Here is a 56,256-nt window from a genome sequence, read left to right as displayed (position 1 = left end):
TGCCATGCGCTGCGCATACGTGTGCCGGTGTAGACGATGCAGTTGTGCCGGACGAGATCGTCCGGATGCCGCGGCGATTCCACTCCCCTCGGCAAGGAACGCAGGTAGCTGCGGTGGGCAAGCACCTCCCGGGTAGACACGCCGACGCGACGTGCGATGAGGCTGCTGTCGGCAAGATCACCGATGCGGGCCGCCACGTCGATGCCGCCTTCCACCAGGTCGACGAAACCGTCGCTGAGCTTGAGGTCGATCTTCACCTCGCGATGTTTCGCCAGGAAGCTCTGCACCAGAGGCATGAGCTTGAGCCGCCCGAAGCCCACCGACGCCGCGACGCGCAGCCAGCCCTTTAGCTGCTGATGACCGGAGTCGAGTGCCGCCTCCGCTTCCGCGATCTCGGCCAGGAGCCGGCGCGCCTGCTCGAAGTAGCGCTCGCCTTCCTCGGTCAGCGCCAGCGAACGGGTGGTGCGCGCCAGCAGCTTCGCGCCGAGTTCCCGCTCGAGGGCCGCCACCTGCTTGCTCACTCCGCTCTGCGTGCTACCGGATTCCTTGGCGACGGCGGAGAAACTGCCGGCCTCCACGACCCGTACGAAGGTCTGCATGGCCTGCAGCTTGTCCATGGCGGCACCTTTCAATCCTGCGGGGACTGAATGATATGCCAATTTTCGGTCTAGTTGGTGCAGGCGGAATCAATCAAGGTTGGTTCCACGATCTTCACCGAGGAAATCCACATGAAGAACCAAGTCGTCCTGATCACCGGCGCTTTGACCGGCATCGGTCGCGCCACCGCCTTCGCCTTTGCCGCGGAGGGCGCGCGCCTCGTCGTCAGCGGCCGTCGCGAGGAAGCGGGGCACGCGTTGGCCGCCGAGCTGCGCGCCATGGGCAACGAAGCCGAATTCATCCGCGCCGACGTCCGCCACGAAGCCGACGTGCGCAACGTGGTCGAGCAGACCGTAGACCGATTCGGGCGCCTCGATGTCGCCGTGAACAACGCGGGCACCGAGGGCCAGCTCGGACCGGTCGCCGAGCAGACGGTGGACAACTACGAGGGCACCTTCAGCACGAACGTGCTGGGCACGTTGCTCTCCATGAAGCACGAAATGCGCGTGATGCAGGAACAGCGCGCCGGCGCGATCGTCAGCGTCTCCTCCATTGCCGGGCACGTCGGCATCGCCGGTGCGTCGGTCTACGTCGGTAGCAAGCACGCGGTGGAAGGCATGACCAAGGCCGTGGCCCTCGAAGGTGCCGGCATCGGCATCCGTGTCAACGCCGTCGCGCCGGGCCCTGTCGCCACCGACATGCTCGACCGCTTCGTCGGCAACGACGACACGGCGAAGGATGGATTTCTCGCGACGATCCCTGCCAAGCGCGCCGCATCCGTGGACGAGATCGCCCAGACCATCGTGTTCCTCGCCAGCGACAAGGCCCGCTACCTCACCGGCCAGGTCCTCGCCGTCGACGGCGGCTACTCGGCCCAATAACGTTCCGCTCTTCCCATCGAAGGAGAGTCACCATGACCAGCATCAATGTTCCGACCCGCGAAGAAGTCTCCCCGGCTAACCAGGCGCTTTTCGACAACCTGAAGAAGGGCCTCGGCAAGGTTCCCAACCTGTATGCGGCCCTCGCCCACTCCGAGCATGCGCTCGGCAGTTATCTCGCCCTGCAGAACGCGAAGAGCAGCATTACTGGGAAGGCACGCGAGGTGGTGAACCTCGTCGTAAGCCAGGTCAACGGTTGCGAATACTGCCTCGCGGCGCATACCGTCATCGGCAAGATGAGCGGCTTTACCGATGCGCAGGTGCTGGAGATCCGTAGTGGTCACGCCAGCTTCGACAACAAGCTCGATGCGCTCGCAAGGCTGGCGAAGGCCGTCGTCGAGCACCGGGGCAAGATCGATGACGTAACACTGGAAGCCTTCTTCGCCGCCGGCTGGACGAAGGAGAACCTGGTCGATGTCATCGTGACCGTGGGCGACAAGACGATCACCAACTACCTGCACTCGGTGACGAAGGTTCCGGTCGATTTCCCGGCGGCACCGGAGTTGGCCGCCTGAGATGTCGCCCAGGCCATCAGGCTGCGTCATACCTCTCGAGCCAGTGGGCGTAGGGAGCCGGTAACGTCCACGCAGCATCTGGCTTCCCCAGCGCCAGCGCTGCTCGATAGGGCCAATGAGGATCGGCGAGGAAGGATCGTCCCACCATGACGATATCCAGCTGGCCGGACTTCACCGCATGCTGGGCGACATCGGGCGTGCCCATGTTCCATGCCGCGGAGACGGGAATCCCGGCTTCGCGGCGGATGCGCTCCGCAATGGGTGCGAGGAGTCCGGGAGCCCAGGGAATGTTCGCCTCCGGCGTGGAAAATCCGATGCTCACGTTGAGCATGTCCATGCCTTGCCGTTTCATGGCCTTCGCCAATGCAACAGAGCCTGCCAACGTTTCCTCGTCCCTGCCGTCGTATTCGATGACGCCGAAGCGCACCGTCAGTGGCAGGTGCCCGGGCCACACCTCGCGCACGGCAGCCAGGGTTTCGATCAGGAAGCGGCTGCGGTTTTCCAGGCTGCCGCCGTAGCGATCGTCGCGCTGGTTAGAGTGTTCGGAGAAGAAACTCTGGGCGAGGTAACCATGCGCGAAATGCAGTTCCAGCCACTCGAAGCCGGCGGCAAGCGCGCGGCGGGCGGCGGAAACGAAATCGGCCTGCACTCGCGCGATGTCGTCCAGGGTCATCTCGCGAGGCACCTTCGGAAGGTGTCGACCGTACGGAATGGCGGACGGTGCCAGGGTCTCCCATGACCGCGGATCGTCGTCCGGGAGGTGGTCGTCGCCCTCCCATGGCCGGTTGGCGCTGGCCTTGCGCCCGGCATGCGCAAGCTGGATGCCAGGTACCGCGCCGGCGGTCCTGATGGCGGCGGCCAGGGGTGCGAGTGCCTGGGCCTGCTCATCGGTCCATAGACCCGCGCAGCGGGGGGTGATGCGACCCTCTGGCGACACCGCCGTAGCCTCCACGACGACGAGGCCCGCTCCGCCCCTGGCCAGGCTTTCCAGGTGGACCCGGTGCCATGAGTTCACGAGGCCCTCGTTGGCCATGTACTGGCACATGGGTGCGACGGCGATGCGGTTCCGCAGAGTGACGTCTTTCAGGGAAAACGGGTCGAAAAGAGAGGGCATGGGGATGCTCCTGAAGTGCCTGCGGAAAAGGTAGGCGCTGTAGAATTTGCCGACAATCTCTCGCATTGGCATTTGACTCATGCAAGAACCGCAGGAATCGGGCGATCCGAACCTCGAGGAGTTGAAGGCGTTCGTCGCCGTGGCGACGATGGGGAGCTTCGCCGGGGCCGCCAGGAAACTTGGCCGCGACAGTTCCGTGCTTTCGCGACGCATCCACGCCCTGGAAAAGCGCCTGGGTGTCAGGCTGTTTGCACGCACCACCCGCGCCGTCGCCGTGACCGAAGCGGGTGCACAGTATCTGCGCCGTGTGCAGAACGTCCTGGACGAGCTGGATGCGGCGAATCTCGAAGCCAGCGACATAGCGGGAACACCGCGCGGCGTGTTGCGCCTGTCGCTGCCGCACGCATTCGGCCACCGCTGGATCGCGCCGCTGTTGCCGGAGTTCATAGGGCGCTATCCGCAAGTCCGGGTGGACGCGAGGTTCACCGATCGCTACGTGGATATGGTGACCGAGGGATTCGATCTTGCCGTCCGTATCGGGCAACTGGCGGACAGCTCCTACGTCATCCGCCGTATCGGTACCCACCGCACGATGCTGGCGGCGTCGCCGGCGTACCTGGAACGACGCGGTGTTCCGACGCAGCCCGACCATCTACCCGCGCACGACTGCCTCGGATTCAGCGGCTACATCACGTGGCCGCGCTGGCCCCTCGCGAAAGGCGGTGAGCGATTGAGCTTCGAGCCTAAGGGTCCATTGGTCGCCGACAGTTCGGAAGTATTGCTCCAGGCCGCGCTGGCAGGCCTCGGGATCGTGTTCGCTCCCGACTGGCACATCGTGCCGTATCTTCGCCGCGGCGAACTGGTCGAGCTGCTACCTGGTTGGGGCGCGTCGAATGACGGACCGGTGAACATCGTGCATCCGCCGGGACGCATCGTGCCTGCCAAGTCGCGGGTGTTCATCGAGATGGTTGCGGAGCGGCTGAGCGGAGGGTGGCAGTGGGACGGCGCTCAGGTGGAATGAACCCATCGTTGTTCGTCTGGCCTTCCACAGCGCGCAAGCGTCCGACCGGTCCAGCGCGCATGGCCGGCCCCTGAGCCAGGCCCGCAACAACTTGCCGCTTGACGCCCCAGTCCGTCTGCTGACACTTTTCCCGCCACGCGGCGTCCGTGCAACGCGGACCGCTAAAGGGGGCAGTAAGGGACAACGTCTTATCACGCTTGGGGAAGTGCTTGAAGACACCGGAAGAATTCGCGGAAGCGATGAAGGACAGGGGAGCGAACGCACCGCAGCGTCCTGAGGGCGAGTTCGTGGTTTCGGCTCGCAAGAAGCCGAAACCGGTGAACGTCTGGTGGCCCGACGTCGGCAGCCTTGACCAGGCCATCAGCGCATCGGACCTGGGGTTCTGGGTCGCCCTGGCTGTCGCGGCCGTCAACGCGATCGTCGCTACGATCAGCCTGGTGCAGCACACGGCCATCGGCGGCGTCGATGCCAATGGGTACATAGACGCTGGCCTGTTCGCCCTCGCCGGCTGGGGCATACGCCGACGGTCCAGAGTGGCAGCCGTCGCCGGATTGCTGCTCTTCCTACTTGAGAAGGTGTACCAGTTCGCCACTCAGCCTAATGCCTACATGGGTTCGTGGCTGGCGATCATCATTCTTGCCGGTTTCATCAGTGGCGTGAGGGGGACCTTTGCCTACCATCGCCTTGTTCCGGAAGGCTTCGTGGCAAGCGCAAGGCCGATCACGCTGATGGGCGTGGACCTGCGGCGCCCGCCGGCCATCTGGGTGACCGCGCTGCTGTGTCTGGTCATCCTGTACAAGCTGGCCATGGGCTGGGTGGGAGGCACGCTCGTCCTGTATGCGTTGAAGGCCGCGGTACTGGTCCTGGCGGCGGTGACTTTCCTGGCGATTTTCAAACGGCCCGCATGGGGTCGCTTCGTAGCTGCTCTCTTTTCGCTGCTCGTTGCTGCCCTGTTGGTATTCATCGCAGTGAAGAGTCGCCCGCCAAGCGCGGCGTCCGCCGTGCTGGTCTGGGCGATACTTTGCGGCTCGGCGGCGCTCTATGCCTACGCCATGTGCCTTGGTAAACCGGTCAGGACTTACTTCGCCGAAGGCAAGGTCGCTACGAGATCGTGAGCGAGTCGATCGCCGCATGATTTCCTTCGCCATTTAGGTACGTTAGCCGGTTCCCGCCAGTCATTTCGTCGATCCGGCCTATGGTCTTGTGGTCTTCGGGACGAGTTCGAGCTTGCGGATAGCGTCAGCGATTCGACAGCCGCTCGGTGATGAGATCGACCAGGACACGGAGTCGTTTCAGGTGTCGGAGGTCGCGATGATATCCGAGCCACGTCGTGCGGGTTGGCGGCTCATCGTCCAGGTCCACCCGCTCCAGGTCCGGGAAGTGTTCCGCGAGGGGAATGGGTATGACGGCCACACCTGCGCCGTTTGCGCATAAGCGCGCCTGTGCATCGCGGCTATTGCTGCGATAGGCCACGCGCGCATTGGGAAGCCGTTCTTGAATCCAACTGACGTCCGGCATCGAGGCAAAGGCGGTATTCATTGTAATGATGGTGGCGCCGGTACCATCGCCGACCTTGGGGTGGGGGGAGCCCCGTCGGATGTAAGCGCCATAGTGCATTGTGAGCAAGGGACGCGCGACCACGTCCACTTCCTCGAAGGGCCGGATCCTGAAAGCCAGATCGGCCTCGCGGCGCGCCAGGGAGTAAAAGCGGGACGATGTCATCAACTCGACAACAACGTGCGGATTCGCCGCGCCGAACTCAGCGATGAGCGGAGCCAGCAGATACGTCCCGAACCAGTCCGAGGCCGTGACGCGGATCAAGCCCTCAACGAGTTCGCCCTTCCCGGCGAGCTGCCGTTGAAAAGCCAGTGCCTCCTGTTCCAGGCGTTCGGCATAGACGACGACCGAGTTGCCCTCCTCAGTCAGGACAAAGCCATCGCTGGTTCGTTGGAAAAGCTTCTGTCCAACGGCTTGCTCAAGGGACGCCAGACGTCGGCCCATGGTTGGCTGGGATTGGCCCAACGACCTGGCGGCTGCGCCGAGTGTGCCGTTACGCGCGATGGCAAGAAATACGCGAATGTCGCTCCATTCCATATGACCACCATTGTGTCGTCAGCCACCATGCGGTGGAGGATCCCGGTCCAAACAATCTTGCATGACGACCATTCAGTTTCTTGTATGTCCGTCGTCGTCAAGCGGGTGATACGCTGCCAGCCGCGTGTCGTCTCAGCGCGACCTCTCTTATACAGATGTCGCGCCTTCGATTTCCCGGGCTGACCGCGGTCCTTCAGGCGCGCGGTCAAGAGCAGCTGGCATGTTTATTGTGTCCGAGATTGGCAACCTTAGCTCAGCTGTCGCGCTTCTGCCCCAGAGGCTACGGGATGTCAGCTTCATCGACCCATATCAGCCGTTCAACCGCCATGCGACACGAAGAACTCGTCGGGCGGCGCGGTTAGCGACGTGCCCGGGCATCGGCAGGTACCAATCTGGCACTCGCGTATGCACGAAGGTTACCCCATGAAAGCCATCGGCTATTTCCATCCTCGGCCCATTACCTCGGTAGATGCACTGGTCGCTGTCGATCTTCCGGATCCCTCCCCTGGTCCGCGCGATCTGTGCGTCAGCGTGCATGCCGTTTCGGTCAATCCAGTCGACACCAAGAGCCGCGCTACCCGCTCACCCCCCGAGGGACAAGTGATGGTTCTCGGCTACGACGCCGCCGGCGTGGTGGAGGCGGTTGGAGCGGAAGTCACTCTGTTCAAGAAAGGCGATCATGTCTTTTATGCCGGCGCCGTGGACCGGCCCGGGACCAATAGCCAGCTGCACCTGGTCGACGAGCGCCTGGTCGGTAGAAAGCCCAAACGGCTCACCTTTGCCGAAGCAGCGGCGTTGCCGCTTACCTCGATTACCGCCTGGGAGCTCCTGTTCACACGCCTGGCTGTGCCCTATGGCGTAAAGAAGTAACTTTTCCCCCGGAGCGAGTCTGACTCGAGGAGTTCTTCAATGCATGTCTCTGGTTGCGCCCTCGCTACCTGCATCGCTGTTTGTCTAGCGGCAGGTCTTGCCGCTCACGCTCAAACGCCGGTTCGCGGAGGATCTATGACTCATTCGACGTCCAGCGGCTCGACGCCTTCGGTGACTCACGTCGCCACCGATCGCCCCATCGGCCAGATTGAGTCGGTTTTCGAGTTTCACGACGACATGCCGACCGGCGTCAGCGTTGCCTCCGACGGCCGCATTTTTGTCAACTTTCCGCGCTGGGGAGATGATGTGCCATTTACTGTCGGCGAGATACGCAACGGCAAGGTGGTCCCCTACCCCGACGCGGCGATTAACACTTTCGATCCGAAACGTCCAGGCCAGACCCTTGGGAGTGTGCAAAGCGTCGTGGTCGATGCGGTGAACCGCCTCTGGATCCTGGATACGGCGGCACCCAAGTTCTCGACGCCGGTTCCCGGTGGAGCGAAATTGGTAGCTGTCGACCTCAGCACCAACAAGGTCGTGAAGACGATCGTGCTTGCCTCCAACACCGTGCTACCGACTACCTATATCAACGACGTGCGTTTTGACCTGCGCAAGGGAAAGTCGGGCGTGGCGTTTATTACGGACTCGTCCGTGTCCGGCCCCGGCGCGATCATCGTCGTAGACCTGGCTACCGGCGAAAGCTGGCGCAAGCTCAGCGGCGACGTTTCCACTTCTCCGGATCCTGCGTTCGTCCCTGTCGTGGAAGGCGAGAGGCTCGCGGTCCGCGAGAAGGGCAAGCCCCCGGCGCCGTTCAATGTCGCTTCTGACGGCATCGCGCTTTCTGCAGACGGCGCTACGTTGTATTACTGCCCCCTATCCAGTCGGCATCTCTATGCCGTGCCCACGGCGCTTCTCCTGGACCGTCATGCGTCGGATCAGGCTGTCGCCAGGGCAGTCGTCGACCTGGGCGAGAAAGGCGCCTCCGACGGGCTGGAAGCGGACGACAAGGGGCGTGTGTATGCAGGTGACTATGAGAGAAACAGCGTTCGCCGGCGCCAGGTTGATGGGGAATGGATAACGATCGCGCATGATCCGCGCATTCTCTGGCCTGATACGCTCTCAGTAGCGGCCGATGACTATCTCTACTTCACGGCAAACCAGCTCCACCGGCAGGCGCAGTTTCATGAGGGCAGGGATCTCCGCCAGAAGCCGTACTCGTTGTTCCGCGTGAAGATCGATGCTGGCCCGGTGCTCCTCAAGTAACTTTCGCAGGGCCGTATAGCCGAAGGAACTCAAGTGCAAACGACGCTCAAGTGGGCATTCGTTCTGGGGCTGGCTGTGGCCACGATCCCCGACAGCGGGTCGATGGCGAATGGGCTTCCGAACTATTCGCCCCAAAGCATTATCGCCAAGTTGGGAGCACCGTCGGAGGAAGCAAAGCAGAAGTTCGCCGACGCGGGTATGCGGAGTGTGCATGCACACACACTGACCCTGACTGAGCGGGTCGATGTCGAGCGGGCTATCGCTTCCCTGCCGGTGCTGCACCGTCAGGTGCTTTCCGAACACCTTAACTCACTTAGCTTCGTGGATGGGATCCCCGGTGAGGGCACCGGCCTGACGTCTCGCAACGGTACAAGCGACTCCTATGACATCACGCTCCGGGCCAGCTTGATCCATGAGTCGCTTTCCGATTTCTTGACGACGAAAGAGCAGAGGGTCTTTCGTAACCCTGCGCGAGGTATCGTCACCGTTCGAGGTAAAGGTGTCAGTGCACTGACCTATGTGCTGCTTCACGAGTCGACCCACGTGGTAGATGCGACCTTGGGCCTGACTCGCGATCTCGAGCCACCATTGGTGAGTGGCGCATGGACAGCGCGCGTGGACCCGGTCGCGCGCTTCGCCAGCGAGCCCGCGCTGAAGACACCGTTCCGCGGAGCGGAACCCCTTCCGGAGTCAGACGCGATGAGCGTGTATCGCTCGCTATCCCGCACGCCCTTTGTCAGCCTTTACTCGACGGCCTCGTCGTCGGAGGATTTGGCTGAACTGATAAGTTGGTATGTCATTGCAACACAGCATCGAGGATCGTTGACCATCGATGTCCGGACTGAAGACGGCCGACTTGTGGAAACTTTCGAGCCGTTGAGGTTCCCGGGCGTACGTGCGAGGTTTCCGGGTATCGAGGCGCTATTGGCGAGGAGACTCATGCCTGACGCCAGCGCAGGACGCACCTAGAACAGCTCCCCCTGCGGCGAATGGACCCTCGGCGCCACAAACTTCGACGTATCCAACACCGTATCCCAAGCCCGATCCAACCCCGCCTTCCGCGTCGCCACCTGCACCCGCTTCCGGATGATGTCCGCGAACACCCCCTGCCCTCGCATGCGCGTGGCGAAGTTCGAGTCGTAATCCTTCCCGCCATTCATCTGCTGGATGAGGCTGATGATGTGCGCCGCGCGATCAGGGTAATGCAGTTCCAGCCACTCCCGGAACAGCTGCTTCAACTCGTAAGGCAGCCGCACACAGGTATAGCCGATGGCATTCGCGCCGGCGGCGCCGGCTTGTTCGATGATGGCTTCCACGTCGCGCTCGTTGAGTGCGGGAATGATCGGCGCGACCAGGACGCCGACGGGTACCCCGGCCTTCGCCAAAGCCTCCACCGCCTTCATCCGCCGATGGGGTGCCGATGCGCGCGGCTCGAGCTTCGATGCCAGCTTGTTGTCCAGCGAGTTGATCGAGATGAACACCTGTACCAGCTTGCGCTGCGCCATTGGCACGAGGATGTCGAGGTCGCGCTCCACCAGCGCGTTCTTGGTGACGATCGTGCACGGATGGTTGCATTCGTTGAGAAGCGCGAGCGCGGCACGCGTGAGCCGCCACTTCTTCTCGATCGGCTGGTAAGGATCGGTATTGCTGCCGATGTTGATCGGCTTGCACACATAGTTTCGCTTCGACAGTTCGCCGCGAAGGATCTCCTCGAGGTTGGTCTTGGCGAACAGCTTCGTTTCGAAGTCGAGACCGGGCGAGAGGTTGAGGTAGGAGTGCGACGGGCGGGCGAAGCAGTAGATGCAGCCGTGCTCGCATCCACGGTACGGGTTCGTCGACTGTTCGAAGCTCACGTCCGGCGAGTCATTGCGGCTGATGATGCTGCGGGCCAACTCCTCGCGCACCTCCGTCGCCGGGCGGTGTTCCTCGTCTTCGCGGTACCAGCCGTCGTCCTCGGCCTGGAAGCGCGTGGATTCGAAGCGGCCCTCCGGGTTGGAGGCGGCGCCGCGGCCCTTGTGGCGGCGGATCATGGGAATTGGCTCGGACATTGTACAAATGTACGACTCGTCCGTCTCAAGGCGTGCGATACGGCAAACCGGGCTGCGCCGCCGGTTTTATCCCAAGCAGCGCTTATGCAGACAAGGCGGCAGCCAAGCCAACTGGTCCAATTCGCGGGTTGACCCCAAGCCGTTCGCTATTCCACCTCAAGGAGATCCGCCCATGCGCCATCCGCTGCTCCGTACCCTGCTGTTTGCCGCCATTGCCGTCAGCCCGGGAGCCTTCGCTGCCGACAAACCCACCGTGGTCCTCGTGCACGGCGCGTTCGCGGATGCCTCCAGCTGGAACGGCGTGGTCGACCTGCTGCAGAAGGACGGCTATACGGTCGTGGCGGCCGCGAATCCGCTGCGCAGCGTGAAGACCGATGCCGCCTATATCGGCGATGTCCTGGCAAGCATCAAGACGTCCGTCGTGCTCGTCGGCCACTCTTACGGCGGCTCTGTTATCACCGAAGCCGCGGAAGGGCACGAGAACGTGAAGTCCCTGGTTTACGTGGCGGCGTTCTCGCCGGAGGTTGGCGAGTCGGCCGCCGCGCTGTCCGGGAAATTCCCGGGCAGCACGCTCGGTCCCGCGCTCGCCACCCCGGTGCCGCTGTCGAACGGCGACAAGGACCTCTACGTCCAGCAGGACAAGTTCCCGGCGCAGTTCGCCGGCGACCTTCCGGCGAAGGACGCCAAGGTGATGGCCGCCGAGCAACGGCCGATCACCGCCGGCGCCCTCAACGAAGCGGAAACCGCAGCGGCCTGGAAACACATTCCTTCGTGGCACATCTACGGCACGAAGGACAAGAACATCCCGCCGGAATCGATGAAGTTCATGGCCGAACGTGCGAACTCGAAGAAGACCGTCGTCATAAAGGGCGCTTCGCACGTCGTGATGACGTCGCATCCGAAGGAAGTCGCGGAGCTGATCGAGGCGGCGGCGAAGGCCGATTGAGAGAACGGCCCTCCTGCAGGAGCACGTTGCTCCCGTCAGACGCCAAGGCCTGTGCAGGACATGCACAGGCCTTGTGGCCGTCGCGGTGTTGTATGCGTCATGCGCGGCACCGACACTCGTTCCACCCGCACGAGGCTGCCTGTCGCACCTCATCGACCACGGAGTGGACCATGTCGCTTTCGAATTTCCTCAAACTCGCCGCCTTCGGCACGTCGCTCACTGCTGCCGGCGCAGCCACCGCGGCCGCGCCGGCCAACCCGCATCCGACCATCCGGGCCATGTCCGGGGCGACGCCGCTCGACAGCCTCGATCCGAAAACGACCGCGCTGGTCGTCATCGATTTCCAGAACGAATACTTCACCGGCAAGATGCCCATTCCCGACGGGAAGAAGGCATTGGCGAACGCACGACGCCTCGTCCGCTTCGCCGACGCCATGAAGATGCCGGTGTTCGCGATCCAGCACGTCGCCCCGGCGGGATCGCCGTTGTTCGCTCTCGACGGCGAGACCGTGAAGTTTCATCCCGACATGAGGCCGCGGGCGCAGGACAGGGTAGTGCAGAAGAGGACCGTCAGCGCGTTCGCCAGTACCGACCTGGAGCGCCGATTGAAGGATGCCAAGATCGAAACGATCATCGTCGCCGGATTGATGACCCACGCCTGTGTCGCCGGGGCAGCCCGTGACGCCGTGCCGCGCGGATTCCACGTCGTGGTAGCATCGGACGCGTCGGCGACACGACCCATCACGCGTGTGGACGGCACATCCGTCGACGATAAAACCCTGCATCGCTCGGCACTCGCCGAGATCGAGGATACCTTCGGCGACGTGCTGACCACATCGGAAATCCTCGATCTGCCGTTGCGCTGATGCGGCCGATGCCAACCTGAGTTTCCGTCCATGGACCAGTTCCTCGCGATGCGGGTCTTTCGCTGTATCGTCGAGACCGGCGGGTTCTCCGCCGCCGCCGAGCGGCTGGAGACCACGCATTCCACGGTATCCCGCCAATTGAAGCAGCTGGAAGCCGCGCTCGGCGTCCAGTTGCTCAATCGCACCACACGGCACTTTGCGTTGACCGCCGCCGGCGAACGCTATTACGCGGCATGTATCGACATACTCGAGCGGGTGCAGGCCGCCACCGAGACGATGACCGATGAGCAGGCGCGTGTAGCGGGCCGCCTGCGGGTAAGCGTCCCTCACGTCATCGGTACGCTCGAACTGCCCGACTGGCTTCCCGCGTTCCAGCATCGCTATCCCGAGATCCGGCTCGACCTGTCCTGCAGCGACCGCTTCGTCGACCTCGTCGCCGAAGGCTTCGACGCAGCGCTCCGCATCAGCGGCGCCCTGGCCGACACGAGCCTCGTCGGCCGGGCGCTCGCCGTTTCCGATATCGTGCTGGTCGCCGCGCCCGCTTACCGCGATCGGCGTGGCTCGCCGCGCACACCGGAAGAACTGGCACAGCACGAGACGCTGGCGTTTTCGGGAAGCGGGGCGGCCGAACCATGGGTGCTTACCCCGGCAAGCGGTGCCACGGTCCGCGTGGCGCCGCGAGGATCGCTGGCCCTGGATGCGGTCACGGCGCTTTACGCGGCCACGCTTGCCGGTGCCGGCATCGCGGCGTTCACGCGGCGCACCGCGCAGACGGACCTGCTGCGTGGACGGCTGGTTCCGGTACTCCCGGGGTATACGCTGGGCAGGCAGCACTACCACATCCTTTATCCGCAGACGCGGTATGTGACCCCCAAGGTGCGGGCCTTCGTCGACTACATGGTCGAACGGTACCGGGACGAATAGCGGTCAGCGTGGCCCATCCGGCCTAGAACTTCGTGTCCTGCGTGAACATGACCTGCCACCGCCGGCCATCATATTCGTAGATGTCGCTGATGCGGGTGCTGTGGTCGCCATCCTTCCGGACCATCGTGACGACGGCTGCATGTGGAAACAGCTGCACCGTTTTCCCAAACTTTTGCCCATCGGGCGACCAGGACTTGCCGATGTTCTTGCGCGCGCCGGCGATGTCCTCGGCCCTGCCACGCAATACGCCATTGACGTTCGCGCTGGCGAACCCCGTGGCATAAAGGCATTCGAGAAAGGCCTGGTCACCCGTGGAGTACGCACGCGACCACTCTTCATCGAGTTTGAGAACGGCCGCTTCGGAGTGGTCCTGTGCGGGGAGCGACGAGCAGTCCGTGGCCTGGGCGGTGAAGCAGGCCATGCAGAGGAAGCTTGCGGGGACGAGCGACGCGATGGTCTTCATGAGTGTCCTGGCCACGGGGCCGAAACGGAAGGGCCATCGGAAGATAAGGGCCTGGCCGCGCTTCCACACCTGATCCGTGACGAGCGGCGCCATCGCCTGGGCGAGCGGTGCCTGGGTCATGAGCAACGGCCTGGGCGCGCCGTCCCTATCGCGTAGCGAACGAGCTCAACGCCGTCCCATGCGAGCGTCACCCATGTGGGTGACGCTCCTGCCTACCGGCCAGCCGCTCAGTGCTCCAGCGGGATGTCCTTCGTTTCGCGGACGAAGAACAGGCCGATGATGAAGGTCATCATGGAAACGATCACCGGGTACCAGAGGCCATAGTAGATGTCGCCTTTCCAGGCCACCAGCATGAAGCCGATGGTTGGCACAAACCCGCCGAACCAGCCATTGCCGATGTGATAGGGCAGGCTCATCGAGGTATAGCGGATGCGCGTCGGGAACATCTCCACCAGCCATGCGGCGATGGGGCCGTAGACGATCGTCACGTAAAGCACGAGGATCGACAGCAGCACCACCAGCATCGGGTAGTTGGTCTGCGCGGGATCGGCCTTCTCGGGATAACCGGCAGCCTTCACCTGGGCGCCCACCTTCGCGGTGAACTCCTTGTTCCGCGCGGCGAAGGTGGCCTTGTCGAGCTGGGTGCCTTCGAAGGATTCGATCACCTCGTCACCGATCTTCACCGTGGCGAGCGTGCCTGCCGGGGCTGCGGCGTTCGAGTACGGGATGCCCTTCTTCGCCAGCACGCTCTTGGCCACGTCGCAGGAGCTGGTGAAGGTCTTCTTACCCACCGGGTCGAACTGGAAGGTGCAGGCGTTCGGATCGGCGGTCACCACCACCGGTGCCGAGGCGGCGGCGGCTTCCACCGCCGGATTGCCGAAGTGGGTCAGGCCCTTGAAGATCGGGAACATCGTCAGGGCGGCGAGCAGGCAGCCCGAGAGCACCACGGTCTTGCGCCCGATCTTGTCCGACAGCCAGCCGAAGAACACGAAGAACGGTGTGCCGATGAGCAGCGCGGCGGCGATCAGCAGGTTTGCCGTGGTGCCGTCGATCTTCAGGCTCTGGGTGAGGAAGTACAGGGCGTAGAACTGGCCGGTGTACCAGATCACGGCCTGGCCCGCGGTAGCGCCGAGCAGCGCGAGGATCACCAGCTTGAGGTTCGGCCAGCGGCCGAAGGCCTCGGTGAGCGGTGCCTTGGACTGCTTGCCCTCGGCCTTCATCTGGCGGAACACCGGCGACTCCTGCAACTGCAGCCGGATGTACACCGAGATGCCGACCAGGACCGAGGAGATCAGGAAGGGTATGCGCCAGCCCCAGGCTTCGAACGTCTCGTTGCCCATGCCCATGCGCGTGCCGAGGATCACCAGCAGCGAGAGGAACAGGCCGAATGTGGCGGTGATCTGAATGAAGCTGGTGTACAGGCCGCGCTTACCCTGGGGCGCGTGTTCCGCGACATAAGTGGCGGCGCCACCGTATTCGCCGCCCAGCGCGAGGCCTTGCAATAGGCGTAACAGGATCAGCAGCACGGGCGCCGCCACGCCGATCGTGGAATACCCGGGCAGCACACCGACCAGGAAGGTCGAGGTACCCATGATGACGATGGTGATGAGGAAGGTGTACTTGCGCCCGATGAGATCGCCCACGCGCCCGAACACGATCGCGCCGAACGGCCGCACGAAAAAGCCGGCGGCGAAGGCGAGCAGCGCGAAGATGAACTGGCTGGTTTCGTTGAGGCCGGTGAAGAACTGCTTGCCGATGATCGCGGCCAGCGAACCGTAAAGATAGAAGTCGTACCACTCGAAGACGGTGCCCAGGCTGGACGCGAAGATCACCCGCTTATGGCTGGTGCCTATGGTGCCGTCGGCGCGAAGGCCGCTTGCGGTAGTCGCCATGTCGATCTCCGATCAGAACCGATAGTTGCCGTTGAGGGTGAATTCGTTCGCCGAGGTCTTCTGCCGGCCGAGGCCATTGTTCGTCGTCGAATTGAGGTTCGAGTGCAGCCATTCGATGCTGAAGTCGTAAGCACCGGCCGTGTATTGCAGGCTGAGCGCCTGCTGGCGGTTCTTGAGGAGGCCGGGTGTGTTCGCCGCGCGCCAGCGCAGCACGTCGTTCTCGTTCGGCTTGCTGGCGGCGAGGGTGCCGTAGAGGCTCCAGTTCGGCGTGAACTTGTAGCCCACCTGGAGGTAGCCGCCCTTGTCCTTGATGTCGCCGAACTGGGAAAGGTCGCCGAAGATCTGCGCAATGGCGGTGCCGGTGTACACGGCGCCCTTCACCATGAAGTTGCCGGGCATCCACATGCCGCCCACTTCATACGCGGTGCTCTTGATGCCGCTTTCGATCGGCGTCACCGTCTCGCCGTCCACGCCGTGCAGGTCCAGCTTGCTGTAATGCGCGGCGCCGAACACCTGCCAGTTGGAGCCCTTCGCGGTAAGCCGCGCTTCCACCTGCGGCTTGAAGCCGGCGTTGCCCGCGGTGAGATAATTCGTGGTCAGGCCCGGGCCGTTCCAGCTGCCCTCGAACACGCCGAGGTCGAAGCGCCACTTCACGCCTTCCGAACCGTGGTTGAGGTCCTGCATCAGGATGATGCCCGGATAGCGCCAGCCGATCATGCCGGTGCCGTAGCCCAGCGGGAACGCGATGTGCGAGAGCGACTGCGGCACGTATTCCAGCGGGAACATGAGGTCCCACATCTGGCCGATGCGGAACGTGGTGCCGGTGGCGGCATTGGTGATGTCCATGTACGCCTGGCGCAGGCGCGGTGTCGGCTGCTGCTGGCTATACGGACCGGTACCGTTGAAGCCGCCGAAGAAGTCCATCTCGATGCGGCCGCTGCCGGCCCAGTTCTCGGTGAATTTCGCACCGGTGAAGTCGAGCCAGAAGCGGGTGTTGCGCACGTCCACGCCGCTCAGCGAATCGTTCACCCGACCGCCCTGGCCCGGGATCGGGTATTCGGCGTTGGCGCCATTGCCATACGTGAAGGCCTTGCTCTGGCTGAAGGCATTGGCGTTGATGAAGCCATGCAGGGCCACCGACACGCCGGGCGCCGACGTGAAGGTCGGCTTCGCCGGCACCGTCGCCACGACCTTTTCGACCTTGGTTACTTTTTCATCGGTCTGCTGGGCCTGCGTCTGCGCGGCCTGGGCCGTGGCGGCAGCCTGGCTCGTCTCGGCCCTCTGCTGCTGGATCATGGCCTTCAGTTCGGCCAGCTGTTGCTCGAGCTGGCTGACCCTGGATTCGAGTTCCGCCTCGCGGGTGGATTTTTTCGCCCTGGACTGGGCATGGGCCTGGTCCGGCAATGCGGCCATCGGCAGCATCAGGGCACAGGCTACGCTGAGGGCGATGGCCTTGCGGCCACCGGAGCGAATGCTGTTCATCATGGTCTCCCCAACCATTGGCAGGCCGAGCATGTGACACGCCCGTTGGGGCTGCCATTCGCCAAAGGTCGAACCTCGACCAAAGTCGTAGCGGGTTCGCAGCTTAATGCTGCGCCGCGAGGCTAAACTTCATGCCATAGAAAATCCCTGGAGCCAGCATGTCCGATCTCTACCCGGTCGATCCCGCCTTCGCCGCCACGGCGCGCGTCCGCAAGGATGACTACCAGCGTATGTACGCCCGTTCCGTCCAGGAGCCCGAGGCCTTCTGGAAGGAGATGAGCGAACGGCTGGACTGGATCGTGCCGCCCACGAAGATCAAGAACGTTTCGTTCGACCCGAACAATCTCTACATCCGCTGGTTCGAGGACGGCCAGCTCAATGTGTCCGCCAACTGCCTGGACCGGCACCTGGCGCAGCGCGGCGACAAGACCGCCATCATCTTCGAGGGCGACGATCCGGGCGAATCGCGCAGCCTCACCTATAAGGAACTGCACACCGAGGTGTGCAAGTTCGCCAACACGCTGAAGAACCTGGGCATCGTCAAGGGCGACCGCGTGGTGATCTACCTGCCGATGATCCCGGAGGCTGCCGTGGCCATGCTCGCCTGCGCGCGCATCGGTGCCGTGCATTCGGTGGTTTTCGGCGGCTTCTCGCCGGACTCGCTGGCGAGCCGCATCGCCGATTCGGGCGCCAAGCTCATCGTCACCGCCGACGAGGGTTGCCGTGGCGGCAAAAAGATCCCGCTCAAGGCGAACGTGGACGAGTCGCTCACCCGCCCCCGCACCAACAGCGTGGAAACGGTGATCGTGGTGCGCCGCACCGGCGGCGCCGTGCAGTTCCAGTCGCCGCGCGACCGCTGGTACCACACGCTGATGGAGGGCCAGTCGGAGGTCTGCGAGTACGAGGCGATGAATGCGGAAGATCCGCTGTTCACGCTTTATACCTCAGGTTCCACCGGCCAGCCGAAGGGTGTGCTGCATACCAGTGGCGGCTACCTCGTCTATACCAGCCTCACCCACGAGCTGACCTTCGACCTGCGCGAAGACGACATCTACTGGTGCACCGCCGACGTGGGCTGGGTCACCGGCCATAGCTACGTCGTCTACGGCCCGCTGGCCAACGGCGCCACGGTGGTGATGTTCGACGGTGTGCCCAACTATCCGGACTTCAGCCGCTTCTGGCAGGTAGTCGACAAGCACAAGGTGACCCTGTTCTACACCGCGCCTACCGCCATCCGCGCGCTGATGCGCGAAGGGGACGGCCCGGTGAAGAAGACCTCGCGCAAGAGCCTTCGCGTGTTGGGCACGGTAGGCGAGCCGATCAACCCGGAAGCCTGGAACTGGTATTATCGCGTGGTGGGCGACGCGCGCTGCCCGGTGGTGGATACCTGGTGGCAGACCGAGACCGGCGGCTTCATGATCACGCCGCTGCCGGGCGCCATCGACCTCAAGCCGGGCTCGGCTACCTTGCCGTTCTTCGGCGTGAAGCCCGCCATCGTGGATACCGACGGCAAGGCGCAGGACGGGGAGTGCAGCGGCAATCTCGTCATCACCGATTCCTGGCCGGGGCAGATGCGCACGGTCTACGGCGACCACCAGCGCTTCATCGACACCTACTTCAAGACCTATCCGGGCAACTACTTCACCGGCGACGGCGCGCGCCGCGATGCCGACGGCTATTACTGGATCACGGGGCGCGTCGACGACGTGATCAACGTATCCGGCCATCGCATCGGCACGGCGGAAGTGGAGAGCGCGCTGGTGGCGCATCCCAAGGTCGCCGAGGCGGCCGTCGTAGGCTGCCCGCACGACATCAAGGGCCAGGGCATCTATGCCTTCGTCACGCTCGTGGCAGGGGAGACCGGCAGCGAGACGCTGGCCAAGGAACTGATTGCAGGCGTGCGCAAGGAAATCGGTCCGATCGCCGCGCCGGATTACCTGCAATGGGCCCCGAGCCTGCCGAAGACACGTTCCGGCAAGATCATGCGGCGCATCCTGCGCAAGATTGCCGAAAACCAGCCCGATCAGCTGGGCGACGTCTCCACTCTCGCCGATCCGGGCGTGGTAAAGAGCCTCGTGGAAGAACGGTTGATCAAGTAGCCCATGTCCGACGTCCTCATCGCCGACGACCATCCCCTGTTCCGTGACGCCCTGCAGCGCGCGGTGCTGGCGGCGGTGCCGGACGCGACGGTGCACACGGCGGACAGCGTGCCCGCACTGTTCACCCTCATCGAGTCCCTTCCCGATGCGGATCTCCTGCTGATGGATCTGCACATGCCGGGCGCCCGTGGGTACTCAGCGCTTGCGCACATCCGCGGGCAGTATCCCGGCTTGCCCACCATCGTCGTCTCGGGGCACGAGGAAGGACACATCGCGCGGCGCGCGCTCGCGCATGGGGCGTCGGCTTATATCCCTAAGTCGGCGGCGGTCGAACAGATCGTCGAAGCGGTGCGCGCGGTGCTCGACGGCGACGTCTGGTTACCCCATCAGTTGATGGGCGGAAGAACTGTGGAGCTGAAGGCGGATGAGGCTGATATAGCCGCACGCGTCGCTTCGCTCACGCCGCAGCAGTTCCGGGTGCTGAACATGATCGCCGAGGGGCTGCTCAACAAGCAGATCGCCTTCGATCTCGGCGTGTCGGAAGCGACGGTGAAAGCGCATATGACGGCGATCATGCGCAAACTCGGCGTGTCGAACCGCACGCAGGTGGCGCTGGCTGCGAGCCATCTGGATGTGGAAAAGGAAGCGTTCCCCGGCGTTTCTCAGGAAGGCTGAACCAACATGTCGTCATCCCTGCGAAGGCAGGGATCCAGCGTCTCCTGCGTTGCCACGGGCGTTCGTACGCTCAAGTCACTGGGTTCCTGCCTTCGCAGGGACGACTTCGGCGACTCAGGCCGCGTGGGTGCCGGTCCGCTTCACGAGCGCCACCAGCAACGCACGCAACGCGGCAGGCCGCACCGGCTTGTGCAGCAGTGGATAACCCAGGGCGCGCGCGCGTTGCTTCAGCTCCGTGCTCCCATCCGCCGTGACCATCGCCGCCGGCGGCATCCGCGTTAGCTTCTCGCCGAGGAACTGCAAGGCTTCGAGACCATCCACGCCCTCGCCAAGATGGTAGTCCGCAAGGATCAGGTCGACATGCGTCGAGGAAAGCGTCTCCAGCGCCGCATCGACATCCATCGCCACCCGGCAATCCACGCCCCAGCGCCCGAGCAGGGCACACATGCCTTCGAGTATCGTCTCGTCGTTATCCAGGCAGAGCACGGTCAAAGGCAACTGTTCGCCACCTGGGCGAACGACGGCGGGGGCGCGTTTGCGCGGCACGGCCTCCGCACGTGCCACGGTGATGCTGAAACAGCTTCCCTTGCCGACGCGCGATCTCAGTCCCAGCGGCAAGCCCAGGATGCCGGCGAGGCGATCGCAGATGGAAAGACCGAGCCCGAGGCCCTTTTCGCCCCAGGGTGACGGCCTCTCCAGGCGCTGGAATTCGCCGAAGATGCGCGCCTGCTGCTCGTCGGCGATACCCGGGCCGCTGTCCCATACTTCGATGCGCACGTTTCCGCCGGCACGGCGCACACCCAGCAACACGCCGCCGGAGCGGGTATAGCGCAGCGCATTGGAGAGGAAGTTGGCAACGATGCGGCGCAGCAGCTGCGCATCCGATCGCACGGCCAGGGACGACGGCACGACGCGAAGGGTAAGACCGCGCTGCTCGGCGACGACGGCGAATTGCTGCCGCAGGGAATCGAACAGATCGGCCAGCGCGAAGGGTGCGATCTCCGGACGATAGCTGCCGGCGTCCAGGCGGGACACGTCCAGCAGCGCATCCAGCAGGTCTTCCGCCGCGCGGAAGGATGCGTCGATGCGCTCCGCCAGCTGCGCCACTTCGCCGTCCAGGCCCGGATGCTGGCGCAGCGCGGACGTGAACAGGCGCGCCGCGTTGAGCGGCTGGAGGAGATCGTGACTCGCCGCGGCGAGGAAGCGTGTCTTCGAAGCATTCGCCGCTTCCGCCTCGCGTCGCGCGATAGCCGTGGCGTTCAGTGCCTCGGACAGTTCAGCGGTGCGATCTTCCACACGCTGTTCCAGCGTCTCGTTCGCATCGATAAGCGCCTGCTCGACCGACTTGTACGCGGTGACATCGGTAAAGGTGGTGACGAATCCGCCGCCGGGCAGCGCGCGACCGCGCATTTCGATGACGGTGCCGTCCGGACGCACACGCTGGAACACATGCGGCGAACCGGCGCGCATGTAACGGATGCGCTTGGCCACGTGCTCGTCGACTTCACCCGGGCCGCATTCCCCATGCTCCGCGTTCCAGCGGATGAGGTCGGCCACCGGGAGACCCACGTAAACCATGCCGTCCGGATAACCGAACAGCTCCAGGTAACGGCGGTTCCACGCCACCAGGCGCATCTCGCCGTCGACCACGCTGATGCCTTGCGACACGTTTTCCAGCGTAGTGGACAGGAGTTCGCGGTTGAAGCGCAGTTCCTGCGACGCCTCGTCCATCAGGGCCATGGCTTCGGCGATGTCGAGACCCGTACCCGACAACGCACCCATCAGGATCCGACGCGCACTCGCCGCGCCTACCGCGCTGGCGAGGAGACGTTCGGTGAACTGGATCAGCGGACGGTCGGCGGCATCGGTGGGGGAGAGCGTCACGCCGTGCCGTTGGCCGTATTCGTTGAAGGCGCGGACGGTGACGCGATCGCCCACGATGCGTCCGGCAATCGTGCCGAGATCGCGCACCGTGACACGGCCCCGCCAGTCGCCGGCGCCGGTGGCGCTGCGCACGAAGGGATCGACGAAGAGGGCGGCATGCAGGCGCTCCGCCACGCTGGGCCGGAAGCGCAGCGAGATGAAGACGAGGCAGCCCACGTTGAACAGCAGCGACCAGAAGGTACCGTGCGTGACCGATTCCCAGCCCGTCAGGTGGAACAGCTCGGTCGGCTTGAGCCAGCCCAGTCCGAACGGACCGTCGTCCATCCATGCGGGATGCAGCCAGCCGGCACGGGTCATGGCGGGCAGCAACAGGGTATAGGCCCAGACGACGAAACCGGCGAGCAGGCCCACGTACACACCGACGCGGCTCGCGCCTCGCCAGTACAGCGCCGATACGATGGCCGGGGCGAACTGGGCCACGGCGGCGAACGACAGCAGGCCGGTGGCGGCGAGGTTCTCCGCGTCGGCGATGATCCGGTAATAGATGTAGGCGAGGCCGGCGAGGACGACGATCGCCACGCGCCGCACGAGCAGCACGATGTTGGAGAGATCGCCGCGGCGCTCGAGGTCGAGCCGATTCATGCGCAGCAGCGCCGGCATCACCAGGTCGTTGCTGATCATCGTGGCAAGCGCCACGGCCGCGACGATCACCATGCCCGTGGCGGCGGAGAAACCGCCGACGAAGGCGAGCAACGCCATGCCGCTGTCGCCCAGCGCGATGGGCAGGTTCAGGACCCATGCGTCCACATGGCCCTGTCTCACTGCCGGCAGGTCCAGGCCCGCGCTGACGATGGGCAGTACCGCCAGCGAGATCAGCACCATGTAGATGGGGAAGAACCAGCGCGCGCGATGCAGGTCGCGCGGGTCTTCGCATTCCACGACGCCGATCTGGAATTGCCGCGGCAGGCAGAACATGGCGCAGAAGGCGAGCAGGGTCTGCGCGAAGAAGCCCGGAGGCAGACTGCCTTTCTCGAGCTGGGAGATCGGCGCGCGCAGGGTTTCGACGGCACCGGGCCCGTGCAGGTAGGCGTAGACGCCGATAGCCACGAAGGCAAGCAGCTTCACCAGCGACTCCACCGCCACGGCCAGCATCATGCCGTGGTGATGCTCGGTGGCGTCGATGGTGCGGGTGCCGAACAGGATCGCGAAGACGGCGAGGAGGCCGGCGCACCATAGCGCGGTGTCACCGAACCACCAGGCGGAGCCGCCGCTGCCGAGCACGGTGAACGACATCGCCACCGCCTTGAACTGCAGGGCGATATACGGGATGACGGCCGTGACCGCGATGAGCGCGACCAGCGCGGCAAGCCCGTGCGACTTGCCGAAGCGCGCGGCGATGAAGTCCGCGATGGACGTGATGTTGCGTTCGCGCGCCACGAGCACCAGGCGTTCGAGCAGGCCGAAGCCGAGCACGAAGAGGAGCAGCGGTCCGAGGTAGATCGGCAGGTAGGACAGGCCGGATACGGCCGCCGTACCCACCGCCCCGTAGAACGTCCACGAAGAGCAGTAGACCGCCAGGGCCAGGCTATAAACCAGCGGCCGCAACCTGGGCTGGCGGGGGTAGAGCGGCCGGCGGTCGCCCAGGTAGGCAATGCCGAACAGCAGGCCCACGTAGAGCAGCGATACCAGCAGCAACAGCCAGCCTGCGATCACGAATGGCCCTCCCCCCGTGCGTCGCGGTCATTGTAGGGCGGCGGGCGTTCCCTGTGCACGGCGCGTAGGAGCGCGCCTTGCGCGCGACGCCTTTGAGGCCGTGAGCAACAGGCCCTGGGGCTTTCCGCGAAAAGATGTCGCGCGCAAAGCGCGCTCCTACAGGATAGGATCGATCCGATGAGCCATCCGATGCCCGACCTTCCCATCCTCGCGGACGACGAGATCCACATCTGGCGCAGCCGCTGGGCTGGCGGTGCCGGTGAGCGGGCGTTCGCAGGCATCTTGCGCCGCTACGCCGCCGACGAGGCGGTCGCAGTCGAACGCGGCCCGCACGGCAAGCCGTACTTCGCGGCGCCGCACGACACGCTGGGTTTCAACTGGTCGCACAGCGGCGACGTGGCGCTGCTGGCGGTCGGACGCGGTGCGGCGGGGTTCGAAGTCGGGGTCGATGTGGAAACAGTACGGCCGCGGGCACGCGCGCTCGAGCTGTCGCAGCGGTTCTTCGCGCCCACTGAGACGGCGCAGCTTCAGAAGCTTCCGCAATCCCGGCAACTGCAGGGCTTCCTCAAACTGTGGACGGCAAAAGAAGCCGTGCTGAAAGCCCACGGCGGCGGACTCTCGTACGGACTGCACCGCGTCTCGTTCAGCCTGAACGAGGAAGGCGCCGCGCCCGAAGCCTTTGAAGGCGACGTCGGCAATGCGCAAGACTGGCAGCTGCGGCCGTTACCGCTCGGCGATGGGCAGATAGCCGCAGTCGCGTGGCGCGGTGAGAAACGTACGCTGCGCTTCTTCACATTTCCGCTTTGAACCTTTTCGCGGCGAGCCGTGTCTGATTCCTTGTGTGTGAGTGTGTGACCGTGGAGTGCGCCACAGGGACGTGGCGAGTTATGCTGGGATGACAGTCATTACGCACGCTGCGTTTGGTGGCGTGCGTTTTTTTCATGGACCGTCGATGACCCTCCTCAGCGTCAACCTCAACAAGATCGCCGTGCTGCGCAACTCCCGCGGTGGCGACGAACCCGATATCGCCACGGCCGCCAACTGCTGCATCGATGCGGGATGTGGCGGGCTTACCGTGCACCCCCGGCCCGACATGCGCCATGTGACGCCGGACGACGTGCGCACGCTCGCCGGCCTGCTGCGTGGCCGCGTGGAATACAACATCGAGGGCAATCCCTTTGCCGGCGCGCGCGGGGCTTATCCGGGATTGCTCGAACTCGCCCGTGAAGTGCGCCCGACCCAGGTCACGCTGGTCCCCGATGGCGACGGACAGATCACCTCGGATCACGGCTTCGACCTCACCACCGACATCGGAAAACTGGCACCGGTGGTAGCCGCGTTCCGCGAGCTGGGCTGCCGCGTGAGCGTGTTCGTCGACGCCGGCAGCGAGGGCTTCGAGGCGGCAAAAGCCATCGGCATCCAGCGCGTCGAGCTGTACACAGGCCCCTATGCCCACGCCTTCCGCGAGGGCGACGCGCGAGCCGAACTGGCCGCCTTCGCAGATACCGCTCAGCGCGCACAGCAGGCCGGTCTCGCGGTGAACGCGGGCCACGACCTGAGCCACGCCAATCTCGGTACGTTCAAGGCGGCGATTCCCGGCCTTGCCGAAGTGTCGATCGGCCACGCATTGATCGGCGAGGCGCTCTACCAGGGCCTGTCGAACACGGTCCGCGCGTACCTCGATATCCTGAAGTAGGAGCGCGCCCTGCGCGCGACGGCTTTTGAGGCCGAAAGCAGCAGGGCCTGATGCTTTTCGCGAAAAGCTGTCGCGCGCAGGGCGCGCTCCTACAACCACGGCGGGAAAAAAAACCCCGCCTCACGGCGGGGTTTCTGGTCTTACCGGACAACCGATCGGTTATTGCGCGTTGACGAAACCGATCTTGGTCAGGCCCTGGCCCTTAGCGTCGGAAAGCACGCGTGCCACGACCTCGTACTGAACCGCATCATCCGCGTCGATCTGCAGTTCCGGCTGGTTCGACTGCTGGGCGATCACCGCGATCTGGGCGCGAAGGCCCAGCTCGTCGACCGGTGTGTCGTTCCAATACAGCGAGCCATCCTGGCGGATCTGCAGCCGGACGGGATCCGGCGGATTCTCTGGGTTGACGATGTTCGGGTTCGGCTGCGGAAGATCGATCTTGATCTTATGCGACAGCATCGGAGCCGTGATCATGAAGATGATCAGGAGCACCAGCATCACGTCGACGAGCGGCGTGACGTTGATGTCCGACATCGGGCCACCGGAGTTGCCTGAGCTGAATGCCATGTTCGTTACTCCCCCGCCTTGCCAGTCGACATGAAGCCGACGTGGACCATACCGGCTTCCTTGGCATCGCCAAGGATCTTCTTCACCACGCGATACTCGGTGGTGCGGTCGGCACGGATCTGGAGTTCCGGCTGCGGCGACTTCGCCGCCGCAACCGCGAACTGGGCCTTCAGTTCAGCCTCAGTGACTTCGCCGTCATTGAGGAAGTACGTACCGTCCGGCTTGACCGCGAGATCCATCGGTTCGACCGGGGTGTCATCCTTAACGTTCGGATTAGCCTTCGGCAGATCGATCTGGACCTTGTGGGACATCAGCGGCGCCGTGATCATGAAGATGATCAGCAGAACCAGCATCACGTCGACGAGCGGCGTGACGTTGATTTCCGACATCGGACCACCGGAGTTGCCCCCGCTGCTCATAGCCATGGGTCAGTTCCTCTTACTTCTTGACGACGGCAGCCGGAGCGGTGCCTTCGACGCGGGCGCCCGTGGCGAAGAAGTCGTGCAGGTCGTGCGCGAATTCGTCGAACTGGGCGTAGGTCAGGCGGTTCGAGCGCATGAAGAAGTTGTACGCAAGCACGGCCGGGATAGCGGTGAACAGACCGAACGCGGTCATGATCAGAGCTTCACCGACGGGGCCGGCCACCTTATCCATCGACGCGGAACCCGAAGCGGCGATACCGATCAGCGCGTGGTAGATACCCCACACCGTACCGAGAAGACCGATGAACGGGGCCGACGAACCGACCGTGGCGAGCAGGGTCAGGCCGCCTTCCAGACGCAGGCTCTCGCGAGCCACGGCCTGGCGCAGGGCGCGGTCGATGAATTCCGAACGCGACAGCGTCTCGGCGAGGCGACCACCGGCAGCAGCCTGGTGGTGAGCGACGGCCGAAGCGGCGTCGAGAGCGATCTTCGAGAACGGCTCGCCCTTCGGCTGCTCTTCGAGCATGCGAATGGCTTCCTGCGTCGACGAGGTGTTCCAGAAGCCCTGGATGACCTTGTCGGCGCGCGAACGCACCATGCTGTTACGGATGAAGTTGGCGACGATGAAGTACCACGAGAGTACGGACATCGCGACCAGCACCACGAACACAATCCAACCGAGGAAGTCGAAGTTGTGGATCAGGTGGTCGAAGCCCATCTGCTTGAGGGCGTCGGCATTGGAGTTTTGACCTGGATTAGCAGGCTGAGCGGAGGTGTCTTGCAACATAACGCTACCCTTGGGAAGTCAAGCGTGAACAGAGATGTAAGTAAGTGTGAGGACTAACTTACAGCTGGTTTAGGTTGAACGTAACGGGGACACGTGCATAGCCTTCGACGGCCTGACCGCCTCGCTTGCCCGGGTTGAATCGCCAGTTCCTTGCGGCATCCTCCGCAGCTTTGTCCAATTCGCGGAAACCGCTCGACTGGTCGACCTTGATGTCCTTCGGCGAACCGTCGACACCCACGAGGACCAGAAGTACCACCGTACCTTCATGCCGCTGACGGATCGCCTGCGGCGGATACCTTGGCGGATTACGCTGACGGTACGACAGATTCTCGCTGGGTGCGATGTCGGCCGGCGGTGCAGGCGGCGCGGGAGGCGCCGGCGGCGGAGCCGGAACGGCATTCGTGCTCGCCTCTTCCACGGCAGGCGGCGGCGGTTCGATGAAATCGACCTGCACGACCTTCTCTTTCTGCTTTTCCTGCGTCTTGGGCGGCGCCATGGGCGCGACCAGCAGCAGGAAGGCGAACGAGTGCAGCGCGATGGCTACTGCCAACGCACTGGTGCGCCCCCAACTGAACGGCGCTTGGCCGGTTGATTCGTTACTTGAGGCCATCAGTCACTATCAAGAGCTAATCAAGCGGAAGTGAGCCCGCACTGCTCTTCCGGCGTTCGTCGGCTTGACATTGCCGAAAACGCAGGTTTCTGCAAGCGGAAAGGTAAGCAAGTTACACCAGCATATGGCGTTTGTATAGCACCTGAAGGGAGGATTTATGGCGGTGCATGATCCCCCCCTTCCGGGTCTTTACAAGCGCTTACTTGCCGGTACCTGCGGTTTTCAACCAGGCATTGGCCTTGGCAGACGTTTCAGGATCCTGGGCCGCGAGCTTCATGTCCGCGATGGCACCCTGCTTGTTCTTCTGACCACGCTTGGCTTCCGCACGCAGCATGTAGGCCTGGCCCTTATGCTGCACACCCTTGCTGATGGCATCCGTCGCCGACTTTTCAGCGGCGGCGTACTGGTTCTTGCTGAGCTGGAGACGCGCGATGCTCAGCGTGATTTCTCCGTCCTTCGCGAGCGGCGCGGCCTTCTGGTACGCGGCCAGCGCGGCGCTCTCGTTGCCGCCGGTGATGGCGGCATCGCCCTGCAGCTTGTAGACCTCGGCGCTGGGCTTCACGATGCCCTTGGCGAGACCGTCCTCGAGCACCGCGGCCGCCTTGGAGGCGTTGCCTTCCTGGCGATCGCCGTGTTCCTGGCCGTCGATGAGGTAGACCTTGGCGAGATTGACGTATTGCTTCTCGTCCTTGAACGCGCCCGCGGCGCGGCCCTTTTCCATCAGCGCAATGGCTTCAGGGTACTTCTGCGCCTGGATCAGTGCCGAAGCGGCATTGTTCAGCGCGGTGGGGTCGTTCGGGTTCTTCTGCAGCTCGGCCTGGGCGAGTTCGGCAGCCTTGTCGCCCTGGCCGGTCTCGGCATAGCTGGCGGCGAGGATCTGGTCCCACGAGCCCTGCGGCTTCGCGTCCGGCATGGACTTCGCCTTCGTGATCGCGGCGATCGCTTCCGGGTACTTCTCGAGGCGGTAATCGATGTTGCCTTCGAGGCCGTAGGAGTCGGCCGTTTCCTTCTTGCCTTCGTTGCGCCATTCCTGCAGCGACTGCAGCGCGGCGGCGTACTGCTCGTCGGCGACGAGGAACTGGGTGTACATGTACTTCAGCTGGAAGTAGGTGTCGTTCGGCATCACGCCGATATCGAGCGCCTGCTTCAGCGTGCTGATGGCGCCCTTGATGTCGCCGTCGTTGTATTTCATGTTGGCGATGCCCTGCAGGGCCAGCGCCTGGGCGTACTTGCTGCTCGTGCCCGAGCCGTCGGCGAGCGGCTGCAGGATCTGCATCGCCTTTTCCTTGTCGCCGTTGTTCGCGGCGTCGAGGCCTTCGTTGATGGCCTTCTGGTCTTTCTCGCTCTTGAGGTCGAGCTTGGGTTCCGCACGCGTGGCGTTCGGGTACAGCGCTTCTTTCTTTTCCTGGGGCTTGGTGTCGCGCGCGACCACCGCACCGCTTACAAGGGAAAGTGCGATCGCGGTAGCGAGCGCCAACTTGCTGAGGGAACCCTGTTTCATTGAATGACCTCGGTTGTAGGAGTCTTCGCGCAAGGCGGCACTCCGGGGGACTACAGAGGTTACCCTGATTCGATTCCTAAGAACAAGTCGCAGTGCAAGAAAAAAGGAGAGTCAAAACAATGACTTGTTAGAAGAATGTTGGCGCTTACCGATTTATAGGCAAAAGGTTGCCTTGAAAACGCCATTTTCGTCCACGTTCGCGGAAAGTGTGACGCCGCTCGAGAAACGTCCAAATAGAGGTCGGACGGCTTTTTATGGGTGAACGACCGTTCCATTGTCGGGGCTCGCAGAGCCCGTAAAACGAAAGATGGGAAGCTCAGTCTTGACTGAGCTTCCTGACGAACCCGAAGCCGGGCTCAGACGTCCAGGTTCGTGACCTTCAGTGCATTGGATTCGATGAAGTCGCGGCGCGGTTCCACCGCCTCGCCCATCAGCATCGAGAACATCTGGTCCGCCGCGACGGCGTCCTCGATGCCCACCTGCAGCATGCGCCGGGTTTCCGGATTCACCGTGGTTTCCCACAGCTGCTCCGGGTTCATTTCGCCCAGGCCCTTGAAGCGCTGGATGGTGCGGCCCTTCTTCGCTTCCTCGAGCAGCCAGTTGCGCACGTCGGCGAAGGAAAGCACGCCGCGCGAACCGTTGCCGCGGCGAACCACCGCGCCCGGCTGCAGGCCCAGCTGCGAGAGCTGCTGGGAGATCGACTGGATGGCGCGGAACTCGGTCCCGCCAAAGAAGGCCTGCGGCATGATCCAGGTATGGCTCAGGCCGTGCTGCATGCGCTGCACTTCGATCGCCGCGCCCTGCTCGTTCAGTGCCGGGCGGAAGCGCAGCGAATACGTGGGCTTGCCCAGGCCGCTGGAGCTCAGGCGCGCCGCGATGCCGTCGAGCCAGGCCTGCATCCGCGCCGGATCCGTCCAGTGGCCGTCTTCCAGCGGCGCGTGTTCGATCATGGCGGTCAGCGACACCACGTCGAAGCGATGGCTCAGGCGCTGGATCTGGTCCAGTGCCACTTGGTAGTCGCGCAGCAGCTTTTCGAGCGCAACGCCGTCGATCGCGGGCGCGCCCTCTTCCGGCGTCAGCGATGCATTGTCCACGGCACTGGCGATCAGGTACTCGTTCAGGACGGTGTCGTCCTTGATGTACATCTCCTGCTTGCCCTGCTTCACCTTGTACAGCGGCGGCAAGCCGATGTAGACGTGGCCGCGCTCGATGAGCTCGGGCATCTGCCGGTAGAAGAAGGTGAGCAGGAGCGTGCGGATGTGCGAGCCGTCCACGTCCGCGTCGGTCATGATGATGATGCGGTGGTAGCGCAGCTTGTCCGGGTTGTATTCCTCCTTACCGATGCCCGTGCCCAGCGCGGTGATCAGCGTGCCGACCTCGGCGGAGGAAATCATCTTGTCGAAACGGGCCTTCTCGACGTTGAGGATCTTGCCCTTCAGTGGCAGCACCGCCTGAGTACGGCGGTTGCGGCCCTGCTTCGCGGAACCGCCGGCGGAGTCACCCTCCACCAGGAACAGTTCGGACAGCGCCGGGTCCTTTTCCTGGCAGTCAGCCAGCTTGCCGGGCAGGCCGGCGATATCCAGCGCGCCCTTGCGGCGGGTCATCTCGCGGGCCTTGCGGGCTGCTTCGCGGGCGCGCGCGGCATCCACGGCCTTGGAGGCGATGGCCTTGCTCTCCGCCGGGTGTTCGAGGAGGAATTCGGCGAGCTTGTCGTTGACGACCTGCTCCACCGCCGTCTTCACTTCGCTGGAAACCAGCTTGTCCTTGGTCTGTGAGGAGAACTTCGGGTCCGGCACCTTCACCGAGAGGACGGCGATCAGGCCTTCGCGCATGTCGTCGCCCGACAGTCCTACCTTGGCGTTCCTGGCCAGGCCTTCCTTCTCGATGTAATTCTGCAGCGTACGGGTGAGCGCCGCACGGAAGCCCGTAAGGTGGGTGCCGCCGTCGCGCTGCGGGATGTTGTTGGTGAAGCAGAACATCGTTTCCTGGTATGCGTCCGTCCACTGCATCGCCACTTCAACGGTGATGCCTTCGGAGAACGAACTGAAGCTGATCACGTTGGGGTGCAACGCGGTCTTCAACTGGGCCAGGTGCTGCACGAAGGACTTGATGCCGCCCTCGTACGCGAAGATGTCCTTGCGATCGTTCCGCTCGTCCACCAGTTCGATGGTGACGCCCGAATTGAGGAAGGCCAACTCACGCAGGCGCTTCGCCAGGATGTCGTAGTGGAACTCGATGTTGCTCGTGAAGGTGGCCGGGCTGGGCAGGAAACGGACCAGGGTGCCGCGGCGGTTCGCATCGCTGACGGCAGCGATGGGAGCCAGAGGTTCGCCATGGGCGTATTCCTGGCGGTATTCCTTGCCATCGCGCCAGATCGTCAGCCACAGCTTCTCGCTGAGCGCATTCACGACGGACACGCCTACGCCATGGAGGCCGCCGGAGACTTTGTAGGAGTTGGCGTCGAACTTACCGCCGGCGTGGAGGACGGTCATGACCACTTCGGCCGTGGACTTGCCCTCTTCCGGGTGCATGTCCACCGGAATGCCGCGGCCGTTATCGTCCACGCCGACCGAGCCGTCCTGGTGGATCGTGACTTTGACATAGTCGCAGTAGCCGGCCAGGGCCTCGTCGATGGCGTTGTCCACCACCTCGAACACCATGTGGTGCAAGCCCGTACCGTCGTCGGTGTCGCCGATATACATGCCGGGGCGCTTGCGGACGGCGTCCAGGCCTTTCAGGACCTTGATGCTGCCAGAGTCGTAAGCGTTCGAGTTCGTCGTCGGATCGAGAGGTTCGTTCATGCGATGCCCGGTAATGGCGCCAGAAAGCGGCCCCGAGGCGGCGCGGGAGGCCTCGGGACAGTCGGTCGATTATAGCAAAGCGGTGACGACACCCTGTTCCACGTGGAACATCGTCACCGGCTGTTCGGTAAGAGCGGACGGGATCTCGGTACCCGTCACGAGGACCTGGACGTCGCGGCCCAAAAGCTGCGCGACAACCCACTCTTGATGGGTACGATCAAGCTCCGATGCAAGGTCGTCAAGGCAGACGACAGGCCATTCTCCGAGGATTTCGGCGTGGAGCGAGGCTTGGCCGAGGAGGCACGCCAGCGCGCACAGCTTCTCCTGTCCGCGGGACAGGTGCTCGCGCAATGGCGCCTGTTCGAATGCCATGGCGAAATCAGCCCGGTGGGGGCCCACTGTCGTGTGGCCACGGCCCAGGTCCCGCACTCGCCGTTCCCTCAAAGTCGTGGCCAGGTCGGCCGTCTCATCCCACCCTGGACGGTATCTCACGCTGAACCGGCCTAACTCGGGCAGGACGTTGCTCATGAATCCCTGGATGTGAGGGAGCAGCCGCTCGAGATACCGGCGGCGGAAGACCGTGATCCCCTCGCCCGCCGTAGCAAGTTCCGCCTCCCACGGCTCCAGCTGGGCGGCGTCCGGTTGGCCACCGGTCCGCAGGAGGGCGTTCCGCTGTTTCAGGGCCCGTTGGTAGCGGCGCCAGTGCGGCACGAATTCGTGTTCCACGTGGAACAAGCCCCAATCCAGATAACGCCGGCGTTCGTCGGACGGCCCGGCAACCAGATCGTGAGAGCCGGGCTCGAAGCAAACCACCGCGCACTCCTGCACCAGGGCGCCGAGCGAAGCGGCCGTATCGCCATCCACCCGGGCCTGCCAACGCCCACCCTCACGGCCCAGGCCCAGCCGGCGGACGTTGCCGTCCGCCCGTTTGACCTCAGCGAACACCGATAGCGAGTTCGCACCACGCTTCAACAGTACATCCCGGGATCCCGCCCGGAACGAGCGTCCATGGGAAAGCAGATATGCCGCCTCGAGCACGCTGGTCTTGCCCGCGCCGTTCGGACCCACGAACACGTTGATGCCGGCCGAAAGCGTCAGGGACACCCCGTCCAGGCAACGCAGTCCAGAGATCCGGAGCGAGTCGAACTTCATACAAGCTTTCATCCCATCCAGAACGGACGACGCCGGGGTGTCAGGGACATCCCGGCGTCTGGGGCCGATCGGCGCAAGGGGTTAAGACTGGCGCGAAAGGCTGTCGCGGACAAGGTCCGCTCCTACAGTGGCTACCTCGTCAGAGGCGGAGAGGCATCACGACGTGACGGGCTTCGTCGTTGCCCTCTTCCTGGAGCAGGCAGCTGGATTGGGCGTCGCGCAGATTGATGCGGACCTTCTCGCCACGCAACGCACCCAGGGCGTCCAGGAGGTACCCGACGTTGAACCCCACGGCCAGGTCGTCCACGACCGTTTCGGCTTCCACCTCTTCCTGCGCTTCTTCCTGTTCCGGATTGTGCGCCACGATCTTGATACGGCCCGGGCTAAGTTCGAGCTTCACGCCGCGGTACTTCTCGTTCGAGAGGATCGCCGCTCGCTGCAGGGCGCTGCGCAACACGTCGCGCTCGATCGTGGCGGTCTTGTCGGCTCCGAGCGGAATCACGGCCTCGTAGTCCGGGAAACGGCCGTCGATGAGCTTGGAGGTGAATACCACGCCCCCACGGCGAACGCGCAGGTGATTCCGGCCGAACTCCAGCTCCACCGAGCCCTCACCGGACTCGAGCAGGCCGACGAGTTCATTCACGCCCTTGCGCGGAATGATGATCTGGCGCCGCTGGGATACGGAGCTTTCCAGCTTCGTTTCCTTCAGCGCCAGGCGGTGGCCGTCGGTGGCCACGCAGCGCAGCGTGTGCTCCTGGAGATCGAGGAGCATGCCGTTCAGGTAATAACGCACGTCCTGGTTCGCCATGGCGAAGGCCGTGCGGTCCATCAGGTCGCGGAGCACTTCCTCGGGCAGGGTCACCCGCTCGACCAGTTCGATCTCGTCGATGATCGGGAACTCGCTGGATGGCAGCGTGGCCAGGGTGAAGCGGCTGCGTCCGGCGTTGAGTGCGATGCGCTCGCCGTTCAATTTGATGTCGATCTTCGCGCCGTCGGGCAGCGCACGGACGATGTCGAACAGTTTGCGGGCGGGAATCGTGATTTCGCCTTCCTGCACACCGCCGGCCTCGGTGGTGGCGATCATCTCAACTTCGAGATCGGTGCCGGTGAAGGACACCTCGCTACCGGAGGCGCGAACCAGGAGGTTGGCGAGCACGGGCAGCGTCTGGCGGCGTTCCACGACGCCCACCACCTGCTGCAGGGGTTTGAGCAGTATTTCCCTCTGGATGCTGAATTGCATGCGTCCCCTACTCCTGCTTTTAAGTTTTTAAGATTTTATTAGTGGTAGTTGTTAGGCCGGTGGATATCTTGACAAGCCTTAAAAGATTAGTATTTTCAATAGCTTGATTTCTGATATCGACTGGCCTGAACACGCGGTTTCGTGTGGGTGCCTTGTGGATAACTTAAGGCGTCGAAACCGTCCTCCGTCCATCCACCTATTATCCACAGCTTCTCAGCCCGTCAAGATACGGATGAGCTGCTCCCAGTCCTGGCGCATGCGCACGTCCTTCTCGCAGAAACCGCGGATCGTGCGGCAGGCGTGCAGCACGGTCGTATGGTCGCGGCCCCCGAATGCCTCTCCGATCTCCGGCAGGCTGTGCTCGGTGAGTTCCTTGGACAGGGCCATGGCCACCTGCCGGGGACGCGCCAGCGAGCGCACACGGCGCTTGGAGAGCAGGTCGGACAGGCGTACCTGGTAGTAGTCGGCCACCGTCTTCTGGATGTTCGGCACGGTGACCGCCTGCGCGTGCGTGTTGAGCAGGTCGCGCAGGGTCTCTTCGGCGAAATCCGTGGTGATCGGCTTGCGGTAGAAGTTGGCGCGTGCGGCGAGCGTGTTGAGCGCGCCCTCGAGGTCGCGCACGTTGGAGCGGATGCGCTTGGCCAGCAGCATCGCCACGTCCTCGGACACTTCCATGTCCTTCTCCGCCGCCTTCGACAACAGGATGGCGGCGCGCGTCTCGAAATCCGGCGGTTCGATCGCCACCGACAGACCCCAGCCCAGCCGCGACTTCAGGCGCGGCTCGAGCTTGTCGAGTTCCTTCGGGTAGCGGTCGCAAGTGAGGATGATCTGCTGCTTCGCCTCGAACAACGCATTGAAGGTATGGAAGAACTCTTCCTGCGTGGTGTCCTTGCCGGCGAAGAACTGGATGTCGTCGATCAGCAGCGCGTCGACCGAACGGAAGCGGCGTTTGAAGTCGTCCATGTTCTTCTGCTGCAGCGCTTTCACCATACCGCTGACGAACTGCTCGGAGCGCAGGTAAAGCACCTTCGCGCCCGGGTTGTTCTGCATCAGCAGGTTGCCGGCGGCGTGCATCAGATGGGTCTTGCCCAGGCCGGTGCCGCCGTACAACAGCAGCGGGTTGTAGGCCCGGCCGGGATTCATCGCCACCTGCATGGCCGCGGCCTTGCCCAGCTGGTTCGACTTGCCCTCGACGAAGGTTTCGAAGGTGTAGTGCGGATCCAGGTTGTGCACGTGCGGCGGCTCGTGCGCGGGCTCGGCCGCGCGCGGCGCCGCGGCGGGCGCCTGTGCCATCGACGACGCGGGCCGCGCGGGAGCCGCGCGGCCGCCCGACGAGCCGACTTCGAGCCGGACGGGCAGGGTACGGCCGCTCAGGTGTTCCACGATCGACTGGATCTTGCCCAGGTACTGCTCGCGTACCGTGTCCAGCGAATAGGGGTTTGGCGCGTAGAGGAACAGACCGTGGCCGTCCTCCCTGGCCTGCAACGGCATCAGCCAGGTATGGACGTCCTCGGACGTCAACTCGCCTTCAAGACGCTCGAGACAGCGCCTCCAGAGATCACTCATCAGGTATTCTTGCCACAGCAGGGGCGCATGCGCGCGGGGTGGACGACGAAGTCTACCAGTGTTCCGCCCCGCCCTCGGGCCCCGCATTCACGCGCGATCCCGTCAATTCGTTCGCCCAAGCGGTTGACAGTCCTATGGAATGTCTCGCATACTTTCGGGCCTTTTTCCCTCTTCATCCGGATGTAGCGCCATGAAGCGTACTTTCCAGCCCAGCAAGCTCAAGCGTGCACGTACGCACGGCTTCCGCGCCCGCATGGCCACCGCCGACGGTCGCAAGATTCTGAACGCCCGTCGCGCGAAGGGTCGCAAGCGCCTGATCCCGTAAGCGGCGCGTCCGTCGTGCGTGCCGCAGCCTTGCCGCGCGAAGCGCGGCTGCGCCGCGCCGCCGACTTCGCAGCCTTGCGAACTGTCAGCGGTCGCCTTGGCGGCCGCTGTTTTCTTTTGCGCTTCGGAAACAACGACGCCGGGACCGCCCGGCTCGGTCTGGCCATCTCCAAGCGCTGCTCGAAACGCGCCGTCGATCGCAACCGGATCAAGCGCCTGGCGCGTGAGGCATTCCGCCGCGCCCGCCCCGCCCTGCCTCCGGTCGACATCCTCGTGATGGCTCGCGATACCGCCGTCGGCGAGTCCGGAGCCGTGCTCCTGGCCGAGCTCGACGGCCTGTTCCGCCGCATACGGCCGTTGAAGCCCGAGGGTGCCGACGGCACAATCGCGCGTTGACCTAACCGTCCTTTCCGCCATTCGGATCTGGCCCAAGCAATGAATCAAACGCGCACGCTTCTCTTCTTCGCGCTCATGTTCGTGGCGTACCTGCTGTGGACGGAATGGGAAAAGGACTACGGTCCCCAGCCAGTCGCCCCGACGCCCGCCGCCCAGACCGACACCGCTGCCGGCGCCGGCAAGGCGAACACGGATGCAAGCATTCCTGGCGCGACGGCCCCGGCCGCCGTTCCCAACGAGACGGCAACGCCCGCGGATGCCAAGGGTGAACTGGTCACGCTTTCGAACGACGTGCTGCGCCTGACCATCGATACCCGCGGCGGCAGCATCGTGCGCTCCGAGTTGCTGGCGTACCCGAACGAGCCGGTCACGAAGAAAACCCCGAACCCGCCGCCGGCGCGCCTGCTCGACGATACCCCGGAGCATTTCTTCGCCGCGCAGGACGGTCTGGTCAGCAGCAACGGCGCCGCGCCCGACCATCGCGCCCTCTTCCACGCCGAGAAGACCGAGGCCACGCTGGCCGACGGCCAGAAATCGGCGAGCCTCGACCTGACCTGGACCGATCCGTCCGGGGTGAAGGTGGTGAAGCGCTACACGCTCAAGCGCACCGACTATGTGGTCGACCTCGACCAGCGCATCGAGAACGGTTCGGGCGCGACCTGGACCGGCAACGCTTACCACCAGTTGCAGCGCGTGCCCGCACCGAAGGCGAACTGGTTCAAGGCTTACACCGATCCGGCACAGCACAGCTTCTTCGGTGCCGCCTGGTACAGCCCCGAGAACAAGTTCGAATCGCTGTCCTTCCTCGACTTCGCCAAGAAGCCGCTGAACCACCAGATCACCGGTGGCTGGATCAGCATGCTGCAGCACTACTTCTTCGTCGCCTGGATTCCGCCGGCCGACCAGAACGTGACCTACAGCACCAGCATCGTCGACCCGAACTCGACCATGCCGCGTTACCTGGTACGCGCTTTCGGCCCGGTCATGCAGGTCGCACCGGGCCAGGCCGCCGACAGCGTCGCGCGTCTTTATGTCGGTCCGAAGCTGCAGGGTACGCTCGACGTCATCGCGCCGGGCCTCGAACTCACCAGCAACTACGGCTGGCTGACGATCATCGCCCAGCCGCTGCACTGGCTGCTGTCGCAGTTGCACGCCATCAGCGGCAACTGGGGCGTGGCCATCATCCTGCTCGTGCTGCTCATCAAGGCCGCGCTGTTCAAGCTCACCGACGCGCAGTTCCGTTCCGGTGCGCGCATGCGCAAGCTGCAGCCGCGCGTCGCCGCGCTCAAGGAGCGTTACGGCGACGACCGCATGAAGATGCAGCAGGCCATGATGGAGCTGTACAAGAAAGAGAAGGTGAACCCGATGGCGGGCTGCCTGCCCATCCTCATCACCTTCCCCATCTTCATCGGTCTCCTCCGCGTGCTTTCCGAGTCGATCGAACTGCGCCAGGCGCCGTTCTTCGGCTGGATCCACGATCTTTCGGCGCCGGATCCGCTCTACGTGCTGCCGGTGCTCTACTTCCTGGTCACCCTGCTCACCCAGCGCATGATGCCCACGGCGGGCATGGATCCGACCCAGGCCAAGATGATGAAGGTGATGCCGCTGATCTTCGGCGTCTTCTTCGCCTTCTTCCCGGCGGGCCTCGTGCTCTACTGGACGGTGAACGGCGCGACCAGCCTCCTCCAGCAGTGGTGGATCAACCGCAGCGTGGACAAGGCCGACCTCAAGGCCAAGACGGCTTAAACCCCGGGCGGCGCGTCGAAGGACGCGCCGCTTCGCCATAGCAGGTTCACCATGAGCGACGGCGACGACACCATTGCGGCCATTGCCACCGGCGCAGGCGCCGCCGGCGTCGGCGCAGTTCGCATATCGGGGCCACGGGCGCCGCAGATCGCGCATGCTTTCCTCGGCCGCGAGCCGAAGCCGAGGCACGCGCACTTCGCAGCCTTCCGCGACGGGCAGGGTGCGCTCATCGATCGCGGCATCCTGCTCTACTTTCCCGGACCCGCGTCGTATACCGGCGAACACGTGCTCGAACTGCAAGGCCACGGCAGTCCCATATTGCTCGATACCTTGCTTCGCCGATGCATCGCTCTCGGCGCGCGACTCGCGCGGCCCGGCGAATTCACCGAGCGCGCGTTCCTCAACGGCAAACTCGATCTCGCCCAGGCCGAAGCCGTTGCCGATGTCGTCGCCGCGACGTCGGAAGCAGGAGCACGCGCTGCGCTGCGTTCCATGGAAGGCGTGTTTTCCGCACGCGTCGACGATCTGCTCGCCGAGTTGATCGCGCTGCGCGTGCACATCGAGGCAGCGATCGATTTTCCGGAGGAGGAAATCGATTTCCTCGCCGACCCGGTCATCGGCGAACGACTTGCCGCCTTGCGCGGCCATCTTGATTCACTGCTCGTCGAAACGCGGCGTGGCGTGCGCCTCAATGACGGCATTTCCGTAGCCATCGTCGGCCGTCCCAACGCCGGCAAGTCGAGTCTGTTGAATGCGCTCGCCGGGCAGGAACGCGCGATCGTCACGGACATTCCCGGCACCACGCGCGACGTGCTGAGGGAGTCGGTGTCCATCGACGGCGCGGTACTCGAGCTGGCCGACACCGCCGGACTGCGTGAATCGGAAGACGTCGTGGAACGCGAAGGCATCCGCCGCGCGCGTGCACAACTGGAACGCTGCGACGTCGCTCTCCTGGTCACCGAGGAGGCGCATGCCGTCGACGACCTTGCCTTCTTCGAAGGCACACCCGCGCACGCGGCGCGCCTGGTGGTCATCAACAAGATCGATCTAGCGCATGTCGCCGCTCGCCACGAACGACGCGGCGATTACGACATGCTATGGCTGTCGGCGCGCACCGGCGAAGGGCTCGACCCGCTGCGCGAAGCGCTTCGGAACCTGGCCACCGCCGGCGCGGGCGAAGGCGCCTTCAGCGCGCGGCGGCGCCACGTCGTAGCCCTGGAACGTGTGCGCGCTCACCTCGAGCGCACGGCCGATACCTTGCGCGACAGTCGCGCAGGCGAGCTGGCCGCCGAGGAACTCCGCCACGCCCAGCACGCCCTCGGCGAAATCACGGGAACCTACTCGTCGGACGACCTGCTGGGAGCGATCTTCAGCTCGTTCTGCATCGGCAAATAGCTACGACGTACGACGTCGCACCATCAGCGCATCGTCAGCAGGATTCGGCCACGGCATCCTCATCGCGCGTTCCGGCCGTGACCGATATTCCCCAGATGCCGAGACCGCACAAGGCGAGGAAGCTTCCCACCCAACCCGGCGAGGTCCAGCCATAGCCGTGCGCGATGGCCAGCCCTCCAAGAAACGGGCCCAGCGCGTTCGCCGTGTTGAACGCCGAGTGATTCAACGAGGCGGCGAGGCCCTGCGCGTCGCCGGCCACGTCCATCAGGCGCGTCTGCAGCACGGTGGCAAGCGCGCCGCCGACGCCGATGAGGAAAACGTTCAAGCCTAGCGTCCATACATTGCCGGCGGTGAACGGGAGCATCCCCAGCACCACCATGCTCCATACCAGCAGCACGCCGGCCGTACGCATGAGCGCGCGATCGGCGAACACCGGCACGACCATGTTGCCTGCGGTGAGGCCGATACCGAAGACGCCGATGACCCAGGGCACGCTATGCAGCGGCATGTGGGTGACCGCGAGGAGGATGTCGGCGAGGTAGGTATAGACGGCGAAGAGGCCGCCGAAGCCGATGGCGCCGATGCCGAGGGTGAGCCAGACCTGCGGCCGCGCGAGCGCGCCGAGTTCGCGCAGCGGACTCGCGTTTTCATCCGCGGGCACTTCGGGCGCATACGCGGCCACCGCCGACATGGTCGCGATACCGAGCAGCGCAACCAGTGCGAACGCCCAGCGCCAGCCCACGGCCTGGCCGAGCCAGCTGGCCAGCGGCACGCCGACCACCGTCGCGATGGTGAGGCCAAGGAACATCTGTCCGATAGCGCGTGTGCGCCGGTTCACCGGTACCAGCGACGACGCGACGAGCGCCGCGACGCCGAAGTATGCGCCGTGCGGCAGGCCGGCGAGGAAGCGGAACACCAGCATCCAGTGATAGCTCGGGGAAAGGCCGGTCAGCCCGTTGAACAGCGTGAACATCGCCATGAGGATCAGCAGCAGGCGGCGACGTGGCACGCGTGCGCCGACGACGGTCATGATCGGCGCGCCGACGACCACACCCAGCGCGTACGCGCTGATCACGTGGCCGGCGGTGGGCGCGTCGATGCCGAGGCCCTGCGCGAACAGGGGCAGCATGCTCATCGAGGCGAATTCGGTCGTGCCGATGGCGAAGCCACCGACCGCCAGGGCCAGGATCACCAGGCCAACGTGGGGAGCGCGAACGGGCGGTGTGCCCGGGCGGAGCGCGGGTGTGGAGGACGTCATTGGAAGCTCGGGAACGAGGGGTGCCGCGCCTTGGTGCGCCGCAACATCTAGGATACGCCGGAGCGCGTTCCGGGGCCACCTGCCTGCTGTGGGGAGCAACTGTCTCTGGGAGTTCAGCGGCGCTGTGCTCGCGGCGAGCTTGCCCGCTGCCGCGGGGTCGCCGGCATAGCCGGCTCCCACATCGGTCTGCTACCCCTCTTCGCGGACGAATTCGATGAAAGCGCGCAGGGCCGAGGTCACCCTGCGCTGGCGCGGGTAATAGAGCATGAAGCCGGGGTATGGGGGGCACCAGTCCTCGAGCACCCGCACCAGGCGCCCTTCGGCGACCAGCGCGGTGACCTGGTCGTCGAGGACGAGGGTGAAGCCGATGCCAGCCAGGGCCGCGTCGAGTGCCAGGCGCAGGTCGCCGAAGGTCACGCGTCCGCGAACGTCCAACTCGAGCTTCTTCGTACCCTGTTCGAATTCCCATTTGTAGAGCCGCCCGCTGGGGAAGCGGAAACGGATGCAGTCGTGCTGGAACAGGTCGTTCGGATGCGTAGGGACGCCATGTTTCGCGACGTACTCCGGCGAAGCCACGCAGGCGCCCCGCTGCTGCCCTCCCATGGGCACCGCGATCATGTCTTCGGGCACCTGTTCCAGGAAGCGGATGCCGGCGTCGAAACCGAGGGCCACGATGTCGATCAGCCCGTCGTTGTCGACCGCCTCGAAATGGATGTCCGGATAGCGGGCGAGGAAGCGCGGCAGCAGGCCAGGCAGCAGCAGCTGGGCGGTGACCCGGGGCATGTTGATGCGCAGCGTCCCGGCGGGGGCGGCGCGGAAGTTGTTCATTTCCTCGAGCGCCTCGCCGACGTCGAGCAGCGCCGGCTCCAGCCGTTCGAGCAGGCGCTGGCCGGCCTCGGTCAGCGAGACGCTGCGCGTCGTCCGGTGGAACAGCACCACGCCCAGGCGCTCTTCCAGATTGCGGATCGCGTAGCTGATGGCCGACGTGGTCAGGGTCAGCTCGGCGCCGGCCTTCCGGAAGCTGGCGTGGCGGGCCACGGCGGCGAAGGCGGCGAGGTGGGAAAGGTTGTCCGGACGCATGATTGTCAAGGATAACTCAACGGTTCATCTCATAATTCCCGTTGGCGCGAAAGATTGTTGAGCCCGTATCGTCACTGGCCAACGTTCCACTCCTTACGAAGGATGATTCCCATGTTCGAAGTCCGCGGATTCGCCGCTCCCCAGGCCAAGGCGCCCCTCGCTCCCTTCAAGGTGCCGCGCCGCGACGTCGGCCCGAACGACGTGCACATCGAGATCCTCTACAGCGGCGTCTGCCACTCCGACCTGCACCAGGCCCAGGACGATTGGGGTCCGGGCATCTTCCCGATGGTGCCGGGCCACGAGATCGTGGGCCGGGTCAAGGCGGTCGGCTCCGCCGTGCAGAAGTTCAAGGTCGGCGATTTCGCCGGCGTCGGTTGCATGGTCGATTCCTGCCGCCAGTGCGAATCGTGCAAGCGCGGCCTCGAGCAGTATTGCCTGACCCACACCAGCTTCACCTACAACGGCACCGAACAGGATAAGACCACGCCGACCTACGGCGGTTATTCGACCGAGATCGTGGTGGAAGAGCGCTTCGTGGTGAAGATCTCCGAGAAGCTCGACCTCAAGGCCACGGCGCCGCTGCTCTGTGCCGGCATCACCACCTATTCGCCGCTGCGTCACTGGAAGGTGGGGCCGGGCCAGAAGGTCGGCATCGTCGGTCTGGGCGGCCTCGGCCACATGGGCGTGAAGTTCGCGAAGGCAATGGGCGCGCACGTCACCATGATCACCACCTCGGCCTCGAAGGGCGACGACGCAAAGCGCCTCGGCGCCGACGCGGTGCTGCTCTCCACCGATGCCGAAGCGATGAAGGCCGCAGCCTCCAGCTTCGACTTCCTGCTCAACACCGTACCGGTGTCGCACGACCTGAATCCGTACATCAACCTGCTTCGCCTGGATGGCACGATGGTGCTGGTCGGCGTGCTCACGCCGATCGACGGCATGATCGGTGGCGCTCTCATGCTGCCGCGTCGCACCGTCGCCGGCTCGGCCATCGGCGGCATGGCGGAGACGCAGGAGATGATGGACTTCTGCGCCGAGCACGGCATCGTTTCGGATATCGAAGTGGTGGACATGGCTTCGATCAACGAGACCTACAAGCGCCTGGTGAAGAACGACGTGCGCTACCGCTTCGTGATCGACATGGCGACAATGCCGGCTTGAGGCGCGTCCTCCGCTACGTGGGCGCCGTCGCCGCAGTGGCCGGCGCCTTCGTCGTCTTCGCCGCTGTCTCGGCGTGGCCGAACATCGGCACGAACCCCGCAGGCGAGCGCCTGTCGCGCTACGCGTCGTCGCCCGAGTGGCACGGTGACCGCTTCGACAATCCGTTGCCGATGTACAGCAACATCAAGGGCGGCATCTTCCAGCTGCTCGAGTCGAAGCCGGGCGAGGAACCCGATCGTCCTGTGCCGACGGTCGATTCCTCGGCGGTGTATGCCAGGCCGCCGGCCAGCGGGCTTCGCGTGACCTGGTTCGGGCACTCGTCGATGCTGGTCGAGATCGACGGCACGAACATCGTCGTCGACCCGTTATGGAGCGAGCGCGCCTCGCCCTTTCCCTGGCTTGGTCCCAGGCGCTGGTACGAGCCGCCGGTCCCCATCGACCACCTGCCGCGCATCGACGCCGTCCTGGTGTCGCACGACCACTACGATCATCTCGATCGGGCATCGATCCAGGCGTTGAACGCACGCGGCGTCCGCTTCATCGTGCCGCTGGGCGTAGGCGCGCACCTCCTGGGCTGGGGCGTGCCCCCCGAACGCATTGTCGAACTCGACTGGTGGCAGGAAGCGAAGGTGGGTGACGTGCGCGTCGTGTCCACGCCGTCGCGGCATGCGTCGGGGCGTTTGTCGCCGCGCAGCAACCTGACGCTATGGAGCGGTTACGCCATCGTCGGTCCCGGTCATCGTGCGTTCTATTCCGGCGACACCGGTCTCAACGACACGTTTGCCGACGTCGGCGACAGGCTAGGTCCCTTCGACGTCACCATGATCGAATCGGGTCAGTACGATCCGCAGTGGCCCGACTGGCACCTCGGCCCGGAACAGGCCATGCGCGTGCACCAGGAAGTTCGCGGCCGCGTGCTGATTCCCGTGCACTGGGGGCTCATCAAGCTGGCGCACCACCCATGGACCGAACCCGTGGAGCGCATCCTCGCGGCGGCCCGGTGCAGCCACGCGGAGGTACTCGTACCGGAGCCAGGGCAGGCGGTGGAACCCACGACCCATCCCTCGATAGCCCGGTGGTGGCCGGCGCAGCGCTGGTTCACCGGCAGCGAGCATCCCATCGTCGCGTCGCGCCGGGGCGATCCCGCCAATACCTACGTAACCCCCGTGTGTCCGCTGCCGGAACGGACTACGCCGCCGGCATGACGAGGTGCATCGGGGTGTCGCGCAGCGGCTTGCCGGTGTTCCCGTCCACCACGACAGGGCAAACCGGTTGCCCGGTCTGGTCGTCGACCAGGTGCGACAGCGCGCGACCGCCTCCGTTGTAACGGCGACCCCACTCGCCCATGGCGGCGAGGATAGGAAGGAAATCGCGACCCGCTTGGGTCAGCACGTACTCGTCTCGCGGCGGGCGCTCGCTGTAGCGCCTCTTCTCCAAGACACCCGCCTCCGTCAAAGCCTTCAATCGACGCGACAGGATGTTCGGCGCGATGCCGAGGCTCGTCCGGAACTGGTCGAACTGGGTCAGACCGAGGCTCGCGTCGCGCAGGATCAAGGCGCTCCACGCGTCGCCCACGATGGCGAGACCGCGGGAGATCGCGCAGGTACCGGAAGAAAGTTTGTCGGTGTCCATTGCATTATGGTAGCGACGTCACTATCGTATGGCAACGCAGTAACTATCATTTTGCAATTAACCATGCGGAGTCGACCATCATGAGCACTGAAAACAAGGGTAAGGCATTGATTACCGGGGCTTCGTCCGGTATCGGCGAAGTTTATGCCCAGCGCCTGGCAGACCGTGGGTACGACCTCATCCTGGTCGCGCGTCGCCTGGACCGGCTGGAAGCGCTGGCGAAAGAGATCGGTACGCGCACCGGCCGCAAGGCCGAGATCCTGCAGGCCGACCTCGGTAGCCGGGCCGGCATCGCCATCGTGGAGCGCCGTCTGGCGGAAGACGCGGGCATCACCCTTTTCGTGAACAACGCGGGCATTTCGCTCAACGGCAGCATCCTCGACAACGGCAGCGAGCAGATCGAGCAGCTGATCGTGGTGAACACCCTCGCCCCGACCCTGCTGGCCGCCGCGGCCGCGAAGGCCTTCGTGGCACGGAACAACGGCGGCATCATCAACATCGCCTCGGTGCTGGCGCTGGTGCCCGAGATGATGGACGGCCTCTACAGCGGAACGAAGGCCCACCTCGTCAACGTCACGCTCGGCCTTGCCGCCAAGCTGCAGGGTACGAACGTCCGCGCGCAGGCGGTCTTGCCCGGTGCCACCCGTTCCGAGATCTGGGAGAAGTCGGGCAAGGACGTGGATGCGATCCTCCCGGGCATGGTCATGGACACGGCCGACCTCGTCGATGCCGCGCTCGTCGGCTACGACCGCGGCGAAGTGGTGACGATTCCTCCGCTGGAGGACGAAGGCCAGTACAAGGCCTATGACGCGGCCCGCCTCGCGATGGCGCCGAACCTGTCGCGCAAGGACGTGGGAACGCGCTATCGGGCGTAACGCAGCAACGCGGTCCTGGTTCGCGGCGCTTCCGGCGCGCCAGGATCGCAGTTCCGAACACGCCTGGCCCGAGCGTTGCCAGCAGCTTACGCGGCATTCGCGCGTCATCCCGCACGAATGCCAGCTAAACTAACGGGCTCGCTCGATTCTTCGCGGTTAGGCATGCTTTCCTTAGTGTTCGGCGCCTTCGGACTTTCCACGCTCTGGTTGATCCCCTTGCTCTGGCGACTGGCCGCTGCCCTGGTCCGTCGCCGCCGTCCGCCCACGGTCGGGCCTGGCGCGATACGTTTCTGGGCGGGATTCGTGCTGGTGCTGCTGGCGAGCGTCACGCTGGAGGGACTCGTCGTCTCGCATTACACGGACGATCCCGCGGCGGGTGGCATCGTGTGCCACCTGCTGGCGACCGCGGCCACGCGCTTCCCCGGTGGCGGCCTTGCAGCGTTGTTCTGCGGGGCGATCCTGGCGGTCGCCCTGCCCTGGTACCTCGGCGTGCCGTGGTCCTCGTTCCTCACCCGCGCGAATGCCGTGCTCGAGCCGGTGGGTGCGCTGGCGATCGAGGGAACGCGCCGGCTGCTTTCGCGTACGGGCTCTCGCGCCACAGGCCGCCGTTCCGCCGCGGCGGTACGGCGTGCGGATCGCCCGCCCGCACGTCGCCGCGCGCGAGCGGAGACCAAGCGCAGCCCGGCCGCGCCGGCGCCGCAGGCGCGAGCCGCGGCCGACCGCGTCGATACGCCTCCCCTGTCTGCGCGGCCTTCGGTGGCCACGCCGGTGCAGCCGCGACATCGCACGCGGCCGGAGACCGTGATTCGCGAGCCGTGGCTCGCGCCGCGCAAAGCGGAAGCGTCTCCCGCCAACGTGAGCGGCCTTGGGTCGCACCGGGAGGCAGGCCCCGCGGTGGCGGAGACCGTACCCGAGCCCGTACCCGTCCGCGTGCCCGCAACACCCGAGGCGCCGCTACGGCCTGTATCGCGTTTCGCCATCGCGGCAAACGATGAGTCCGTCGACGAGCCGCCACCGCGGCGCACGGTCACGCTCACCGCGACGGCTTCCTTGCGTGCGGGCCATACCGGAGCGGTAAGCCTGCCGCCGCTTTCGCTGCTTGCCGCGGCACGCCACGACACCTTGTCGATCTCCGAAGCCGAGCTTGCGGAGACCGGTGAACTGATCGAGCAGCGCCTCCGCGAGTTCAAGGTGCCCGTGCAGGTGGTCGGCGCATCGGCGGGTCCCGTCATCACCCGTTACGAAGTCGAGCCTGCCGTCGGCGTGCGCGGCAACCAGATCGTCGCATTGATGAAGGACCTCGCCCGCGGTCTCGGACGGACGTCCATTCGCGTGGTCGAAACGATTCCCGGCAAGACCTGCATGGGCCTCGAGTTGCCAAACGAGCAACGGCAGATGATCGCGTTGTCGGAGATCCTCGATTCGGCGGAGTACCGGGGATCCGATTCCCAGCTCACGCTCGCGATGGGCAAGGGGATCACGGGCGAACCCGTGGTGGCCGACCTCGCGAAGGCACCGCACATGCTCGTCGCGGGAACGACGGGTTCGGGCAAGTCGGTCGCGGTGAACGCGATGATCCTGTCGATGCTCTACAAGGCCACGCCCGAAGACGTGCGCATGATCATGATCGACCCGAAGATGCTGGAGCTCTCGGTCTACGAAGGCATTCCGCACCTGCTGGCGCCGGTGGTCACTGACATGAAGCTCGCCGCCAACGCACTCAACTGGTGCGTCGCGGAGATGGAAAACCGCTACAAGGTGATGTCGGACCTGCGCGTGCGCAATCTCGCCGGTTACAACCAGAAGGTGCGCGAGGCCCGCGCCGCCGGCAAGCCGCTGTTCAATCCCTTTCCCGCGCATCCGGAAGTGCCCGAGCATCTCGACACCCTGCCGATGATCGTCGTGGTGATCGACGAGCTGGCCGACCTCATGATGGTCGCGGGCAAGAAGATCGAGGAGCTGATCGCGCGGCTGGCGCAGAAAGCACGTGCTGCTGGCATCCATCTCATCCTGGCGACGCAGCGCCCTTCGGTGGACGTGATCACGGGACTCATCAAGGCGAACATCCCGACGCGCGTGGCCTTCCAGGTCTCGTCGAAGATCGATTCGCGCACCATCCTCGATCAGATGGGAGCGGAAAGCCTGCTAGGCCAGGGCGACATGCTGTTCCTGCCGCCTGGCACGGGATACCCGCAGCGCATCCATGGCGCCTTCGTGGCCGACGAGGAAGTGCACCGCATCGTGGCGTGGCTGAAGCAGTTCGGCGAGCCCGACTACAAGGACGAGATCCTTGCGGGTCCCGCCAGCGAGGCGGCTGAAGGCGAACCGGGCGAGGAAGGCGTGGATGCGGAGCTCGACCCGCTCTACGACGAGGCCGCCGCGTTCGTACTGCGCTCGCGCCGCGCGTCGATCTCGTTCGTGCAGCGGCAATTCCGCATCGGGTACAACCGCGCCGCGCGCCTGGTCGAAGCGATGGAAGCCGCGGGCCTGGTCTCCTCGATGGGCATCAACGGCCAGCGCGAAGTGATCGCGCCGGGGCCCCAAGACTAACAACGGGCGTGTAGGAGCGCGCCTTGCGCGCGACATGTTTTGAGGCCGTGACCTGGAGCTGGCGCGCCAACTTTTGGACTGGGGCGAAAAGCCGTCGCGCGCAGGCGCGCTCCTACAACGCGAAAAGCCGTCGCGCGCAGGCGCGCTCCTACAACGCGGAAGGCTCAGCGCGCGCAGGGCGCGCTCCTACAACGCGGAAGGCTCAGCGCGCGCAGGGCGCGCTCCTACAAAACGTCATTCCTTCGTCAGCAGCTTAAGCGGCACCGCGATCGACTTTTCCACCGGCTGCTTGTCGATGAGCTTCTTCGCCGTCTCCACGCCGAGCCTGCCGATTTCTTCCGGCTGCTGGGCCACCGTGGCGGCCATCGCGCCGCTCTGCACCGCCGTCTTGCCGTCGGGCGTGCCGTCGAAACCGACGACGAGGACCTTCTTGTTCTTGCCCGCCAGCGCCTGTACCGCGCCGAGGGCCATTTCGTCGTTCTGCGCGAAGATCGCCCGGACGTCGCCGTGGCCCTGCAACAGGTTCTCGCTGACCGAAAGACCTTGTGCGCGGTCGAAGTTGGCCGGCTGCTTCGCCACGATCTTCATGCCGGTTGCGGCGATCGCGTCGTCGAAGCCCTTGCCGCGTTCGCGTGCAGCCGACGTGCCGGCCACGCCCTGCAGTTCGATGATGTTGCCGCTGCCGCCGAGGGCCTTGGCCAGGTAATCGGCCGCCATCTTGCCGCCCGCGACATTGTCCGAGGCGATATGCGAAGCCACCTCGGCGCCGTCCACGCCGCGGTCCAGCGTCACGACGGGAATGTTCGCGCGCTGCGCGGACTGCACGGCGCCGGCGAGTGCGGACGAATCGGTCGGATTGAGCAGGATCACCGAGACGCGCTTCTGGATCAGGTCCTCCACGCTGGAAATCTGCCGGGCGGGGTCGTCCTGGGCGTCGACGACGACGAGCTGCACGCCCGCATCCTTGGCGGCCTTCTGCGCGCCATCCTTCAGTTCGACGAAGAACGGATTGTTCTGCGTGGACAGCGCCAGGCCGACCACCGGCGCGCCGGAAGGCACGGCGCCACCGGCGGTAGCGGCGGCCGTCGGTGCGGATTCGCCCGGACCCTGTTGCGAACAGGCGGCAAGCAGCGTGACGGCGGCTGCGGTCAGGAAGTTGAGTTTGCGCATGGTGTGGTCCTCGTTGTTATGACTGTCGCCTGTCGAGCAGGACGGCGACCAGGATGACGATGCCCTTCACGACCTGCTGGTAGAACGAACTCACGCCGAGCAGGTTGAGGCCGTTGTTGAGGAAACCGATGAGCAGCGCGCCCACCAGCGTGCCGAAGAGCCAGCCGCGGCCGCCGGCAAGACTGGTGCCGCCGAGCACCACGGCGGCGATCGCGTCGAGTTCGTAACCGGCGCCGGCCGTGGCCTGCGCGGAATAGAGGCGCGACGTGAGCACGATGCCGGCGAACGCGGAGAGCAGGCCCGAGAGGCCATAGATGGCGAGCTTCATCGGGGAGATGCGCACGCCGGAGAGACGCGCCGCTTCCTCGTTGCCGCCGATCGCCAGCACATGCCGGCCGAATACCGTTCCGCGCAGGAGGAAGCCGCACACGACGAAGGCGACGAACATCCATATGACCGGAAGCGGCACGAGATGGGCCACGTATCCCCCGCCGAGCAGCGCGAAGCCAGGGTTGGTGACGGGGATCGGACTACCCTGCGTATAAGAGAGCGTGAGGCCGCGCAGCAGCGTCATCGTGCCCAGGGTGGCGATGAAGGGCGCGACCTTGCCCCAGGACACGAGCACACCGTTGAGCATGCCGAGGAGGAGGCCGAGCCCCAATCCCGCTGCCACGGCCAGCAGCATGCCGTGGCCCGCGGCCATGAGGCCCGCTGCCACGGCGCCGGTGAGGGCGAGGATGGCACCGACCGACAGGTCGATGCCGCCGGCGAGGATCACGAAGGTCATGCCGAAGGCGATGAGCGCATTGATCGATACCTGGCGCAACACCGTGAGCAGGTTCCCCGTGGTGAGGAAGTCCGGGCTCATGACGGACAACACGATGAAGAGCAGCACCAGCCCGATCACCGAGCCAAGGCGTTGGAGGAGCGTCGTCGCACGGCTCCATTCGATATGCAGCGTCATGTCACTTGCCTCCGGTCGCGGCGGTCATCACGGCTTCCTGCGTCGCGCCGTGCGCATCGAGCAGGGCCGTCGCATGGCCTTCGTGCATCACGAGGATACGGTCGCTCATCGAGAGCACCTCCGGGAGTTCCGAGGAGATCATGAGGATGGCCACGCCGCGCTCCGCGAGTTGGTTGATGATGTGGTAGATCTCGGCCTTGCCGCCGACGTCGACGCCTCGCGTCGGCTCGTCGAGGATGAGCACGCGCGGATCCAGCGCCAGCCATTTGGCGAGCACCACCTTCTGCTGGTTGCCGCCGGAGAGCGAGCGCGTATCCAGTTCCATGTCGCGCGCCCGGATCTTCAGCGCGTCCATGAGGCCGCGCGTCTGCTTCTTCTCGGCGGGACGGTCGACCAGTCCGGCATGTGCGGGCACCCGCGGAAGGCTCACGTTCTCGCGCAGGCTGAGGTCGAGCACCAGTCCCTGTGCCTTGCGGTCCTCGGTGACGAAGCCGAAACCGGAATGGATCGCCTCGCTGGGCGACTTCGGCGTCACGACGACGCCATCGAGGGTGACCTTGCCCGACGACAGCCGGTCCAGGCCGAACAGCAGGCGCGCCAGTTCGGTACGGCCCGCGCCAAGCAACCCGGCGACGCCAAGCACTTCCCCGGCGTGCAGATCGAAGCTCACGTCCTGCACCATGCCGCCGCTGACGTGCTCCACCTTGAGCCGCACCTCGCCGATCTTCGGGGTGCGCGAGGGATAGCGCGCGTCGAGGGTGCGCCCCACCATCATCTTCACCACCTCGTCGAAAGCGAGGCCGGGCACCGGACGCGTACCGACGAACTGGCCGTCGCGCAGCACGGAGATGCGGTCGCACAAGGCGAAGATCTCTTCCATGCGGTGCGACACGTAGACGATGCCCTTGCCCTGTTCGCGCAGTTCGCGGATCAGCTTGAACAGCGTCGTGGTCTCGTGTTCGGTCAGGGCGGCGGTCGGTTCGTCCATGATCAGCACGCGCGCTTCCTGGCCCAGGGCACGCGCGATCTCCACCATCTGCTGCTGGCCGACCGACAGGCGCTCGACGAGCGTGCCGGGATCGAGGCGCTGCATGCCGACGCGCGCGAGCCACTCCGTCGCACGGCGTGCCATCGCGCGGCGATCGAGCAGGCCGAAGCGATGGATCTCGCGGCCGAGGAACAGGTTGTCCGCGACGCTGAGCGATGGGATCAGGTTGAGTTCCTGGTGGATGATGGCGATGCCGTTCCTCTCGGCATCGGCGGGCGTGCCGATCGACGCAGCCTTGCCGTCGACCTCGATGCTGCCCGAGTCGGGCGCGTAGATCCCGGTGAGGATCTTCATGAGGGTGGACTTGCCCGCGCCGTTCTCACCCATCAGTGCATGCACCTCGCCCGGCAGCAGTTCGAAATCCACGCCGTCGAGCACCTTCACCGGGCCGAACGCCTTGTGGATGTCGTGCATCCGGATGAGGGGCGCGTTCATCAGAAGGTGACGCCTGCATGCAGGATGACGTTGGCGTACGGCGAGGTTTCGCCGGTGCGCACCACGGCCACCGCGCGGGCGGCGAGCCGCTTCAGGTCCTCGTGCGGAACCTCGTCCACGCCGACGCCGTCGCTCCGCAACCGCGCAGACAGTTCGACCATGGCGCGGTTCTTCCCGTGGATTTCGCCGGCCATCGTCACCCGTTCCACGGCCAGCTCCGCGTAGACCGCCTCGAACACGGCGGCGAACGAAGGCGTGCCGGGCAGCACGGCGAGATCGATGCAGGGAACGCCGGGAGGCACGGGAAGCCCCACGTCCCCGATCACCAGCGTGTCGGTGTGGCCCATGGCCGCGACGACGCGGTTGAGCTCGGCGTGCAGCAGACCATGCCGTCTCATGGCCGCGCCGCCAGGAATGCGTCGACCTCGTCAGCGCGAGGCATGCCGCCTTGCGCACCCAGCCGCGATACGGCGATGGCGGCGGCGGCGCAGGCTTTGCGCACGGCGACCTCGAGGCCTTCCGGCAGATATACCGCGAGCGCCGCATTGAAGGTGTCGCCGGCGCCCGTGCTGTCCACCGCTTCGACCTTGAAGCCGACCTGGTGGCGTGGCTCCGGGTCCGCATCACGGAACCAGGCACCGTCTTCGCCGCGCGTCAGCACGACCGGGCAGGGCGCCCGGCGCATGAGCTCGCGGAAGTCGGTGTCGCCTTCGGCTCCGAGCACTGTGGCGAGCTCGTGTTGGTTCGGCGTGAGAAAGCGCACGCGCGAGAGCCATTCCACGGGCAGGCGCTGCGCGGGAGCCGGATTCAGGATGACGGGAACGCCTTCCTCGTGCGCGATGCGCAGCGTGGCTTCGACCGCATCCAGCGGAATCTCCAGCTGGACCAGCACGGCGCCGGCGCCGCGAACGACGTCGCGCGCGGCTTCCACCTGCGCCGGCGTGACGCGCCCGTTCGCCGCGGGCACCACGACGATGCTGTTCTCTCCGCCGGCCACCGTGATCGAGGCGGTTCCGCTGCCGATCCCGCCGACGCGGGCGACGTGCGTGACGTCCACGCCTTCGGCGACGAGGCCGGCATGCAGCTGCTGGCCGAGCGCGTCGTCTCCGACGCAGCCCACCATCGCCACGCTGGCCCCGAGCCGCGCCGCGGCAACGGCCTGGTTCGCACCCTTGCCGCCCGGAATCGCGAGGAAGCGTTCGCCGGTCAGCGTTTCGCCCGGCCCGGGGAAACGCGGGGCAAGCGTGACCAGGTCCATGTTGATGCTGCCGACGACGACGATTCGCGTCATGCTGACTCGCTCCAGGGTGCGCACGAGGCGTGGGATGACGCGCCAATATACGTCGTCGGGCCGCAGGAGGCTTTCATGCGCTTGCTCTTCCCTAGCGGGAAAGCCCTTTCGCTTCCAGCTCGGCGAGGTACGCCGGCCACGCCGTATCGTAGGCGCGGCCCAGGTCGTAAAGCGTGTCCCAGCCGAAGATGCCGCTGGCGTGGCCGTCGTCGAAACGGATCAGCACGCCGTAATGCCCGGTGGGTTCGAGCGCCGTGACGCCGACGTTTCGCTTGCCGGAAACAAGAACTTTCTGACCCGGGCCATGGCCTTGTACTTCGGCGCTGGGCGAATTCACGCGGAGGTATTCGCAGGGAAGGCGAAAGCGCTCGCCATTATCGAACGCCACTTCGAGGATACGCGACGTGGCGTGCAGGACGATGTCGGTGGGGCGGGGATACGAGATGAGTGCCATGGTAGGAGCGCGCCCTGCGCGTTTATGCCCTGTGGGTACGACATCTTTTGGGGCCGTGACTTGGAACTGGCGCGGCAGCTTGTGGACTAGCGCGAAAATCTGTCGCGCGCACGGCGCGCTCCTACAAGCTGTACGGACCGTTCCGACGCGTCAGTGGGCGCGGCCGAAGCCGTCGCCGGTGCCCTGCTCGAGCGGGGGCGGATCGCCCGCCACGGCCAGCAGCGCCATGGCGTAGGCGTCTTCCATGCTCACGGTGGAGACTTCGTCCCAGGCGAAGAACGACGGCTCGCGCAGCCATTCCGCGTCCGGGGTGATCTCCTGCATGTTGAAACCTTCGTCTTCCACGCTGACCAGACGGCCGATGTAGCAGACCTCGGATTCGTCCTCGCTGTCGACATGCACGCCGATGACCGGCGCATGCGCGGCAGCCGCCTGCACCACCTGGGAGATGTCGTCGAGCGGGAAGTCGGCCGGCGGTGTCGGGTGGATGCCCTTCATCTTCAGCGCCTTCTCGAGGAAGCCCGCGTGCTTGTCCGGCGCTTCGAATTCCGAGATGTCGCGGTGCCGCATGATGTACATGCCGTCGTAGCTGACGCCGTCGCCGACCACCCAGAGGAGGAAGAACTCGCGGCCGACCCCGCCGACATAGCCGCAGAAGCTGCCGTGCTCGAGTTCGCCGCGCCACAGACGCACCAGCTGCTGGTTGTCCTGCGCTTCACGCAGGCTCGCTCGCTGGCCGTTGGTTTTGAGATGAATGATCTTGCCCATATACGTCAATAGTTTAGCAGAGGGGGTACTCCGCGATGTTCAGAGGATGTAACGGCTCAGATCCTCGTCCTTGACCAGCGAGGCCAGGTTGTTGTCGACATATTCGGCGTCGATCGAGTACTTTTCGCCGGACTTGTCCGCTGCTTCGAAGGAGATACGCTCCAGGAGCCGCTCCATGACCGTGTGCAGGCGGCGCGCACCGATGTTCTCGGTCCGCTCGTTGACCTGGAAGGCCACGTCGGCGAGCCGGTCGATGCCCGAGTCGGTGAACTCGAGGGTCACGCCTTCGGTCTTGAGCAGCGCAACATATTGCTTGGTCAGCGCGTTGTTCGGCTCGCGCAGGATGCGCTTGAAGTCGTCCACCGAGAGGGCGCTCAGTTCCACGCGGATCGGCAGGCGGCCCTGCAGTTCGGGGATGAGGTCCGAGGGCTTGGCCAGCGAGAACGCACCCGAGGCGATGAACAGGATGTGGTCGGTCTTGATCGAGCCGTAGCGGGTGGACACGGTCGAACCCTCCACCAGCGGCAGCAGGTCGCGCTGCACGCCTTCGCGGCTGACGCCGGCGCCGCCCCATTCGGAGCGCTGGGCCACCTTATCGATCTCGTCGATGAAGACGATGCCGTTCTGCTCGGCGCATTCGACCGCGCGGCTGCGCAGTTCCTCGTCGTTGAGCAGCTTGCCGGCCTCTTCCTCGACCAGCAGCGGACGCGCCTGGCGGATGCTCATCTTCCGCTTCTGCGACTTCTGCCCGCCCAGGTTCTGGAACATCTTGCCCAGTTGCTGGCTCATTTCCTCCATGCCTGGCGGGGTCATGATCTCCACGCCCACGTTCATGGCGAAGTCCAGCTCGATCTCGCGGTCGTCGAGCGCGCCTTCGCGCAGCTGCTTGCGAAGCTTCTGGCGGGTATCGCTGTCGATCGCCGGCGCGCTGCTGCCGGTGTCGTCCCAGCCGCTGGCCTGGCGCCGCGGCAACAGTGCGTCGAGCAGGCGGTCCTCGGCGGCGTCCTCGGCCTGGCTGCGCACGCGGCCCTTGGCCTGTTCGCGCAGCAGCTTGTACGAGACGTCGGCAAGATCGCGGATGATCGACTCCACATCCTTGCCGACATAGCCGACTTCGGTGAACTTCGTGGCTTCGACCTTCACGAAGGGCGCATTCGCCAGGGTCGCGAGACGACGGGCGATCTCCGTCTTGCCCACGCCGGTGGGGCCGATCATCAGGATGTTCTTGGGCGTGACCTCGTCGCGCATGCCCGGGTCCAGCTGCATGCGGCGCCAGCGGTTGCGCAGGGCGATGGCCACCGCGCGCTTGGCGTCGTGCTGGCCGATGATGTAGCGGTCGAGTTCGTTGACGATTTCGCGGGGAGTGAGTTCGGACATCGGCTCAGAGCTCTTCGATCGAATAGTTATGGTTGGTGTAGATGCAGATATCGCCGGCGATCTTGAGCGCTTTTTCCACGATCGTGCGCGCATCCAGCTCGGTGTTCTCCATGAGTGCCAGGGCGGCGGATTGGGCGTAGGGGCCGCCCGAGCCGATGGCGATGAGGCCGTGTTCGGGCTCGAGCACGTCGCCATTGCCGGAGATCAGGAGCGAGGCCTCCCTGTCGGCCACGGCCAGCATGGCCTCGAGGCGGCCCAGGCGGCGGTCGGTGCGCCACTCCTTGGCCATTTCCACGGCCGAGCGGGTGAGGTTGCCGCCGTGCTTGACCAGCTTCTCCTCGAACAGCTCGAACAGCGTGAAGGCATCGGCCGTGGCACCGGCGAATCCAGCCAGCACATCGCCCTTGCCCAGGCGGCGCACCTTGCGCGCATTGGCCTTCATCACGGTGTTTCCAAGGGTGACCTGTCCGTCACTGCCGATGACGACCTTGCCGTCGCGGCGGACGCAGACAATGGTCGTGGCGTGCATCGGTTCCATAGTGCGTTCCTTGGGGGAAAGGCCTGAGGCTGTCTCTTATACACATCT

50 protein-coding genes and 1 pseudogene (1 of these 51 only partly in view) are annotated in these 56,256 nt (G+C 65.0%); 22 read left to right on the top strand and 29 right to left on the bottom strand.

Annotation, left to right across the window (positions count from 1 at the left end):
• Nucleotides 1-617, bottom strand: partial view of a LysR family transcriptional regulator gene (locus tag ACR9ZH_RS06235; protein WP_481289896.1) — the 5' portion only. 304 nt of this gene lie to the left of the window's left edge; 617 of the gene's 921 nt are visible here — the first part of the coding sequence; the start codon lies at nucleotides 615-617; its stop codon lies beyond the left edge, outside the window.
• Nucleotides 618-728: 111 nt separating this feature from the next.
• Here ACR9ZH_RS06235 and ACR9ZH_RS06230 point away from each other — a divergent pair, with 111 nt between their 5' ends.
• Together ACR9ZH_RS06230 and ACR9ZH_RS06225 are read left to right on the top strand one after the other, a co-directional pair.
• Nucleotides 729-1,478, top strand: a complete 750-nt coding sequence (locus tag ACR9ZH_RS06230) for an SDR family NAD(P)-dependent oxidoreductase (RefSeq protein ID WP_481289895.1) — start codon at nucleotides 729-731, stop codon at nucleotides 1,476-1,478.
• Between the two features lie 32 nt (nucleotides 1,479-1,510).
• The gene (locus tag ACR9ZH_RS06225) at nucleotides 1,511-2,050 is read left to right on the top strand and encodes a carboxymuconolactone decarboxylase family protein (protein WP_481289894.1); all 540 of its coding nucleotides are present in this window, start codon (nucleotides 1,511-1,513) and stop codon (nucleotides 2,048-2,050) included.
• Between the two features lie 16 nt (nucleotides 2,051-2,066).
• Here ACR9ZH_RS06225 and ACR9ZH_RS06220 read toward each other — a convergent pair whose 3' ends face one another.
• Nucleotides 2,067-3,164 carry an NADH:flavin oxidoreductase/NADH oxidase gene (locus tag ACR9ZH_RS06220; protein WP_481289893.1) on the bottom strand — a complete coding sequence of 366 codons (1,098 nt, stop codon included), beginning with the start codon at nucleotides 3,162-3,164 and terminating at the stop codon, nucleotides 2,067-2,069.
• Nucleotides 3,165-3,243: 79 nt separating this feature from the next.
• Here ACR9ZH_RS06220 and ACR9ZH_RS06215 point away from each other — a divergent pair, with 79 nt between their 5' ends.
• The gene (locus ACR9ZH_RS06215) at nucleotides 3,244-4,185 is read left to right on the top strand and encodes a LysR family transcriptional regulator (protein ID WP_481289892.1); all 942 of its coding nucleotides are present in this window, start codon (nucleotides 3,244-3,246) and stop codon (nucleotides 4,183-4,185) included.
• A 209-nt stretch (nucleotides 4,186-4,394) separates the two neighbouring features.
• Nucleotides 4,395-5,300, top strand: coding sequence for a hypothetical protein (locus tag ACR9ZH_RS06210; RefSeq protein ID WP_481289891.1), 906 nt, complete (start codon nucleotides 4,395-4,397; stop codon nucleotides 5,298-5,300).
• Between the two features lie 124 nt (nucleotides 5,301-5,424).
• Here ACR9ZH_RS06210 and ACR9ZH_RS06205 read toward each other — a convergent pair whose 3' ends face one another.
• Nucleotides 5,425-6,279: a LysR family transcriptional regulator gene (locus ACR9ZH_RS06205; RefSeq protein ID WP_481289890.1), complete on the bottom strand. Its 855-nt coding sequence runs from the start codon at nucleotides 6,277-6,279 to the stop codon at nucleotides 5,425-5,427.
• 423 nt (nucleotides 6,280-6,702) lie between these two features.
• Here ACR9ZH_RS06205 and ACR9ZH_RS06200 point away from each other — a divergent pair.
• The 3 genes and pseudogenes from ACR9ZH_RS06200 to ACR9ZH_RS06190 all read left to right on the top strand — a co-directional run.
• A pseudogene (locus ACR9ZH_RS06200) lies at nucleotides 6,703-7,137 on the top strand (alcohol dehydrogenase catalytic domain-containing protein); the annotation flags it as partial.
• Between the two features lie 147 nt (nucleotides 7,138-7,284).
• Nucleotides 7,285-8,412 carry an L-dopachrome tautomerase-related protein gene (locus tag ACR9ZH_RS06195; RefSeq protein ID WP_481289889.1) on the top strand — a complete coding sequence of 376 codons (1,128 nt, stop codon included), beginning with the start codon at nucleotides 7,285-7,287 and terminating at the stop codon, nucleotides 8,410-8,412.
• Between the two features lie 33 nt (nucleotides 8,413-8,445).
• Nucleotides 8,446-9,381, top strand: a complete 936-nt coding sequence (locus tag ACR9ZH_RS06190) for a hypothetical protein (protein WP_481289888.1) — start codon at nucleotides 8,446-8,448, stop codon at nucleotides 9,379-9,381.
• On the opposite strand, the gene ACR9ZH_RS06185 is transcribed toward ACR9ZH_RS06190, so the two are convergent.
• Nucleotides 9,378-10,442, bottom strand: a complete 1,065-nt coding sequence (locus ACR9ZH_RS06185; RefSeq protein WP_481289887.1) for a PA0069 family radical SAM protein — start codon at nucleotides 10,440-10,442, stop codon at nucleotides 9,378-9,380. The two genes, ACR9ZH_RS06190 and ACR9ZH_RS06185, sit on opposite strands and share 4 nt — an antisense overlap.
• A gap of 190 nt (nucleotides 10,443-10,632) precedes the next feature.
• Between ACR9ZH_RS06185 and ACR9ZH_RS06180 the strand changes: the two genes are divergently transcribed.
• The 3 genes from ACR9ZH_RS06180 (at nucleotide 10,633) to ACR9ZH_RS06170 (ending at nucleotide 13,196) form a co-directional block, all read left to right on the top strand.
• Nucleotides 10,633-11,406 carry an alpha/beta fold hydrolase gene (locus ACR9ZH_RS06180; protein ID WP_481289886.1) on the top strand — a complete coding sequence of 258 codons (774 nt, stop codon included), beginning with the start codon at nucleotides 10,633-10,635 and terminating at the stop codon, nucleotides 11,404-11,406.
• 170 nt (nucleotides 11,407-11,576) lie between these two features.
• Complete coding sequence (locus ACR9ZH_RS06175) at nucleotides 11,577-12,272, top strand: cysteine hydrolase family protein (protein ID WP_481289885.1); 696 nt, start codon at nucleotides 11,577-11,579, stop codon at nucleotides 12,270-12,272.
• A gap of 30 nt (nucleotides 12,273-12,302) precedes the next feature.
• On the top strand, nucleotides 12,303-13,196 hold the full coding sequence (locus ACR9ZH_RS06170; RefSeq protein ID WP_481289884.1) for a LysR family transcriptional regulator: 894 nt from the start codon (nucleotides 12,303-12,305) through the stop codon (nucleotides 13,194-13,196).
• A gap of 22 nt (nucleotides 13,197-13,218) precedes the next feature.
• On the opposite strand, the gene ACR9ZH_RS06165 is transcribed toward ACR9ZH_RS06170, so the two are convergent.
• From ACR9ZH_RS06165 to ACR9ZH_RS06155, 3 genes are all read right to left on the bottom strand, one after another.
• The gene (locus tag ACR9ZH_RS06165) at nucleotides 13,219-13,779 is read right to left on the bottom strand and encodes a nuclear transport factor 2 family protein (protein WP_481289883.1); all 561 of its coding nucleotides are present in this window, start codon (nucleotides 13,777-13,779) and stop codon (nucleotides 13,219-13,221) included.
• A gap of 107 nt (nucleotides 13,780-13,886) precedes the next feature.
• Nucleotides 13,887-15,551, bottom strand: a complete 1,665-nt coding sequence (locus ACR9ZH_RS06160; RefSeq protein ID WP_481289882.1) for an MFS transporter — start codon at nucleotides 15,549-15,551, stop codon at nucleotides 13,887-13,889.
• A gap of 12 nt (nucleotides 15,552-15,563) precedes the next feature.
• Nucleotides 15,564-17,033: a porin gene (locus tag ACR9ZH_RS06155; RefSeq protein ID WP_481289881.1), complete on the bottom strand. Its 1,470-nt coding sequence runs from the start codon at nucleotides 17,031-17,033 to the stop codon at nucleotides 15,564-15,566.
• A gap of 158 nt (nucleotides 17,034-17,191) precedes the next feature.
• Between ACR9ZH_RS06155 and acs the strand changes: the two genes are divergently transcribed.
• The gene (acs, locus tag ACR9ZH_RS06150) at nucleotides 17,192-19,132 is read left to right on the top strand and encodes an acetate--CoA ligase (RefSeq protein WP_481289880.1); all 1,941 of its coding nucleotides are present in this window, start codon (nucleotides 17,192-17,194) and stop codon (nucleotides 19,130-19,132) included.
• A gap of 3 nt (nucleotides 19,133-19,135) precedes the next feature.
• A complete protein-coding gene (locus tag ACR9ZH_RS06145) occupies nucleotides 19,136-19,807 on the top strand; it encodes a response regulator transcription factor (RefSeq protein ID WP_481289879.1) in 672 nt (223 codons plus the stop codon).
• A gap of 114 nt (nucleotides 19,808-19,921) precedes the next feature.
• Here the strand turns inward: ACR9ZH_RS06145 and ACR9ZH_RS06140 are convergent, their stop codons facing one another.
• On the bottom strand, nucleotides 19,922-23,404 hold the full coding sequence (locus ACR9ZH_RS06140; protein WP_481289878.1) for a hybrid sensor histidine kinase/response regulator: 3,483 nt from the start codon (nucleotides 23,402-23,404) through the stop codon (nucleotides 19,922-19,924).
• A gap of 177 nt (nucleotides 23,405-23,581) precedes the next feature.
• Between ACR9ZH_RS06140 and ACR9ZH_RS06135 the strand changes: the two genes are divergently transcribed.
• A complete protein-coding gene (locus ACR9ZH_RS06135; protein ID WP_481289877.1) occupies nucleotides 23,582-24,211 on the top strand; it encodes a 4'-phosphopantetheinyl transferase family protein in 630 nt (209 codons plus the stop codon).
• Between the two features lie 145 nt (nucleotides 24,212-24,356).
• The gene (locus tag ACR9ZH_RS06130) at nucleotides 24,357-25,100 is read left to right on the top strand and encodes a pyridoxine 5'-phosphate synthase (protein WP_481289876.1); all 744 of its coding nucleotides are present in this window, start codon (nucleotides 24,357-24,359) and stop codon (nucleotides 25,098-25,100) included.
• Between the two features lie 159 nt (nucleotides 25,101-25,259).
• On the opposite strand, the gene ACR9ZH_RS06125 is transcribed toward ACR9ZH_RS06130, so the two are convergent.
• From ACR9ZH_RS06125 to dnaA, 9 genes are all read right to left on the bottom strand, one after another.
• On the bottom strand, nucleotides 25,260-25,667 hold the full coding sequence (locus ACR9ZH_RS06125) for an ExbD/TolR family protein (protein ID WP_072323403.1): 408 nt from the start codon (nucleotides 25,665-25,667) through the stop codon (nucleotides 25,260-25,262).
• A gap of 5 nt (nucleotides 25,668-25,672) precedes the next feature.
• Nucleotides 25,673-26,092, bottom strand: a complete 420-nt coding sequence (locus tag ACR9ZH_RS06120; RefSeq protein WP_167029499.1) for an ExbD/TolR family protein — start codon at nucleotides 26,090-26,092, stop codon at nucleotides 25,673-25,675.
• A 13-nt stretch (nucleotides 26,093-26,105) separates the two neighbouring features.
• A complete protein-coding gene (locus tag ACR9ZH_RS06115; RefSeq protein ID WP_481289875.1) occupies nucleotides 26,106-26,876 on the bottom strand; it encodes a MotA/TolQ/ExbB proton channel family protein in 771 nt (256 codons plus the stop codon).
• 58 nt (nucleotides 26,877-26,934) lie between these two features.
• A complete protein-coding gene (locus ACR9ZH_RS06110) occupies nucleotides 26,935-27,426 on the bottom strand; it encodes an energy transducer TonB (protein WP_481289874.1) in 492 nt (163 codons plus the stop codon).
• A 259-nt stretch (nucleotides 27,427-27,685) separates the two neighbouring features.
• Nucleotides 27,686-28,987: a tetratricopeptide repeat protein gene (locus ACR9ZH_RS06105; RefSeq protein WP_481289873.1), complete on the bottom strand. Its 1,302-nt coding sequence runs from the start codon at nucleotides 28,985-28,987 to the stop codon at nucleotides 27,686-27,688.
• Between the two features lie 356 nt (nucleotides 28,988-29,343).
• On the bottom strand, nucleotides 29,344-31,788 hold the full coding sequence (gyrB, locus tag ACR9ZH_RS06100; RefSeq protein WP_481289872.1) for a DNA topoisomerase (ATP-hydrolyzing) subunit B: 2,445 nt from the start codon (nucleotides 31,786-31,788) through the stop codon (nucleotides 29,344-29,346).
• 69 nt (nucleotides 31,789-31,857) lie between these two features.
• Entirely contained in the window at nucleotides 31,858-32,940 is a 1,083-nt protein-coding gene (recF, locus tag ACR9ZH_RS06095) for a DNA replication/repair protein RecF (protein WP_481289871.1), read from the bottom strand.
• 139 nt (nucleotides 32,941-33,079) lie between these two features.
• The gene (gene dnaN / locus ACR9ZH_RS06090; protein ID WP_481289870.1) at nucleotides 33,080-34,180 is read right to left on the bottom strand and encodes a DNA polymerase III subunit beta; all 1,101 of its coding nucleotides are present in this window, start codon (nucleotides 34,178-34,180) and stop codon (nucleotides 33,080-33,082) included.
• A 213-nt stretch (nucleotides 34,181-34,393) separates the two neighbouring features.
• Complete coding sequence (gene dnaA, locus ACR9ZH_RS06085; RefSeq protein ID WP_481289869.1) at nucleotides 34,394-35,746, bottom strand: chromosomal replication initiator protein DnaA; 1,353 nt, start codon at nucleotides 35,744-35,746, stop codon at nucleotides 34,394-34,396.
• A gap of 190 nt (nucleotides 35,747-35,936) precedes the next feature.
• On the opposite strand from dnaA, the gene rpmH reads away from it, so the two are divergent.
• The 4 genes from rpmH to mnmE are packed head-to-tail and all read left to right on the top strand — an operon-like array spanning nucleotide 35,937 to nucleotide 39,607.
• Complete coding sequence (rpmH, locus tag ACR9ZH_RS06080; RefSeq protein ID WP_008211413.1) at nucleotides 35,937-36,071, top strand: 50S ribosomal protein L34; 135 nt, start codon at nucleotides 35,937-35,939, stop codon at nucleotides 36,069-36,071.
• A gap of 14 nt (nucleotides 36,072-36,085) precedes the next feature.
• A complete protein-coding gene (gene rnpA / locus ACR9ZH_RS06075; protein WP_481289868.1) occupies nucleotides 36,086-36,466 on the top strand; it encodes a ribonuclease P protein component in 381 nt (126 codons plus the stop codon).
• Between the two features lie 39 nt (nucleotides 36,467-36,505).
• Entirely contained in the window at nucleotides 36,506-38,212 is a 1,707-nt protein-coding gene (gene yidC, locus ACR9ZH_RS06070) for a membrane protein insertase YidC (protein WP_481289867.1), read from the top strand.
• Between the two features lie 51 nt (nucleotides 38,213-38,263).
• Nucleotides 38,264-39,607 (top strand): tRNA uridine-5-carboxymethylaminomethyl(34) synthesis GTPase MnmE, encoded by a 1,344-nt coding sequence (gene mnmE / locus ACR9ZH_RS06065; RefSeq protein WP_481289866.1) that lies wholly within the window; start codon nucleotides 38,264-38,266, stop codon nucleotides 39,605-39,607.
• 34 nt (nucleotides 39,608-39,641) lie between these two features.
• On the opposite strand, the gene ACR9ZH_RS06060 is transcribed toward mnmE, so the two are convergent.
• Both ACR9ZH_RS06060 and ACR9ZH_RS06055 read right to left on the bottom strand, forming a co-directional pair.
• A complete protein-coding gene (locus tag ACR9ZH_RS06060) occupies nucleotides 39,642-40,865 on the bottom strand; it encodes an MFS transporter (protein WP_481289865.1) in 1,224 nt (407 codons plus the stop codon).
• Between the two features lie 189 nt (nucleotides 40,866-41,054).
• Nucleotides 41,055-41,945, bottom strand: coding sequence for a LysR family transcriptional regulator (locus ACR9ZH_RS06055; protein ID WP_481289922.1), 891 nt, complete (start codon nucleotides 41,943-41,945; stop codon nucleotides 41,055-41,057).
• A gap of 111 nt (nucleotides 41,946-42,056) precedes the next feature.
• Here ACR9ZH_RS06055 and ACR9ZH_RS06050 point away from each other — a divergent pair, with 111 nt between their 5' ends.
• Together ACR9ZH_RS06050 and ACR9ZH_RS06045 are read left to right on the top strand one after the other, a co-directional pair.
• Nucleotides 42,057-43,106, top strand: a complete 1,050-nt coding sequence (locus tag ACR9ZH_RS06050; RefSeq protein WP_481289864.1) for an NAD(P)-dependent alcohol dehydrogenase — start codon at nucleotides 42,057-42,059, stop codon at nucleotides 43,104-43,106.
• Complete coding sequence (locus ACR9ZH_RS06045; RefSeq protein WP_481289863.1) at nucleotides 43,103-44,311, top strand: MBL fold metallo-hydrolase; 1,209 nt, start codon at nucleotides 43,103-43,105, stop codon at nucleotides 44,309-44,311. The genes ACR9ZH_RS06050 and ACR9ZH_RS06045 overlap by 4 nt, the downstream gene beginning before the upstream one ends.
• Here the strand turns inward: ACR9ZH_RS06045 and ACR9ZH_RS06040 are convergent.
• Nucleotides 44,295-44,738, bottom strand: a complete 444-nt coding sequence (locus ACR9ZH_RS06040) for a winged helix-turn-helix transcriptional regulator (protein WP_481289862.1) — start codon at nucleotides 44,736-44,738, stop codon at nucleotides 44,295-44,297. The genes ACR9ZH_RS06045 and ACR9ZH_RS06040 overlap by 17 nt on opposite strands.
• 80 nt (nucleotides 44,739-44,818) lie before the next feature.
• On the opposite strand from ACR9ZH_RS06040, the gene ACR9ZH_RS06035 reads away from it, so the two are divergent.
• The gene (locus ACR9ZH_RS06035) at nucleotides 44,819-45,613 is read left to right on the top strand and encodes an SDR family NAD(P)-dependent oxidoreductase (RefSeq protein ID WP_481289861.1); all 795 of its coding nucleotides are present in this window, start codon (nucleotides 44,819-44,821) and stop codon (nucleotides 45,611-45,613) included.
• 162 nt (nucleotides 45,614-45,775) lie between these two features.
• Nucleotides 45,776-48,163 (top strand): FtsK/SpoIIIE family DNA translocase, encoded by a 2,388-nt coding sequence (locus ACR9ZH_RS06030; protein ID WP_481289860.1) that lies wholly within the window; start codon nucleotides 45,776-45,778, stop codon nucleotides 48,161-48,163.
• Nucleotides 48,164-48,397: 234 nt separating this feature from the next.
• On the opposite strand, the gene rbsB is transcribed toward ACR9ZH_RS06030, so the two are convergent.
• The 9 genes from rbsB to hslV form a co-directional block, all read right to left on the bottom strand.
• Nucleotides 48,398-49,333, bottom strand: a complete 936-nt coding sequence (gene rbsB, locus ACR9ZH_RS06025; protein ID WP_481289859.1) for a ribose ABC transporter substrate-binding protein RbsB — start codon at nucleotides 49,331-49,333, stop codon at nucleotides 48,398-48,400.
• A gap of 16 nt (nucleotides 49,334-49,349) precedes the next feature.
• Nucleotides 49,350-50,297 carry an ABC transporter permease subunit gene (locus ACR9ZH_RS06020; protein ID WP_481289858.1) on the bottom strand — a complete coding sequence of 316 codons (948 nt, stop codon included), beginning with the start codon at nucleotides 50,295-50,297 and terminating at the stop codon, nucleotides 49,350-49,352.
• 1 nt (nucleotide 50,298) lies between these two features.
• Nucleotides 50,299-51,780 (bottom strand): sugar ABC transporter ATP-binding protein, encoded by a 1,482-nt coding sequence (locus tag ACR9ZH_RS06015; protein ID WP_481289857.1) that lies wholly within the window; start codon nucleotides 51,778-51,780, stop codon nucleotides 50,299-50,301.
• Nucleotides 51,780-52,178: a D-ribose pyranase gene (gene rbsD, locus ACR9ZH_RS06010; protein WP_481289856.1), complete on the bottom strand. Its 399-nt coding sequence runs from the start codon at nucleotides 52,176-52,178 to the stop codon at nucleotides 51,780-51,782. Before rbsD ends, ACR9ZH_RS06015 begins: the two co-directional genes overlap by 1 nt.
• Nucleotides 52,175-53,071 (bottom strand): ribokinase, encoded by an 897-nt coding sequence (gene rbsK / locus ACR9ZH_RS06005; protein WP_481289855.1) that lies wholly within the window; start codon nucleotides 53,069-53,071, stop codon nucleotides 52,175-52,177. Before rbsK ends, rbsD begins: the two co-directional genes overlap by 4 nt.
• 91 nt (nucleotides 53,072-53,162) lie before the next feature.
• A complete protein-coding gene (locus ACR9ZH_RS06000) occupies nucleotides 53,163-53,525 on the bottom strand; it encodes a gamma-butyrobetaine hydroxylase family protein (protein ID WP_481289854.1) in 363 nt (120 codons plus the stop codon).
• A gap of 150 nt (nucleotides 53,526-53,675) precedes the next feature.
• Nucleotides 53,676-54,293 carry a hypothetical protein gene (locus ACR9ZH_RS05995; RefSeq protein WP_481289853.1) on the bottom strand — a complete coding sequence of 206 codons (618 nt, stop codon included), beginning with the start codon at nucleotides 54,291-54,293 and terminating at the stop codon, nucleotides 53,676-53,678.
• A gap of 39 nt (nucleotides 54,294-54,332) precedes the next feature.
• Entirely contained in the window at nucleotides 54,333-55,670 is a 1,338-nt protein-coding gene (gene hslU, locus ACR9ZH_RS05990; RefSeq protein ID WP_481289852.1) for an ATP-dependent protease ATPase subunit HslU, read from the bottom strand.
• Nucleotides 55,671-55,674: 4 nt separating this feature from the next.
• A complete protein-coding gene (gene hslV, locus ACR9ZH_RS05985; protein ID WP_166700216.1) occupies nucleotides 55,675-56,208 on the bottom strand; it encodes an ATP-dependent protease subunit HslV in 534 nt (177 codons plus the stop codon).
• Between the last annotated feature and the right edge of the window lie 48 nt (nucleotides 56,209-56,256).

The organism is Luteibacter sp. SVR4-7G (assembly GCF_056755555.1).
The sequence above is the reverse complement of the archived record's forward strand: the minus strand, read 5'-3'. Positions and strand labels throughout refer to the sequence as shown.

Excerpts from the sequence above, each read along its gene's own strand:
- ACR9ZH_RS06230 (WP_481289895.1), top strand. The coding sequence starts at position 729 with ATGAAGAACCAAGTCGTCCTGATCACCGGCGCTTTGACCGGCATCGGT.
- ACR9ZH_RS06225 (WP_481289894.1), top strand. The coding sequence starts at position 1,511 with ATGACCAGCATCAATGTTCCGACCCGCGAAGAAGTCTCCCCGGCTAAC.
- ACR9ZH_RS06220 (WP_481289893.1), bottom strand. The coding sequence starts at position 3,164 with ATGCCCTCTCTTTTCGACCCGTTTTCCCTGAAAGACGTCACTCTGCGG.
- ACR9ZH_RS06215 (WP_481289892.1), top strand. The coding sequence starts at position 3,244 with ATGCAAGAACCGCAGGAATCGGGCGATCCGAACCTCGAGGAGTTGAAG.
- ACR9ZH_RS06205 (WP_481289890.1), bottom strand. The coding sequence starts at position 6,279 with ATGGAATGGAGCGACATTCGCGTATTTCTTGCCATCGCGCGTAACGGC.
- ACR9ZH_RS06195 (WP_481289889.1), top strand. The coding sequence starts at position 7,285 with ATGACTCATTCGACGTCCAGCGGCTCGACGCCTTCGGTGACTCACGTC.
- ACR9ZH_RS06185 (WP_481289887.1), bottom strand. The coding sequence starts at position 10,442 with ATGATCCGCCGCCACAAGGGCCGCGGCGCCGCCTCCAACCCGGAGGGC.
- ACR9ZH_RS06180 (WP_481289886.1), top strand. The coding sequence starts at position 10,633 with ATGCGCCATCCGCTGCTCCGTACCCTGCTGTTTGCCGCCATTGCCGTC.
- ACR9ZH_RS06175 (WP_481289885.1), top strand. The coding sequence starts at position 11,577 with ATGTCGCTTTCGAATTTCCTCAAACTCGCCGCCTTCGGCACGTCGCTC.
- ACR9ZH_RS06170 (WP_481289884.1), top strand. The coding sequence starts at position 12,303 with ATGGACCAGTTCCTCGCGATGCGGGTCTTTCGCTGTATCGTCGAGACC.
- ACR9ZH_RS06165 (WP_481289883.1), bottom strand. The coding sequence starts at position 13,779 with ATGACCCAGGCACCGCTCGCCCAGGCGATGGCGCCGCTCGTCACGGAT.
- ACR9ZH_RS06160 (WP_481289882.1), bottom strand. The coding sequence starts at position 15,551 with ATGGCGACTACCGCAAGCGGCCTTCGCGCCGACGGCACCATAGGCACC.
- ACR9ZH_RS06155 (WP_481289881.1), bottom strand. The coding sequence starts at position 17,033 with ATGAACAGCATTCGCTCCGGTGGCCGCAAGGCCATCGCCCTCAGCGTA.
- acs (WP_481289880.1), top strand. The coding sequence starts at position 17,192 with ATGTCCGATCTCTACCCGGTCGATCCCGCCTTCGCCGCCACGGCGCGC.
- ACR9ZH_RS06145 (WP_481289879.1), top strand. The coding sequence starts at position 19,136 with ATGTCCGACGTCCTCATCGCCGACGACCATCCCCTGTTCCGTGACGCC.
- ACR9ZH_RS06135 (WP_481289877.1), top strand. The coding sequence starts at position 23,582 with ATGAGCCATCCGATGCCCGACCTTCCCATCCTCGCGGACGACGAGATC.
- ACR9ZH_RS06130 (WP_481289876.1), top strand. The coding sequence starts at position 24,357 with ATGACCCTCCTCAGCGTCAACCTCAACAAGATCGCCGTGCTGCGCAAC.
- ACR9ZH_RS06125 (WP_072323403.1), bottom strand. The coding sequence starts at position 25,667 with ATGGCATTCAGCTCAGGCAACTCCGGTGGCCCGATGTCGGACATCAAC.
- ACR9ZH_RS06120 (WP_167029499.1), bottom strand. The coding sequence starts at position 26,092 with ATGGCTATGAGCAGCGGGGGCAACTCCGGTGGTCCGATGTCGGAAATC.
- ACR9ZH_RS06115 (WP_481289875.1), bottom strand. The coding sequence starts at position 26,876 with ATGTTGCAAGACACCTCCGCTCAGCCTGCTAATCCAGGTCAAAACTCC.
- ACR9ZH_RS06105 (WP_481289873.1), bottom strand. The coding sequence starts at position 28,987 with ATGAAACAGGGTTCCCTCAGCAAGTTGGCGCTCGCTACCGCGATCGCA.
- gyrB (WP_481289872.1), bottom strand. The coding sequence starts at position 31,788 with ATGAACGAACCTCTCGATCCGACGACGAACTCGAACGCTTACGACTCT.
- recF (WP_481289871.1), bottom strand. The coding sequence starts at position 32,940 with ATGAAGTTCGACTCGCTCCGGATCTCTGGACTGCGTTGCCTGGACGGG.
- dnaN (WP_481289870.1), bottom strand. The coding sequence starts at position 34,180 with ATGCAATTCAGCATCCAGAGGGAAATACTGCTCAAACCCCTGCAGCAG.
- dnaA (WP_481289869.1), bottom strand. The coding sequence starts at position 35,746 with ATGAGTGATCTCTGGAGGCGCTGTCTCGAGCGTCTTGAAGGCGAGTTG.
- rpmH (WP_008211413.1), top strand. The coding sequence starts at position 35,937 with ATGAAGCGTACTTTCCAGCCCAGCAAGCTCAAGCGTGCACGTACGCAC.
- yidC (WP_481289867.1), top strand. The coding sequence starts at position 36,506 with ATGAATCAAACGCGCACGCTTCTCTTCTTCGCGCTCATGTTCGTGGCG.
- mnmE (WP_481289866.1), top strand. The coding sequence starts at position 38,264 with ATGAGCGACGGCGACGACACCATTGCGGCCATTGCCACCGGCGCAGGC.
- ACR9ZH_RS06060 (WP_481289865.1), bottom strand. The coding sequence starts at position 40,865 with ATGACGTCCTCCACACCCGCGCTCCGCCCGGGCACACCGCCCGTTCGC.
- ACR9ZH_RS06055 (WP_481289922.1), bottom strand. The coding sequence starts at position 41,945 with ATGCGTCCGGACAACCTTTCCCACCTCGCCGCCTTCGCCGCCGTGGCC.
- ACR9ZH_RS06050 (WP_481289864.1), top strand. The coding sequence starts at position 42,057 with ATGTTCGAAGTCCGCGGATTCGCCGCTCCCCAGGCCAAGGCGCCCCTC.
- ACR9ZH_RS06040 (WP_481289862.1), bottom strand. The coding sequence starts at position 44,738 with ATGGACACCGACAAACTTTCTTCCGGTACCTGCGCGATCTCCCGCGGT.
- ACR9ZH_RS06035 (WP_481289861.1), top strand. The coding sequence starts at position 44,819 with ATGAGCACTGAAAACAAGGGTAAGGCATTGATTACCGGGGCTTCGTCC.
- ACR9ZH_RS06030 (WP_481289860.1), top strand. The coding sequence starts at position 45,776 with ATGCTTTCCTTAGTGTTCGGCGCCTTCGGACTTTCCACGCTCTGGTTG.
- rbsB (WP_481289859.1), bottom strand. The coding sequence starts at position 49,333 with ATGCGCAAACTCAACTTCCTGACCGCAGCCGCCGTCACGCTGCTTGCC.
- ACR9ZH_RS06020 (WP_481289858.1), bottom strand. The coding sequence starts at position 50,297 with ATGACGCTGCATATCGAATGGAGCCGTGCGACGACGCTCCTCCAACGC.
- ACR9ZH_RS06015 (WP_481289857.1), bottom strand. The coding sequence starts at position 51,780 with ATGAACGCGCCCCTCATCCGGATGCACGACATCCACAAGGCGTTCGGC.
- rbsD (WP_481289856.1), bottom strand. The coding sequence starts at position 52,178 with ATGAGACGGCATGGTCTGCTGCACGCCGAGCTCAACCGCGTCGTCGCG.
- rbsK (WP_481289855.1), bottom strand. The coding sequence starts at position 53,071 with ATGACGCGAATCGTCGTCGTCGGCAGCATCAACATGGACCTGGTCACG.
- ACR9ZH_RS06000 (WP_481289854.1), bottom strand. The coding sequence starts at position 53,525 with ATGGCACTCATCTCGTATCCCCGCCCCACCGACATCGTCCTGCACGCC.
- ACR9ZH_RS05995 (WP_481289853.1), bottom strand. The coding sequence starts at position 54,293 with ATGGGCAAGATCATTCATCTCAAAACCAACGGCCAGCGAGCGAGCCTG.
- hslU (WP_481289852.1), bottom strand. The coding sequence starts at position 55,670 with ATGTCCGAACTCACTCCCCGCGAAATCGTCAACGAACTCGACCGCTAC.
- hslV (WP_166700216.1), bottom strand. The coding sequence starts at position 56,208 with ATGGAACCGATGCACGCCACGACCATTGTCTGCGTCCGCCGCGACGGC.